At 56.4% G+C, this 57671-nt stretch carries 31 protein-coding genes (1 of these 31 running past the window's edge); 18 read left to right on the top strand and 13 right to left on the bottom strand.

Translation table 11 applies throughout. The features are described from left to right. A protein-coding gene (locus tag DP106_RS04770) for a DEAD/DEAH box helicase (RefSeq protein WP_120083860.1) crosses the window boundary here: on the bottom strand, window positions 1–711 show its 5' portion. It extends 1044 nt beyond the left edge of the window; the window shows 711 of its 1755 coding nt (coding positions 1–711); its start codon is at window positions 709–711; the stop codon falls past the left edge of the window. A 145-nt stretch (window positions 712–856) separates the two neighbouring features. On the opposite strand from DP106_RS04770, the gene DP106_RS04765 reads away from it, so the two are divergent. From DP106_RS04765 to DP106_RS04755, 3 genes are read left to right on the top strand one after another with little or no spacing between them, the layout of a single operon-like run. Continuing rightward, complete coding sequence (locus DP106_RS04765; protein WP_120083768.1) at window positions 857–4072, top strand: DUF499 domain-containing protein; 3216 nt, start codon at window positions 857–859, stop codon at window positions 4070–4072. Continuing rightward, entirely contained in the window at window positions 4072–6756 is a 2685-nt protein-coding gene (locus tag DP106_RS04760; RefSeq protein ID WP_120083766.1) for a DUF1156 domain-containing protein, read from the top strand. Before DP106_RS04765 ends, DP106_RS04760 begins: the two co-directional genes overlap by 1 nt. A 2-nt stretch (window positions 6757–6758) precedes the next feature. Next, window positions 6759–7142 carry a hypothetical protein gene (locus DP106_RS04755; RefSeq protein WP_120083765.1) on the top strand — a complete coding sequence of 128 codons (384 nt, stop codon included), beginning with the start codon at window positions 6759–6761 and terminating at the stop codon, window positions 7140–7142. Between the two features lie 76 nt (window positions 7143–7218). Here DP106_RS04755 and DP106_RS04750 read toward each other — a convergent pair whose 3' ends face one another. The 3 genes from DP106_RS04750 to DP106_RS04740 are packed head-to-tail and all read right to left on the bottom strand — an operon-like array spanning window position 7219 to window position 10858. Next, complete coding sequence (locus DP106_RS04750; RefSeq protein ID WP_120083764.1) at window positions 7219–7857, bottom strand: hypothetical protein; 639 nt, start codon at window positions 7855–7857, stop codon at window positions 7219–7221. Window positions 7858–7868: 11 nt separating this feature from the next. After that, window positions 7869–9629 (bottom strand): 5-methylcytosine restriction system specificity protein McrC, encoded by a 1761-nt coding sequence (locus DP106_RS04745; RefSeq protein ID WP_120083763.1) that lies wholly within the window; start codon window positions 9627–9629, stop codon window positions 7869–7871. Beyond that, on the bottom strand, window positions 9629–10858 hold the full coding sequence (locus DP106_RS04740; RefSeq protein ID WP_120083761.1) for an AAA family ATPase: 1230 nt from the start codon (window positions 10856–10858) through the stop codon (window positions 9629–9631). Before DP106_RS04740 ends, DP106_RS04745 begins: the two co-directional genes overlap by 1 nt. 638 nt (window positions 10859–11496) lie before the next feature. On the opposite strand from DP106_RS04740, the gene DP106_RS04730 reads away from it, so the two are divergent. Then, the gene (locus DP106_RS04730; RefSeq protein ID WP_133305098.1) at window positions 11497–13380 is read left to right on the top strand and encodes a GAF domain-containing protein; all 1884 of its coding nucleotides are present in this window, start codon (window positions 11497–11499) and stop codon (window positions 13378–13380) included. A gap of 9 nt (window positions 13381–13389) precedes the next feature. Beyond that, window positions 13390–13866 (top strand): HalOD1 output domain-containing protein, encoded by a 477-nt coding sequence (locus DP106_RS04725; RefSeq protein ID WP_120083757.1) that lies wholly within the window; start codon window positions 13390–13392, stop codon window positions 13864–13866. 87 nt (window positions 13867–13953) lie between these two features. Here DP106_RS04725 and DP106_RS04720 read toward each other — a convergent pair whose 3' ends face one another. The 5 genes from DP106_RS04720 to sufB all read right to left on the bottom strand — a co-directional run bounded on the left by DP106_RS04720 (window position 13954) and on the right by sufB (window position 18862). Beyond that, window positions 13954–15408: a sensor histidine kinase gene (locus tag DP106_RS04720; RefSeq protein WP_120083755.1), complete on the bottom strand. Its 1455-nt coding sequence runs from the start codon at window positions 15406–15408 to the stop codon at window positions 13954–13956. A 133-nt stretch (window positions 15409–15541) separates the two neighbouring features. After that, window positions 15542–15691, bottom strand: a complete 150-nt coding sequence (locus tag DP106_RS16630; RefSeq protein ID WP_449405081.1) for a DUF7563 family protein — start codon at window positions 15689–15691, stop codon at window positions 15542–15544. Window positions 15692–15696: 5 nt separating this feature from the next. Further along, entirely contained in the window at window positions 15697–16560 is an 864-nt protein-coding gene (locus DP106_RS04715; RefSeq protein WP_120083754.1) for a 2-oxoacid:ferredoxin oxidoreductase subunit beta, read from the bottom strand. A gap of 501 nt (window positions 16561–17061) precedes the next feature. Then, window positions 17062–17391: a 4Fe-4S dicluster domain-containing protein gene (locus DP106_RS04705; RefSeq protein WP_120083752.1), complete on the bottom strand. Its 330-nt coding sequence runs from the start codon at window positions 17389–17391 to the stop codon at window positions 17062–17064. A gap of 40 nt (window positions 17392–17431) precedes the next feature. Then, the gene (gene sufB / locus DP106_RS04700) at window positions 17432–18862 is read right to left on the bottom strand and encodes a Fe-S cluster assembly protein SufB (protein WP_120083751.1); all 1431 of its coding nucleotides are present in this window, start codon (window positions 18860–18862) and stop codon (window positions 17432–17434) included. A 138-nt stretch (window positions 18863–19000) separates the two neighbouring features. Between sufB and DP106_RS04695 the strand changes: the two genes are divergently transcribed. Next, the gene (locus DP106_RS04695) at window positions 19001–19963 is read left to right on the top strand and encodes a transcription initiation factor IIB (protein ID WP_120083750.1); all 963 of its coding nucleotides are present in this window, start codon (window positions 19001–19003) and stop codon (window positions 19961–19963) included. Window positions 19964–20374: 411 nt separating this feature from the next. Here the strand turns inward: DP106_RS04695 and DP106_RS04690 are convergent, their stop codons facing one another. The 4 genes from DP106_RS04690 to DP106_RS16520 all read right to left on the bottom strand — a co-directional run bounded on the left by DP106_RS04690 (window position 20375) and on the right by DP106_RS16520 (window position 31885). Then, a complete protein-coding gene (locus DP106_RS04690) occupies window positions 20375–21970 on the bottom strand; it encodes a helix-turn-helix domain-containing protein (RefSeq protein WP_120083748.1) in 1596 nt (531 codons plus the stop codon). A gap of 126 nt (window positions 21971–22096) precedes the next feature. Beyond that, window positions 22097–23866 carry a sensor histidine kinase gene (locus DP106_RS04685; protein ID WP_120083747.1) on the bottom strand — a complete coding sequence of 590 codons (1770 nt, stop codon included), beginning with the start codon at window positions 23864–23866 and terminating at the stop codon, window positions 22097–22099. An 83-nt stretch (window positions 23867–23949) separates the two neighbouring features. Beyond that, window positions 23950–30810 (bottom strand): GLUG motif-containing protein, encoded by a 6861-nt coding sequence (locus DP106_RS04680; RefSeq protein WP_133305096.1) that lies wholly within the window; start codon window positions 30808–30810, stop codon window positions 23950–23952. A gap of 673 nt (window positions 30811–31483) precedes the next feature. Then, complete coding sequence (locus tag DP106_RS16520; protein WP_120083857.1) at window positions 31484–31885, bottom strand: hypothetical protein; 402 nt, start codon at window positions 31883–31885, stop codon at window positions 31484–31486. A 430-nt stretch (window positions 31886–32315) separates the two neighbouring features. On the opposite strand from DP106_RS16520, the gene DP106_RS04670 reads away from it, so the two are divergent. The 12 genes from DP106_RS04670 (at window position 32316) to DP106_RS04615 (ending at window position 57431) form a co-directional block, all read left to right on the top strand. Next, complete coding sequence (locus tag DP106_RS04670) at window positions 32316–32660, top strand: hypothetical protein (protein ID WP_120083743.1); 345 nt, start codon at window positions 32316–32318, stop codon at window positions 32658–32660. A gap of 28 nt (window positions 32661–32688) precedes the next feature. Beyond that, entirely contained in the window at window positions 32689–33198 is a 510-nt protein-coding gene (locus tag DP106_RS04665) for a winged helix-turn-helix domain-containing protein (protein WP_120083742.1), read from the top strand. Then, a complete protein-coding gene (locus tag DP106_RS04660) occupies window positions 33195–33758 on the top strand; it encodes a transposase (protein WP_120083740.1) in 564 nt (187 codons plus the stop codon). Before DP106_RS04665 ends, DP106_RS04660 begins: the two co-directional genes overlap by 4 nt. A gap of 36 nt (window positions 33759–33794) precedes the next feature. Continuing rightward, window positions 33795–37913 carry a PAS domain S-box protein gene (locus tag DP106_RS04655; protein WP_120083739.1) on the top strand — a complete coding sequence of 1373 codons (4119 nt, stop codon included), beginning with the start codon at window positions 33795–33797 and terminating at the stop codon, window positions 37911–37913. A gap of 3 nt (window positions 37914–37916) precedes the next feature. Beyond that, complete coding sequence (locus DP106_RS04650; protein WP_120083738.1) at window positions 37917–40625, top strand: response regulator; 2709 nt, start codon at window positions 37917–37919, stop codon at window positions 40623–40625. A gap of 158 nt (window positions 40626–40783) precedes the next feature. Continuing rightward, on the top strand, window positions 40784–41107 hold the full coding sequence (locus DP106_RS16515; RefSeq protein WP_165857821.1) for a HalOD1 output domain-containing protein: 324 nt from the start codon (window positions 40784–40786) through the stop codon (window positions 41105–41107). A gap of 10 nt (window positions 41108–41117) precedes the next feature. Next, window positions 41118–41711: a response regulator gene (locus DP106_RS04640; RefSeq protein ID WP_120083735.1), complete on the top strand. Its 594-nt coding sequence runs from the start codon at window positions 41118–41120 to the stop codon at window positions 41709–41711. Between the two features lies 1 nt (window position 41712). Continuing rightward, complete coding sequence (locus DP106_RS16510) at window positions 41713–42096, top strand: DUF5658 family protein (protein ID WP_120083733.1); 384 nt, start codon at window positions 41713–41715, stop codon at window positions 42094–42096. Window positions 42097–42368: 272 nt separating this feature from the next. Then, window positions 42369–43127: a bacteriorhodopsin gene (locus DP106_RS04630; RefSeq protein WP_120083732.1), complete on the top strand. Its 759-nt coding sequence runs from the start codon at window positions 42369–42371 to the stop codon at window positions 43125–43127. A 579-nt stretch (window positions 43128–43706) separates the two neighbouring features. Continuing rightward, window positions 43707–45383: a transposase gene (locus DP106_RS16215; RefSeq protein ID WP_120083731.1), complete on the top strand. Its 1677-nt coding sequence runs from the start codon at window positions 43707–43709 to the stop codon at window positions 45381–45383. A gap of 383 nt (window positions 45384–45766) precedes the next feature. Further along, on the top strand, window positions 45767–47380 hold the full coding sequence (locus tag DP106_RS04620) for a PAS domain S-box protein (protein WP_165857820.1): 1614 nt from the start codon (window positions 45767–45769) through the stop codon (window positions 47378–47380). A 307-nt stretch (window positions 47381–47687) separates the two neighbouring features. Next, entirely contained in the window at window positions 47688–57431 is a 9744-nt protein-coding gene (locus DP106_RS04615) for an Ig-like domain-containing protein (RefSeq protein ID WP_133305095.1), read from the top strand. The last annotated feature ends 240 nt before the right edge of the window (window positions 57432–57671 follow it).

The raw sequence follows: 57671 nt of genomic DNA, 5'->3' as shown, positions 1-57671 counted from the left end.
AAAGACGTCGCGTGTGCCGAACAGTCCGGGTCGGAGTAACGAGACGACGTTGTACAGATCCGTCAGCTCGTTCTGAATGGGCGTCGCTGTCAGGAAGAAGGCGTAATTGTACGAGAGCTGGTCTATCAGGTCGTAGCGGTCCGTCTCTTCGTTCTTGACGTAGTGAGCCTCGTCAAGCACCAGAACGTCCCAGTTGCGCTTGAGGACCGTTTCACGGTGTCTCTCGCTCTTCGCAGTGTCGATGCTTGCGATGATGTAGTCGTGCGCATCGAAGTCCTCGAACTCGTCGTCGTAGTTGCAGACGAAGTCAAGTCCAAATTTCTCACGGAGTTCCGCCTGCCACTGTTTGGCCAACTGTGCAGGGGTGAGAATAAGGACGGATTCGTCCGTCTGTCGGAAGTGCATCTCCTTGAGGATCATCCCGACCTCGATGGTCTTTCCGAGCCCGACCTCGTCAGCGAGGAGTGCCTTTCCGTCCATCTCGAAGAGGGCCCGATAGGCCGCGTCCACCTGGTGTTCCAGTAGCTTGACGGAGTTCTCGTCCAACTCTTTCAACGACCGCAGTTCGGAGTCAGGTTGCCCGGCTTGGAGACGGACAGCTTGGATACTCTGTAGATGGTCTCCTCTATTGCTGTCCTCAGACAACGAATCAAACAGATCGTCAGCAGATTCGTGTGTGACCTCGATATCGACGAGGTCGTACCCGCTCATACGTTCGTAGAGACAGGTGTGCGTGATATACATTTGGTGACCGAGAGCCACAGATCTTCACGCTGTACTGTTGTCGCGTCTCGGGCTGTGTTCAACGGGACCATAGTGTTTATTGGGTGCCACCGAGGTTTGTTTAAGTATCAAGATGGTACAGACGGGATCCTTATCGAATACTCTCGAAGACACGGTGACCCTCAGCCGGGAGCTTCGGGAAGAGGGCCAGATCGACGGGCAGGTAAAACTCTACAACGTTGACGACGACGACGAGTTCGAGTCTGACGCGGAACTCTTCTTCGAGCGGACACTGATGACGCAGGGCCTTCGAGAGGCCCTTTCGATCCTCCGTGATTCGTTGACTGGTGATGATCCACGTGGGACGCACATCCTCTACGGTCCGTACGGCAGTGGGAAGTCTCACCAGATGGTGGCGCTGTACCACTGTTTCGACGATCCCACGGCAGCAGGTGCGTGGGCGAGTGATTCAGTCGAAGGATTCGACGCTGCACTTCCAGAGTCGGCGACGCCGATCACGGTTGCGATGCAGAACGAACAGTACGAGTACCTCTGGGAACCGTTCTTCGAGTCCCTCGATTACGATCCCGGGACGTTCGAGTCGGGCGGGTATCCCGATATGCAGACGATTCAGGAGGCCGTCGGCGACGACGCGATCGCATTTTTTGTGGACGAGCTGGAGGACTGGTTCGACACGCTGCAGGGCGACCGCAAGAGCGCGAACAAGGCGTTCCTTCAGTCGCTGCTCGAATCGACTGCACTCTCTGACCTCGAACTCTACACCATCGTCTCGGTGCTCCGTGAGGGGTCCGAGGTTCACGACATTCTGAATCGGGAACAAGCGGTCGAGGTCAATATGAACAACCAGGTGGACAAGCGCGAAGTCCTTCGCCACCGCCTGATCGACTCCGTAGACGAGAGCGCTGCCCGAGAAATCGTCAATGGATACTTCGACGCGTACGATCAGGCAGAGGGGCACGTCGATCTTCCGGACGACCTGCTGTCGGAGATGCACGACCTCTACCCATTCCACCCCGTGCTTCTGGACGCGCTTGAGACACGCTACTACGCCGATGAAGGGAACCAGAACACGCGGGGGATGATCTACCTCTTCTCTAAAGTTCTCTTGCAGATGCAGGATCAGACGGACCTGATCACTCACGGCGACATCGATGCCATCGAGTTCGAAGACGAACTGGCGAAGATCAACTATGAACGCCTGAACGCTGCCACCGGAGATATCAAGAGTCGTGTTGACACGGATGAAGTGCCTCACGGTCGCCGCATTCTGAACACGATTCTACTCTACTCTCTGAAGCCGAGCGAAGGCGAGGGCGCAGAGGTTTCGGAGATCGTGATGGGTGCTTACCAGACGGGTGACCTCGTCTCTGACGTCGTTCTCAACCTCGAACGATTGCACGGCGTCGCGTGGCACCTCCACAAGCTGAACGGGAAGTACGCCATCCGGGACCGACAGAACCCCAACGCGCTCATCCGGAACGCAGCCGTTGACGTGTCGGAGACGGCGGCGAAGGCCGAGATCGCGGACTTCATCACCGACATCTTCGGATCGAACGCGCACCCAGTCGGATTCAGGACCAACGATATGCGGGACATTCCGGACGACCGTGAGGTGAAGGTCGTCGTGAAGGACGGCCAGTGGACCCAAGCAGAGGTGAAGAAGGTCATCACGAACGACGGTCGCGGCCGCGAGTGGCGCAACACGCTCGTGTTCGTCCAGCCCTCGGGAGACAAGGCCATCGAGTCGGGTACACGGTACATCGACAAAGCACGATACATTGAGGGCGCGCGGCAGGTACTCGCCGACGAGTCTCTCGACGACGAAATCCGCACGTCGATTCGCAGTATGAAGGAGCAGGAGGAGAATGAACTCCGTGAGGAACTCCAACTCCTGTACGGCGATGTGATCGACGGGGACAATCTGATGGACGACGACGAGTGGGCGAAAGTGGAGCCGATGGACCTCGATGTCTTCGTCCTCGACGAGGCGGAACTCGACGCCTCGAACATTGCGGACTCTGCGGCAGCTGACCCGTTCGACCTCCAGTCGCACGTCTGGGACATTGCCGAGGACCTGCTGGAACGACGTGGAGAGATATCGGTCGAGGACATCTATGAACAGTTCCTCCGTGACCCGGAGCTCCCGATTCCCGGCAGCGCGAACGACGTGTTGAACGCGACTGTTGAAGCGCTCGACGGCAAGCCGGTGCTTGCCCGTGACACCGGCGGGTTCCGCGACGACCTTTCGGGAAGCTCGCTGGACACTGTACTCGTTCAGCAGGACGACGTGGACGTGTGGGGTGTCGATGATGCCGAGCAGGAACTCCGCCAGCGCTTCGGGAGCGGAACGACTGCAGTTGATATCGGTGACTTCGAGCTGGAGCTCGTTGAGGACGGCGAGATCTGGATCGACGGCGACAGCCACGACGTCGTGATGCGGGCCATCGGTCGGCTCGCCCGGGAGGACCAGTATGTCATCGTAAAAGGGAATGAGATCCTCGACAAGCCGCAGTCTGACGCGACGCTCCGCGATGTCGGCGGGGCGGAGGTCGTCGGCGCATCGTCCCTCGTGGACCGTATCGAGGCGCACATCGACGACGACGGGTACGCGAATCTCGGCACGATTATCGGGGAGGTACGGTCGGATGAAGCAGTGTTCCTGCCGCCGGACGAGACCGAATCGGTCGCTCGTGAAGCGGTCAACGAGTTCCTCGTAGACGACTACGTATTGGAAGCCGGCGGTCGGTACCTCGGATCGCTCGGCGACCGCGACCCGACGACGGTGAAGATCGTCCCGACGGTGTCGGACCGGATCGGCGATCAGATCCTGTCGTACATTGAAGACCTAGATCCGGGCGACCAGTTCACGGTCAACAAGGTCACTGACCGGTTCGACAGCAGCGTCACCGAGTACATGGTGCGGACGTACCTGCTGGAGAACATCGGGAAAGACGAGGAGCCAGAGTACGTGGTCAACACGACCGGCTCGGAGAAAGCGTCCGACTGGGTGCCCGGCTATCCGTTCCGGAAGGCCGACACGGAGGCCGATACGTGGCGCTTCGAGTTCAACGGCGACGACGTCGCCGCGATGCGGAGTAAGTGGAGGAACAATCATCAAACAGGTAGTGTCGAATACGGGGACATCACCTTCATGTTACCTGATAGAGAAGGCATTCCCAGTGCATTACAAGGGACCGCTGATGTCGAGCGAACACAGGTGAGTTTGACATTGCGTTCAGAACAGGATTACACCAAGGTACAGGATCTGTTCGAACATATGCCAGACGAGGCGTCAAGCATAAAAATCGAAATTAGTTTCCAGAAATAATGTCTCAGGAATCACAGAATTCTACAAGTAGTAACGAGCAGGAGGAACTTCCGATTGAGCGAGGTTTTCCTATTGAACAAGTAAACCAGTTAGCAGAAAAAGAGGCAAGAGGTATCGCAAAGCGGTATTACCGCCCTATATATACCATGCATAAATGGTGGGCTCGCCGCCTTGGCTGTGTGTTCAGAACAATCTCTCTTTATACACTATTAGATTCACCCGAAAAGGTGGAGGTGTTTGAGCCTGGGGAAAATTCATCGCTGGATGACTTTTCAACAGACACAGACACGATAGCGAACCTAATTAATCAAGTAGATATGTCTAACCCAGATACTTTGTGGGAACTTTATCCAAAAGATGTTAGAATCCAAGATAAGAAAATATTGGATCCATTCATGGGAGGTGGCACATCTCTAGTTGAAGCATCGAGATTTGGAGCTAGCGTGACTGGTGGTGACTTGAATCCAGTATCTTGGTTCATTAGCAAGAAAGAACTTGAAACAGGCAGTACCGATCTTGATGAGATTGAGGATGCGTATGAAGAGCTTAGTTCTAAGATGGAAGAGGAGGTGAGACAATACTACAAAACACCTTGTCCACACGGTGATCATCATGCCGAAGTCATCTGCTACTTCTGGGTAAAAGAGTTAGATTGTGTTTCTTGTGATAACACTGTCTCGTTGTTTAATGACTATCGTGTGGCAAAAGGTAGATACGGAGATCGTAAGGGGCAACAAATTGTTTTGTGTCCAGATTGTCAAGAATTCGTATATGTGGACAATTGGCAGAGTGAGTGTACTTGTACCAACTGTGGTAATGAATTCTCCCCAAAGACAGGGAACATCACTTCTAATGGCACGAAATATAGCTGCGGCAAATGCGGTCAAAAATATGGAATAACTGATGCCGTTGAGGAGCAAAATGGATATAACCAGCGGCTTGTCGGACTAGAATATTATTGTGAAGAGTGTAAGGACAACCCCAGACTAGACAAGGGAGATATCAAGGGATATAGAGCGACCAGACAGGAGGACTTGGATTTATATGAAGAAGCAGTGAATCGGTGGGCGAACGAAGATGAGTTAAAGCAATATACGCCTAATCATGAAATCCGTCCGGGTTGGAAAACCGCTGCGACAGATTTCGAGGGTTCGGCCCCTGGTGGAGGGAATTTGTCAATTCATGGGATTAGCTCCTGGGATGAGATGTTTAATGAACGCCAACTGCTCTGCCTTAGTCAGATGCTTAAGGGTATATCCGAATTGTCTGATGAGACAGCGAAAGAATTCCTATTGTTGAGCTTTAGTGATGCGCTTCGGGGCTCAACACTAATGACTACATATCAAACTGGATCGAACGCAATTGATCATATATTTAAATCGAATTCATTTGACCCGCCCAAACGTCCTGCCGAAAATAATCCATGGGGAGCGTCGGAAGGATCGCGTAACTTCGAACGCGCTTATGAGCGTCTGAAAAAAGGGATAGAATACGGAAACGCCCCATACGACCGCTACCCAGACGGGGATGAAATAATTAAATCACCACCGTTCGGTAAGCCTGTAGGTGAAGACGCCGAAATATATCAAGGAGATATTAGGGATATCGAATACGAAGATGAATTTGATGCGGTCATTACTGATCCACCTTATTATCATAATGTTATGTATTCTGAGCTGGCCGACTATTTCTATGTCTGGCAGCGGCTGATCCTGAAGGACAAATATGAATTCTTCGAACCTAAGCACTCACCCAGAAAAGAGAGTATTGTCTCCAATCCTGCCGAGCAGAAGGATGCTGAGACATTTGAGCAAGAACTCAGGGATGCTTTCAGAAATATTAAGCGCGCATTAAAAGATGATGGAATACTCACGTTCACATACCATCATAGCGACTCCGAATCTTGGGGAGAACTACTTGAAGCTCTCTGTCATGTCGGGTTCGAAATAACTGCATCTTATCCGATTACTGCTGATCTTGACAAGTTGGAAGCTGGCGAATCTGTATCGTTTGATATCATTGTTGTCGCTCGCCCGCGGGACGAAACTGTTCCCATTTCATGGAATTCGTTGCGGAGAGAAATTTACAGAACAGCTAGACGGACTCGTCAGAGGCTGGAAGAGAGTCGTGACATATCCCGTGGCGACATCGGCGTGATGGAGATGGGTGAGTGTTTCCGCGAGTACTCCAAACACCACGGGAAGGTACAGCGTGACGGCGAGATCATGTCCGCAAAGGAAGTGGTGCAAGAGATTTATGGCATCATCCAGGAGGCTAGCGATATCGGCGTCGAGGACGTATTCGTCGATTTGCTTGACTCGTCGAACCCATCGTTCGACGATGTCAACAAGCTCTGCCGCGGGACGAACGCCACGCCGGAGGACCTCAAGAGTACGCGCCTGTACAACCAAGACGACGGCTTCGAGCTCGGAACCTGGGACAACGAGAAGCGCCAGGCGTACATTCAGGAGCGCGTCAACGGCGACGGCGGAGATCACCTCTCGAACCTCGACAAGCTCCAGTTCCTGCGTTACCGCTACGAGAAGGGGCAGGCGGTCCAGAACTACGTCGAGAAGTGGGACGTCGATGACGACATGCGCGAACTCGCCGGCCGACTCGCCGACGTGACCGGCGACGACACGTACACGCGAGTACTCGGAGATCGGGACATCACGAGTTACTAACCATGGCAGGACCAGGCCAAATCCCCGGACGATACAACATCATCGTCGAAGGGGAGTACGACGTGTTCGACCATCAGATGCCGGTCGAGGAGTTCATCAAGCGTCTCGAAGACGACGACGTGCCAGACAAGGTCAGCGTCGTTGGACTGAGTGACGCGTTCGAAGACGGTGATGTAGCAGACGAAATCGCTCGTGCAATGGATCGACGAGCGAACGACTTGGAGTATCAAAGCCCGACTGTCCAGTTCGTCGTCGAAGGAACGTTCCACCGAAGCGGGAAGACCTACGACCTTCGCTACAACGACGCGCTGCACTCCCTGCAACAGGTCTTCGGCCCACAACTCGAACGGAAGGAAGAGGGAGACTGGCTCGTCGCACCGTTCTAAGTGTGCGACGACGAGGGCAGATGACTCCGAGTTCAACAAGGCGTCAGTAGAGGTCCACCCATCCAATCGTCGCGGGTTAGTAATCTACGATCTGTGCCGGAGTTAGTGTGACTGACTCGATTTTGTCCCGCGCAAGCTCCTGTTGGAGACCATTCTCACTAGTCAATCGAAGCTTCGCTTCTGGTCCGGTGTTTACTGCTTCAGCGGACGCTGCATAGTACGTCTTCTTCCCCTCGTTTGTCCAGTACTCAATCTGAAGTTCCCCGCCTTCAACGTCACCGCTCCACTGATGATTGACGTAATTCTGCCAGCATTCTTCACAGACATCGTCAGCATGGTCGTGCAGGTCACCGGTGAACGACTCAGGTTCGAACGCAATCTCGTAATGAAGGGGTTTGCCACGACAAAGTCGGCGAGCCTCGATAATTCCCCCATCTCCGTCTCGACGAATCCTGATCAAACAACTTCGCATACACACGATATCATCGTCCTCAAGTTCGATATACGCCTTATCGAGTCGGTCGCGGCAGTGTTCACACGTTATGGAATCTTCAGCTACGTCTTCTTGAAGTTCAAAGTGCTCTCCTTCGATGGGAACTCTCCATTCGTCGCAGAGGCTCGTCCAGCCGAACCCCCCACTCGGAGGCTGGTTGTTATCGTAGAAGACGTGGGTCTGTCCCTCTTTCGTCGTCCATTGATGCGGGGTTTGATACATACTTTGGCCACCTACAGGAGCTTCAACGGCCCCTCTTTCTCGATCTCACCACTTCCATTCTGAAGGAAGTAGAGGTCGATCCACTCTTGCCCGTGGTCACGACAAAACACCGGCACGCACGTCGTCGTATGCTCGTAGCGCTGTTCACAGCGCGTCTCGATCTGTTCTCGTGTCCAGTCGCCGTCTTGCTCTAAGTCGTACCGATTGCGGACTTCCCACGAATGCTCATCGGCAGCAGCCTTGAGGACACGGAGCGAGAAATCCCGCGTGTCCTTGAACGTGAACGGACCGCTCATCGACTTCGCGTCGCTCAGGGCCGATTCTTCGACACCGTCGAGGCACAGTCGGTTCTCCGCGACGGCGCGGAAGGCTTCGAGTTCGGGAGATCTCGTAACGAGTACGTCGTGTAGATAGCTGTGGATGACGTCGCCGTATCCGTCCAGCGTGAACTCCTGCTCGGGTGAGACGATCTGCAGTTCGGCTCCAGTCTGGGCGACCCGACGACGCTTTGGTTCGAGAAGCGGACACAGGAATGCGAGCCTGTCTGAGTGGAGGAGGTAGGCGTAGCTGAACAGCCGCGACCGGGACGGTGATTCCTTCACCGGATCGTGGCCTTCCGCGTAGTACTTGGAGTCCAACACAGCCAGTGTCTCGTCGCCCTCCTGTAGCGCGTGGTCCGGTTCGTGGTAGATCTGGCCCTCACCTTCGAACGGATTCACGGACGGTGATCGGACGGGCGTCACGTCGTCGAGGTCGCCGAGGTGGTCGTAGGACTTGATGTACGAGAGTTCGCGCTCGATGACGACCTGGGAGTACTGCTCGAACAGCGACTCCATATTCAGGACGTAGTCCACGACCAGTTCTCGCGGACCGTCGCGGAGTTGCTGGCCGAGCGACGACGACATGATGGCTTTGGCGACGTCGAACGCCTTCTGGTAGTACCGACGCTGCTTCGGGAGATCGTGGAGCGAGAGGCGTCGATACTCGTCCATCCGGTCCAACCCACTACCGACGCCCATACTCTCCAGGCGCTCCACCTCTCGGTGAACTTCCGAGAAGATGCGGTCGTACGCAGGATGGTCGTTCTCGTGGGAGTTCTGCCGAAAGAGCCGAAGCAGTGTCTTTCCAGCGAAGTGGAGCAGCGAGTTTGCGGCGTTGTCGTACTCGGTCTCGTTGCGGATCCAGTGTGGCTCCAGCGTCCCGCGGGCGTGGTTCAGGAGTGTCTGTTCGACATCGATCTCACCCCGACCATCGAGGCTGTCAACACGTCGGATGATGAGGTCGCGGATGTATCCCTGACGGTGGATCGTCTCCAACCCGTCGAGGTAGTTGATCGCCAGCACCACGAAGACGTCGTCGAGATGAATGTCGTCGGAGAGGAAGTCTTGGAGCGGAATTCCGTGGTACTCGATGGAGCGGTTCTGGTCGTAGACGGCCAGCAGCATATCGAAGATGTGCTCCCAGTCGATCTTCGGATCGACCTGGACCTTCGACGACGGTGTGAGGCTCACGACGCCGATGATGTCCGTCGCTTCGACGTGGAGTACCTCGTTCTCGTCGCCATCTACGGTGACCGTGACGACTTCGTACTCCTGCTCGCCGTCGAGTGCTGCTTGACTCTTCGTGAAGACGCCGGGACTCTCCTGTGTGAAAGACGCGCGACGAAGCTGGTCCCCGATGGACGACGGACAGCCCTCTATCCGGATTTCCCCGCGCTCGGGGACGTTGAAGGTATCCTGCCCGTACTCGTAGACTTCGTCAACGGTGCTCATTACTCGTAGGAGCCCATCTGGCGTCGTTCCTGCTCGAGTTCCCGTTCAGCGAGCTCGGCAGCAGGAGCGAGATCGAACTCCTCGAACTCGCCGTTCATCGCGCGGTAGTGTTCCGCGATTCGCTCGATCTGCGGGAATGCGGCGGCGTTCAGGAGTCGCGGAACGATGTACGTTCGGAACGCCTGTCCGACCGCATCTTTCTGGTCATACTCGTACTCTCCGCCTTCTCGACAGCCGACGCCAAGGAAGACGGCGACGTCGCGATAATGCATCGGGCCGAAGCGCATAATCGACCCTTGTGACGTCGATTCGTGGCCGTGGTTGATTCCTTGGTAGTCCCGCTCGAACAGACGGAGGATCTCGTTTTCTCCGAGGTCTGTGTGGTCGGTGACGTGTGTGGTGATCCAGTCTTTGAACAGCTGTCGGCGCTTGTCCTCCTCGTACTCGTCGAGCTCGATCATGGCGAACCGGCGGGTGATCGCGTTGTCGAGTTCGTTCACCGTTCGGTCGGACATATTCATCGTACAGATGATGTTCACCCGCTCGTCCAGTTCGATAGTCTCCCCCTCGTCGGTCTCGAAGATGGTCTGATGGGGGTTCTCGATGGCGGTATACAGTGGGCCGAAGATCTTCGAGATATCGGCTCGCGTGATCTCGTCGAGGATGACGCCATACTCGACATCGAACCGGCGAGCACGCTGAACAGCTTCGGACACACACCCAAGTTTCGTTCGGTAACTTAGTGAGTCACCGGTGTAGTCCGGGCTGATTCCCCCGATGATGTCCGACGGCGTCCACGAAGGTGTCGCAGTGTTGAGCGCGTAGCCGATACCGGTCTCACGAGCGAGTTGCTTCGCGAATGTCGTCTTCCCAGTTCCAGTGGGCCCATACAGTACAACAGGCTTCCCGGCTTCGAGCGCGACTTTGGCGTTGCGCTCCACGTTATTGGGGACGAGTATCTCTTCGGGCGTTTCGTCACCGCGGAGACTCACGACTCGCTTGAGGCGGTCTGAGGCCAGCGGCGACTCAAGCACGGCATGTCGGACTCGACCCAACCCCCGCTTCCCGTCGTGAATCACGTCGAGCTTCTCGTCCTCGATCAAGAACTGCAAAACATCTTCATTCTCAGCATTTTGAATCGCTTCAACGACGTCGTCGGTTACACGGCGGAGAATTCCGACTTCGTCTTTCGCATCCTCAAGTGTGTAATCGTCCGACGAGTCACTCATTATGCAATGGAAGTGATGGCGGGTATTTAAATTCCCGTTCAGAAACACGCCGGTAGGTATGAAGACCCAGCACTCGCAACATCCGCGCCGCCAGTAGTTGAGACTGATCATCTCAATGGATATGGAACGTATTCTTTGCAGCTCCAGAAAGAGAATTATGGGACCCTATCGACCTAACAGACGCTGTCGGAACGAGCGAGTGTGTGGCCGTTCGGCGAGTAAAACCGTCGTATCGAGATCATCAAGAGCGGATATATCTAGTGATCCGCCCACAACTCGAGAGAGCAAACCACGCTCTGTTGCTCCCATGATGACCTGTGTCCGACCGGCTGATGCGTTCTCGGTTGCAGTTCCGACATCACCTGGATCAACCAACAATTCGGCCTCTTCCAAATCGTGATCGGCAACCTAGTTCTCAAGAAACTCTCGACCCGAGGTCAGATTATCGGCCACGTGCAGCACCCAGACGTTCGCGCTAACTGTCGCTTGGATCGCCTTTGCAACCTCCGCGGACAGGTCTGAAGAGTAACCACCAGCAGTCGGCAACAGGATTTCACGTGGATCGAATCCGTGCTCATTCTCGATGAGCACATTTCTTTTGACGGAACCATTTTGACATTCGCGTTTAGTTAAAATGTATGAGTTCTGCGACGCCCTCGCCATCCACCGTGTTGAATGCTGTCGACGCGCTCGCACCTGCTGGCACGCCGGTGACAACGACGGAGGTCGCAACCGAGTTTGACTGTACAGCGCGCACGATTTACAACAAGTTAGACATCTTGGTCAATCGAGGAGCTCTTGAGACAAAGAAAGTCGGGGCTAGAGGTCGAGTGTGGTGGCGACCCGCGGAACAGTCATTCGATGAGCTATCCAGTGCTGCTCACTCTCGGTCACCGTCGGCGCATAGTCGACTCCGAGAGCGGGAGGATTCATTCCAGCTATCGATGGAAAATATCGACCGAGAGACCCTCTATGAGCTAATATTCAACCAGACGTTCCATTTTATCGGTGTTCTGGAGCCCGACGGCACGCTTATCGATGCAAACGAGGCTGCACTCTCTTTCGGAGGCCTGACCCGAGAGGACGTCGTTGGGGAGCCGTTCTGGGAGACCTACTGGTGGCAGCTCTCCGATGGGACGCAAGCCCAGCTGAGAGACGCTATCGACCGGGCAGCCGACGGTGAATTCGTTCGGTTCGAGGTTGAAGTTCAGGGTGCCGACCGCACCGCAGTCATCGACTTTTCACTCCGCCCTGTGTCGAACGAATACGGCGAAATACTATTGCTTGTGCCGGAGGGGCAGGATATCACCGAACTCAAAGAGCGCAAGCAACACCTCCAACGCGTCAATCGACTCAATACCGTAATTCGGGCAATCGTCCAGACCGTCGCGCGGGCCGAGACGCGCGAGGAGATTGCACAGGCTGTCTGTGACACGCTCTTGGAGTTCGATGCGTACCAATCGACAGTGATGGGTGAGCTATCGCCACCGTTCGTTGATTTCGAACCTTGGACGATGGCTGGAGATATGGAAACCTATCTTGATGGAATCTTGGATCAACAGTCACCTCCGCTCAGCGAGGGTCCTGCTGCCCACGCCGTACGAACCGGTGAATTGCACGTTCAAAATGATCTCGCTGATCTTCCCTACGACTATTGGCGACACCTTGCCGATACCCACGGGATTCAATCGTACGCTTCTGTTCCTTTGAGGCACCAAGGAACGGTATACGGTGTGCTTGGAGTGTACGCTGATCGCACCGAAGCATTCGATCAAGAGAAACGGCGCATCCTCACAGAACTTGGCGAGATCATCGGGTACGCATTGTACGCTCTTGAACGCAGGGACGTGCTTGATCCCACCGCAGAACTGGAGTTCAGGTCCGCGGAGATTGCTCGACTCTGCCGTACAGAGACAGACGCAGACTTCGAGCTGGCTCTTGATTCGACTGTTTCGTTCTCTGACGGAAGAGAGCGCCATTTCTGGACAGTAAACGGGCTGTCACCCCAGATTGTTCGGAGTCTCGTTGAGAGCGGTTTTCCATCCGCCTCCGATTTCAGACTCCTGAAAGACGTGGAGGAGAGTGCTCGTTTCCACATAACTGCCACTGACCAGTCAATTGCCGCTATCTTCGATACCTTCGACGGCGAACTCCAAACGGTGACGATCAAAGACGACACGGCGAGAGTGATTGGGAGATTCCCAGAAACGGTCGATTCAACGACTGTCGTACAGGCGATTCGAGAACAGTATTCGGATATCGAACTCGTCGCTCAACGACGACTGTTGACTCCGACGTATCTCCGACAGTTTGTCGACGAGAAGCTGACTGATCGACAACAAGCGGCGCTGCAGTTAGCGTATTCGGGGGGATACTATGAGCGGCCACGGCTCAAAACGGGTGAGGAACTAGCGGCGGAACTCGGCATTTCGCGACAGACGTTCCACTATCACTTGCGACGAGCGGAGTTTACAGTATTCTGTCATTTGTTCGAACAGGCAGCCGCCCCACCGTCAGACTAGTCAGAGTCTGTGTTCATATGGTATGAGGTGGCACAAAACATTGTGAGAGCGAATCAAGACAACTCGGCACCCAACGAGTGGCATTTCCAGATTGGTGAGCGCCCCCCATCCGTCGCTATGATTGAAGCGATTGCGTTCGTGACGAATCAAGACCCGCTTGACAGTGACCCAGTAGCAGACGTAATTGACCCAGATGCGATGGACCGATTGCTTGGCGGTGACGATACTGTGACGATCTCGTTCGTTTTCGAGGAGTACGATGTAGAGGTTGCGGGTTCTGGTGAGATCGTCATCTCTGGAGCGGATATGCTCCATACCGATCCTCCATCTGCAAACGAGGAAGTGGCGAAACTCCGTCTCCGGTTAAGCCATCTTTCCCTGTCTGAGTTAGAAAAGGAAGGGCTGGCTGTCTTGGACAGAAATGAGAACGTTGTGAGGAAGGGAGAGAATTTTGATCCGGCGCTAGTTGAGCAACGCAGTGACTAACTGCTGTGACATTCCCAGCCATATCGACACACAAACTTGTTTTATTCTGTACTCTAACTGAAGCCACGTGCAATGCGGCTATAGCCGTTAGCCCGCTTTCGGAACTGTGACACTGAAAATCGTCCCGACAGGCTCGTTGTCATATATCTCGATTACCCCGCCGTAAGATTCTACGAGCGTCTTGACCAGATACAAGCCGAGCCCGGTGCCGGAGCTGTCGAGGCCCGTTTCACCCTTCCCAAATATGGTCTCCTTCTCTGTATCCGGGATTCCGGGTCCGTTATCCGCAATCTGGACCAGAACAGAGTCTGTCCGTTCACGTGCCGAGATATCCACCTCCGGGACCTCCTTGTCATTGTGCTGGATCGCGTTCTTCAGAAGATTGCGAAAGACCGCCTCGAGCATATCGTTTGCCTGAACCGGTGTCTCCGGCACGGCCGCAGTAGGCGTGACCACGGCGGCCGGGTAGGTATTCTGTACTTCTTCGACTGCGCTGGAAAGCGACGGGCCAAGAGGAGTCGGAGCGATATTTTCAGTATCTGAGAGCATCACTTTTGCCATTTGCCGAGCAGTCGTCGTAATTTCGACAGCGTGTTCTGCGTTTTCTAAGACAATATCTAGGTGTTCTTGAATAGAGTCGGACTCCGATTGGTCGGCAGCTAACTCTGCATATGCCATTATCAATTGGATGTCGTTGCGGATGTCGTGGCGAAGCACCTGATTAAGGATTTCGAGATTATCCCGTTGTTCCCGTATCTGCCGTTCGTACGCTTTCCGGTCAGAGATGTTCCGGACTAATGCGTGCAAACGTGGTTCTCCACGATGATCGAATCGGCTAAGCTTGACCTCTGCGGGGAACTCAGTCCCGTCGGGGCGTCGATGTACCCACTCGAACAAGGCGGTCCCTGTCTCGAAAGCGGTCTCGATGTGCTCTTGGGCTGCTTCCTCCGAGTCTCTCCCGTCCGGTTGCGTTGGCGGTGCAAGATCCCACGGAGTATACTCAGCAAACGTATCTAAAGACTCGATGTGGAATAGGTCCAAGGTGTGTTCGTTGCAATCAAAAAATCCCTGCCTGTCCAGTAACATGAGAGCGTCCTGAGTGCTCTCGAAGAGGTTCCGGTATTTGGCCTCGCTTTCTGTGAGTTCGCGTTCTCGTTCTTTCCGCTCGGTGATGTCTCTGACGAGGGAGTGCAGGACTGGCCGGCCGTTGTCTTCAAACCGGGTCAACTTCACCTCGGCTGGAAATGTCGTCCCGCCTACGGTCTGATGGGTGTATTCGAAGAACGCACCGCTCTGCTGAAATGCCGTTTCGATGTGTGCCTGTGCGATCTCTTTCGAGTTGGCGCCATCAGGTTGGGTTGGCGGTGCAAGGTCCCACGGTGCATACGTGAGTGCCTCTTTTTTTGAATTGAGGCCGAAGAGTTCGACTGCGCGTGTATTGCAGTCAAAATACCCGTCACGGTCGAACAACAACAGCGCATCACGACTGTTCTCAAACAGAGCACGATACCTCGATTGGTTGGGTTTGTCATTACTGCTCATATACGATCTTGATGAGTGGTAATTGTAGCCGTGGTATACTCAATAAACGAAGGTACATTCTAATAATTTGTACGGCTCATCACGCTCTCGGGCATGACAATACAATTGAGTTAGGGCCTGATAGAGAGAAGCCCTATATATAGTCCGTTCGCTGTTGTATTTCTTTTCCAATACCAGCATTGGGCGAGCAGGACGGGCACGCAAGAACGACGCCGTCCTTGTCGCCGAACACTCGTGCGAACTGAGCAGAAATATGCCCGCCACAAGTAGCACAATCAGGCATAGGTATCAGTAGAACTCCCGAACGAGATCCGTTGCATTGTCCGGCGCTCTGTCGGGTATGACAGCCATATTCTCTGAGAGCCCTTCACGCTCTTCGTAGGCAACCGAGTGTTCGTCCTGATAGAGTACACCCTGGTACTCTTTATCTCCATCCATAATGGCGTCCGCAGCGTCATCGTAAGCCGTCGGATCGTGATCTGCCTCGGCGAGATCGACAATCGTGTCTCGGAAGTAGTCGTAGGTATCGACGTCGTTGAACGTCACACAGGGGCTGTAGACGTTGACGAAGCCGAACCCGTCGTGTTCGACGGCTTTCTGAACGATCTCGGTGTGGCGCTGGCTGTCTGAACTGAACGACTGGGCAATGAACGTCCCGCCAGCAGCCAGCGCGAGCGCGAGTGGGTTGACCGGCGGCTGTTTCGGCCCCTCGGGCGTCGTCGAGGTTTCGAAGTCCTCACGCGATGTCGGCGAGGCTTGTCCCTTCGTGAGGCCGTAGATGCGGTTGTCCATCACGATATATGTCATATCGACGTTGCGGCGGACGGCGTGGATGAAATGGCCAGCGCCAATCGAGTAGCCATCTCCGTCGCCGCCGGCGACCATCACTTCGAGGTTCGGATTCGCCAGCTTCGCCCCGATTCCCACGGGAAGGGCGCGACCGTGGATGCCGTGGAGCGCGTAGCTGTGCATGTAGGTCCCGATCTTCCCGGAACAGCCAATACCCGCGACGACGAACGTGTTGTCCGGGTCGTTCCCGGTGTTCGCGAGCGCTTTCATCATCCCGTTCATTGTGCCGAAGTCACCGCAACCGGGACACCACGTTGGCTGCTTATCGGATTTGAAGTCGGTGAATCTGATGTCAGTGCTCATCTTCTTACTGGCCGCTTCCGACCGTACGCCAGCGTTCATGCTTCGAGCCGATGCTCGCTGGTGTCGGTCGTTGGGTAATCTGGTTTGGTATCATGCTTTCGAGTTCGTGACTGTCGCAATCTCGATGTCTGTTATTCCCTGTGCTTCGATTTCGGCTCTCACTGCTGGTGGGAGCGTTTCCAGTGTCTCGTCAACTTGTGGGTTAATCGACACACCGTCAACTTTGATCGCAACTAGTTTCCCACGGCGACCGTGTGCAGCGACTTCGAATTCGAACGGTCGGCCACGTTCATCGGCGCTGTGGACCCAGACTTTCGCGAGCCCGTTTGCACTCTCCCAGTGAACGCTGTTGACGACGGTAAGAGAGCCAGCCGGCGGGACGCACGACGACCCACATGCTGGGCACTGACCGGGATGTGGACTCTTACCAAGATAGGTATACTCTGCCCCGCACCGGTAGCACTGAAGTTGTAGGGTCATAAGCGGTTCCTCAATCACCCCTCACAAGCGCCCCGCTCGTCCGGGATCGACATCGATGGCGTCGACGGGACACACGTCAACACACAGCATGCAGTCGATACACTGTGTCTCGTTTATCGGATCGGCTTTGATGTCGCTCTCGGGATGGCCAGGTGTATCTGTCCATTCGAACACGTCAACGGGACAGTCCTCGAGGCAGGCACCGTCGGCGATGCAGATATCGAAGTCGACAGCCACGTGTGTGCCGTGGATTCCTAGCTGTTCCGGTTCGTCGACCGGCCCCCAGACTCGGTGCCCCTCGTGTTGCTCGGCGACATCGCGGTTCGCTTCGAAGTTTGGATCGATAGCCATAAGATATCCTTGATAAGAGTGGCGTAGTCCAGACGAACTACTATCCGAGCGAGCCCTCCATCTCGAGTTCGACGAGTCGGTTGAGTTCAACCGCGTACTCGATTGGCAACTCTTCGGTGATAGGCTCGATGAAGCCCGAGACGATCATCTGTTTGGCGTCGTCGTCGTCCAGTCCGCGCGACTGGAGGTAGAAGACGTCCTCGTCGCCGATTTTGCCGACGGTCGCCTCGTGAGCGACGTCTACCGTCGACTCGTTGATCTCCATGTACGGCATCGTGTCGGACGTCGACTCGTTGTCGAACATCAGCGCGTCACACTCAACCGACGTTGAGGAGTTCTCCGCGCCGTCGGCGATATGGACCAGCCCACGGTAGTTGGTGCGGCCGCCGTCTTTCGAGATCGACTTCGACTCGATGGTCGATTTCGTTTTCGGCGCGTTGTGGTACACCTTAGCGCCGGTGTCGATGTTCTGGCCCTCACCGGCGAACGCGATAGTAATGTGGTTATCGGTCGCGCCCGGACCCTTCAGAATCGTCGATGGATATAGCATCGTTGCCTTCGAGCCCATTGACCCGGAAATCCACTCCATGGTCGCATCTTTCTCAGCGATCGCACGCTTTGTGTTGAGGTTGTAGGTGTTCTTTGACCAGTTTTGTACCGTCGAGTACTGGACGTGCGCGTTCTCCTTCACGATCACCTCGACTCCACCCGAGTGCAGATTGAACGCCGAGTACTTCGGGGCCGAGCAGCCCTCGATATAGTGAACCTCAGAGTTTGGCTCCGCGATGATGAGCGTGTGTTCGAACTGCCCCATCCCCTCTGAATTCATCCGGAAATACGCCTGGACGGGCATCTCGACCGTAACATCTTCGGGAACGTAGACGAACGAACCGCCGGACCAGATAGCACCGTGTAGCGCCGCGAACTTGTTGTCGCTCGGCGGCACGCACTTGGTCATAAAGTACTCCTTGACGATTTCTTCGTGTTCCTGAACAGCCTCATCCATGTTACAGAAGATGACGCCCTTCTCTTCCCAGCGCTCCTGCATGTTCTGGTAGACGACCTCGGACTCGTACTGGGCGCCTACGCCGGAGAGCGCATTCTTTTCGGCTTCCGGGATACCGAGCTTGTCGAATGTATCCTTGATGTCCTCGGGCAACTCTTCCCAGTCGTCGACGCCGGCGCGGACGTCGACGTCGGGGCGGATGTACGGCACGATTTCATTGACATCGACCTCGGAGAGGTCAGGCTGTCCCGGCCAATCAGCCGGCATCGGCATCTCTTGCCAGAGGTTCAACGCACGTAGTCGTCGCTTCAACATCCACTCAGGCTCGTCTTTATCCTCAGAAATGAGCCGTATCGTCTCCTCTGTCAGTCCCTGGTCGGCCTTGAACGCAGCTGCTTCCTCTTTTTTGAAATCGAATCGGTCTTCAGTGTCGGTCTCGCGGAGGTGCTCTTGATCGGAACTCATCAATCGAGGTTTGTAGTATGAGAGAATAAAGCTAGGGTCCCTAAACTACAATTTGTAACTACAATAGGTTTCTTACATAGTCTATAGGAACTATTTGTGGTCACAAAAGTTTACTGTTGGTGAAATAAAACGGGAGGTATGAACCACCGGACTCGCGAGACGACTGCCCCACCCTCAGAGTCAAAAACAGAGCAAGCACAGGAGCAGCGATGCCCTGAGTGTGGTGAAGAAGTACTTGCAGAGGGTGACACGGGTGAGAAGGCGTGTACTGCCTGCGGATTGGTCCTTGATGAGCAACGTATCGACCGCGGTCCGGAGTGGCGGGCCTTCGATTCGGCTGAAAAGGCGGCGAAATCACGCGTTGGCGCGCCGACGACACAAATGATGCACAATAAAGGGCTTTCGACCAATATTGGCTGGCAGAATAAAGATACATACGGAAATCTAGTGTCGCCACGAAAGCGCCAGCGACTCCAGCGACTACGGACGTGGAACGAACGCTTCCGAACACGGGATTCGAAAGAGCGCAACCTCAAGCATGCACTCGGCGAGATTGAGCGGATGGCCTCTGCGTTGGGGGTACACAAGCCGACACGCGAGAGTGCAAGCGTGATGTACCGACGCGCGTTAGAGGAAGGTCTCCTCCCAGGGCGTTCGATCGAGGGGGTTGCAACCGCGGTTCTGTATGCCGCGGCACGGCTTGATGGAGTTGCGCGGACGATTGACGAAATCGCTGTCGTCAGCCGTGTCGACTCGCTGGAGATCAAACGCACCTACAAATACGTCGTTCGGGAACTCGACGTACAGATTCCGCCGACGGATCCAATAGAATACGTTGGTCGTATCGTCTCCGAACTGGATTGTAGCGATGACACGACGCGACAAGCCCGCCAACTGATCGAAGCGGCCACGGCTCATGGTGTCCACAGTGGCAAAAGCCCAGTCGGTATTGCTGCGAGTGCCGTCTATGCGGCGGGGAAGCTCTGTGGTGAAAATATCACTCAAGACGATGTGTCCGAGGTTGCTGACGTCAGTAAGGTCACTATTCGGAACCGGTATCGTGAGGTCCTCAACGCCTACGAAGAGCGTCAAAATGGGTGAAGATTCTGGAGATATCCAGTGCTATGCCTGCGGGCACAGTTACTGGTATATTGGGAAAAAGGTACATTTAGGCCGCTGTCCGAAATGTGACTCATACTGTGTTAGTCCAGCGGGCGAGCTGTCGATAGTGGGTTCTAATGCGGCTACAGAACGATCGATTACGGAACTGATTGTATTGGCGATTGACCAGCGATGTCGGCACTACCTCTATCAGTGTGTGGATAACGAAGATGGTTGCAAGCTTACTGCGCTACACGTTGAAGGGCATATTGTCCGACCAACCAATGCGGACATCTCCATACCCGAAACGATAGCAGATGAAATAGAAGATTACAGACACGGTGCGAAAATAGAGCAGATATGAAATCTGTTGTGAAAATCTGCCCTGTTTAGCCTCGTATGCGCAGCCCATTACTCGTCTAGTAGTTCGTCGAAGACCTTCTGTTGTGCAGCCCGGAGGTGTTGTGTCATCGTTGCACGAGCGATACCGAGCGTCTGGGCTAATTCGGACGCGGACACCTGGCGGGGCCGCTCGAAGTACCCACGGAAGTACGCTTGGCGGAGGACAGATTCCTGTTTGTCAGTGAGGGAGGCGAGCGGGGACGATAGCTCCTCGGGTGATTCTCTCTCAGTGTTCCACAACGCGGTCATCGTGACGGTCTCGAACTGTTCTTTCAGCGTGTCAATGATCGTGGTCGCAGTAGCGTGGTCAGGCACTGCTGATATGAGGTGGACCGTCCCGTTGGTCGCGGTAATCTCCTCGACTCTTGCCGAATGAATCACCAGCGTAGCTTCGGGCGGGAAGACGGCGCTGTAGACGTCACAGCGAATACCAGCTGCGGTTTCGACTGGCGACTTCAGCTCGAACGTGCCCGATTCCTCAGCAGCCGCCTCAATTTCCTCAATCGAGCTATCTGCAATCATCGTCAGGTACTGCAGGGTTCCATCGTCTTGTCTGCGCGTCGAGAGCACACGAGCGCAGGTGGAGCCACCGAGGGTAGACGTGAGCTCGGCTAGAGGAAGTGACGGATCGGTTATCTCGAGTTCTACCCACTGGCTGGGGTCGCCGAGCAGTGACTGTGCCAATTCCTCGTTGTGTTGTGCGTGGCCGATTACGTCTGCGTACTCGGTGAGCGTTTTCCAGCGGCGTCCGGTTAACGGCGGATCGTTTGGGGTGAGATACACACAAAGCGTTCCGATTCGAACGTCGTCGTAGGTTATCGGGAGGGCAGCGGCAGTAGTAAATCCATGCTCACGCGCGAGTTCGGCCCAGCGCTCGGAGACGAGTTTGTACGCTGTGGGGACTCCCTCGCTGTCTTGGCTCTCGGGCACAGAAACGACAACCGGTTCGTCCCGAGAGAGGACTTGCGTTGCTGGATCAGCACTATCCGATCGAATGCCCGCCGAACCAGTTACTGCCTCGAGATACGCCTGACACCCTGTGACTGCTCGTGGAACGACCGCACGTTCCGAATCCGTGTCAACTGCGCCGATCCACGCGCCGGTATACTGATTCTCCTCGACCAGAATCCGACAGAACTGTCCCAAAAGCCCCTCAGACAGCGTCGTAGAGCGGAGCAGATCCAGTATCGCCGTCTTGCTCTGGTACTCCCGGCTCAACTGCCGCTGGAAGTTAGCGGAGGCGATGGCGTTCCGCACCCGGTTGCCAATCAGCGTTGCCTCGCTGTCGTCGTGATTCTTGATGATATAGTCGGTGACACCCCGACTGATCGCCTGACTCGCAATCTGTTCGTCACCCCTGCCTGTAACGAGGAGGAACGGGCAGTCCTGCGTCTCCTCTTGGACGTCCTCCAGCAAATCGAAGCCAGTCCCATCGCCCAGCTGATAATCACAGATGATGCAGCGCCATGGTTCCGCATCGAGCACCTCGCGTCCGGCTGTGAGACTATTCGCGATTGTCACCTCTAGCTTCGGCTCGGTGGTCTCGAGCAATCGAGCCGTCGCTCGGGCCCACTGCGGGTCGTCGTCCACGAGAAGTACCGGCATAGGGCCGAGTAGTGGCTCAGTTGCTACATCTCGCCCATCGGTTCGTCCGTTCACGGCTCTTGTTTCGGTTGTATCATAGACGTGAATATAAGCTGTATACCTTCAAGCGCTGGTATGTGACACCGCTCAGCCACTAACATGTACATTTTCGGTCTCGATTTCGGGTGGTCCTGTTTCGATGTGGACGTCGAATCGGGCCCCACCACTCGCACTCTCGGTCGCGGAGATCTCCCAGCCGTGGGCCTCGAAGATGGTGCGGACGATCGCAAGTCCGAGCCCCGACCCGGAGCCGGTACTCATACCGTAGTCGAAGATTTTCGCATCTTGTGTCGCAACGAATCCCGGCCCGTCGTCGGCAACGTAGAACCCCGATTCCGTTCGTCCGACAGTGACCGTCGACGCGCTTGTTTCACGCTGGACTGCGTTCGAGACGTCGGTCGGCGGCGTAGCAGACGCAGTCGACGAGTCCGGTCGATTCCTTGGCCACTCGGTAGGGACGTTACCGTGCATAACGACGTTCTCGAAGAGATTCTGAAAGGCCTGTTCGAGACGGGTGTCGTCACCGATGAGCTGGCGCGACGACACGATGTCGAGTTTCAATGGTCCGGTTTCGACAACGTCCCACGCCGACGCCGCGACGTCTGCCAGCTCGCAGTCTGTGGGGTCGCCGATCGATGCACTCTCGCGTGCCAGCGTCGGTAACTGGTCGGCAAAGGTGGTCAGACGGTCGTGGACCGCCTCCAGATCGTCAATGGTTTGGGCGGCTTCTGTGCCGGATACGCCCTCATCGAGACGGAGTAGCGTTGTCAGTTTATTCGCGGTCGATAGCGGCGTTTGAAAGTCGTGTGAGACAATGTGGGCGAGCCGTTCGAGCTGTTCGTTCTGCCGCTGTAATTCCAGCCGCTCCCGCCGGGTCGTCACGTCTTGGATTAACAGTACAACCCCGCTGGAGTGGATCTGTGAGCGGGTGACCTCGTAGACGCGATCGTTTTGCTTGACGGTGACCACCGGGTCGTCGATTGGGCGGCCTACGAACTCGTCAAGAACAGCCGCCGCTGATTCACCTGTGGCTACGTTTGGACGCTCAAGACCGAGATACTCCGTAGCAGTCGGATTACAGCGGATGATGGTATCGTCCTCGACGACGACGACACCGGCGTCCAGTTGGTCGAAGGCCTGATCGACTCCGAGGTTCCCTGTTGCGGGCAGCACGCTGAACCCTTCTGCGACCGCGAAAAAATACAAATAGGCCGCAGCGGCGAACGGTCCGACGACTCGTGGCAACGGAAGTGTTCGGGGGACAATGCCGACGATGCCGACCGTCGCAGCGAGGAAAAACACCAGCGCGGGAACGGCGAGCACGGCTGCGGTTCGCACTTTGACGACGCGCTGGGCGAGTGCGGCTCGAAATAAGAGGAGACTCCCCATCAACAACGCAGCGAGTGTCGATAGCAGAACGACCGAGCCGACCGCGTCGAAACGCGGGCTCGAACTCGGCGTCCCCCAAAGCGGTGCGACGCTCGGCTCGACGTATATGCCCGGAATAGCCGCCAATAGCAGTGGGAGCCCGACTATTCCCCCCATCACCGCCGCTTGCTGCCACCGCGAGACGTCCGCGAGATAGCCGAGATATCCGAGAACGAACAACACCCAGGTCGCCGTTGCTGCCGGGGCGAGCCCTGTCGTGAGTACCTGTATCCGTTCGATGAGTGCGACGCTGCGTGTGGTGAGGACGGCGATATCCGACAGTGAAAAGAGGATCATAAAGACAGCTCCGAACACGAAGTACCAGACGCCGGGCTTGTGGCGATTCCACCACGCCACGAGGGTGACGGCCACGTACGCGAAGAGATTCACGATGAGAACGAGGAGGACTGCTTGAACCTCGCTGATCATACAAGACGAAACGCAGTAGAGATATTATATAATTTCAGTTCGATTGTGCCGGTCAGCGTCTTAGGGCATGCCCCCCGGAGGGCTCACGGCTCGTCCCTTCGCCGCAGTGCCCACACGGCGACCACGACCAGCACAGCAGCTACCAGTAGGACGAGGAATCGTCCACCAGGGGCCGATCCGTCGGCTGTGTCGGAGGGCTCATCGGTGGCATCTTCGGCGTCCGCGGTCGATTGTACTCCCGCGTCTGTCGTGCGTTCGGACCCATCGGCATCGCTGTCTTCGACGGTGAACTCTCCCAACGATTCTCCTGCGACGGTAAGCGCCAGCCCATCGGCGTCGGGGACGGTCGCTCGCACGGTTGCCTCGACGGTCTCACCCGCCGGCACCGACACCTCGGTCTCTGCGAGGACGACACCGTCACCGCGCAGTCGAACCGTGTACGTCCCCGGCTCGGTCCCGATGTTCTCGACCGGGACGCTCGCGTCGATCACACCGGTCTCCACATCGGCTTGCTCGAGCGTTGGCCCTCCGAGGTCGAATATCGGGGCCTCTGTGCCGATCACGAACGTCGAGAAGCCCGGCGTGTCCGCCTCGAAGTAGTAGTACGCGTCGTCTTCGCCAACGCGCCGTGTCGACAGCGCGCGGTAGCCCTCCGGCTCCTCGCGGTACAGGGCGACACTCTCGGCGGTCGCGCCAGTGGCCGCCAAGTAGCTCTTGCGAACACGGAACCGGTGTGTCGCCGTCTCGAGGTCGTCCGAATCGAAGGTGTGTTCGACGGTGATAAAGCCGACGGGTCGAGCGGAAGTCGCCTCGACGAACCGTGTGCTCTCTTCGTCGAAGGCGTCCGTCGAGAGGTCCACCTCGCCGGATGACTCGCCCTCGCCACGATCCGTGTCCTCTCCGTCGGAAGGCTCGGCGTCGCCATCACTCGATTCGGCGGCCGTGGCGAAGACATCGACGTCGCGTGCGGTCACGGTAAGTTCGTAGTCGCCCTCCTCGCTGACGGTGAGCACGAGGCCGTCTGATTGGACGTTGCGGGGCGCCGACTCCCCAGATGGTGTCTCCTCGTTCTCCGTCGACGGCGCCTCCTCGTCTGTGGGTTGGCTAGCCGTCGGTCGGCGCTGTTCGGTGAAGTCGACGGCAATCTGCTCGCCAGCGTCGACGTTCCGCATCGAGACGACGAACCCGGTGGTCGAAGTCGGGGCCACATCGGACTCACCGTCCTGCGCTCCCGCGGCGTCGGGTTGTGCCATCGAGCGGACGCTCACGCTCGGACGACCGTTGTCGCCATCGTCGCTATCACTACCACCGCTGGTACTGGCGCCGTTGCCGCTGTTGTCATTACTGTCGCTGCTTTCCTCGTTGCTTTGACCGCTGTCGCGATCGTCGTTGCCATCGCCGCCCGCCCCGGGTGTGGGAGCAAGCTCGTGTATTCCCGGTGGCGGCGATTGGGTGTTGTTCCGCAGATACGGGTAGGAGCTGTGGGTCTCGTTGTCCACGACATCCCACGTGTGCTGGAAGTCGAAGCCGGCCAGACTCTCGTTGGCCTTGAGTTGGCTGGTGTTGAGACCGGTGCCGGCCTCCGAGGACGATTGGGCCGTCGTCTCGGTGTCCCAGTAGGCGCTCTCGACCGTCGGCGACGCCTGCGTCGTGCCTATCAGACCGCCGACATCGGTTCCCCCGGAGACTGTCCCGGCGGCATACGCCTCGGTTACGTTGGCGTTCGCTCCGGTGTGATTGCCGACGAGTCCGCCGACGGCCGTGTCGCCGGTGACGTTGCCGACCGCGTAGCTGTGGACGACCGTCTCGTTGCGGGTCGTTCCGACCAAGCCGCCCACGGACGTGGTACCCTCAACGGTCGCATTGGCGCTTGCGTCGGTTATTTGCCCGCCAACAGCGACTCCGGCGAGGCCCCCGACATAGCTATCGCCAGTTACCGTTCCGTTTGCCGAAGAGGTATTTAATACGCTATTGAAATTTTGGCCAGCGAGCCCTCCCACGAACTCGTCCCCTGTTACATCGCCACTCACAGAGGACTGTTCGATAGTAGCGGTCTTTCCTCTCGCAAAATTGACACCGACGAGTCCACCGACGGATTGGGAACCAGATACGTTTCCGTTCGCACTCGAGTACTTGATCGTACCACCGTTAATTCCAACGAGACCGCCGACGGTCTTTGTACCACTAGTTGTCACGTCAGCGGTCGCTCTTCTGACCGTACCCGTGTTCTCACCGACAAGACCACCACTGTTTGAATACCCCTCAGAGGTGGACCTGACTGTTCCACCTACCGAGATGTTACGAAGTGTGCCGCCGTTAGTCCCGGCAACTCCGCCGACATGGAGCTCTGCGGTGATGTTCACGTCTACAACTGTAAGATTATATATGTCTCCGCCTTCGCCAACATAAGAGAATAGTCCAACATAATTTAAGTTCCTATTTATATATAAGTTCGAGATAGTTCGGTTGCGTCCGTCGAACGTTCCGACAAATCGCTGCTCGCTGCTTCCGATCGGCTCGAACCCCTTCTCGTCGTTCGCACTCGCATTAGCCACCTCGTCGTAGCCTGTCGTATTCGAATCAAGATCGGCAACAAGCGTGTAGTTCGCACCCGGGAGCCGACTTACGTTGTCAAGATGATACCAGTTTTTGATCTCGAACGGAGACGATTCAGATCCAGTGCCGCCAGCAAACGGACTCTCAAGCCCCGGTGGCGGCGATTGGGTGTTGTTCCGCAGATACGGGTAGGAAACTGCCGCCCCACTGCGGATATCCCACGTGTTCTGGAAGTCGAAGCCGGTCGCGTTTGTCTTCGCATTGTCGCCCTTCAACCCGACAGTGAGAAGCGATTGCGCTCCAGCGCCAGCCGAAGAGGTCCGCTCGGTGGTCTGGTTGTCCCAGTACGTGTTTTGCACCGTTGGCGAGTTGTGGACTGTGCCGATCAGACCGCCAGCAGCAGGTTCGTCGGCGACAGCACCGACCGCGTACGAGAGGGTGACGTTACCGCCGGAAACGTTCCCAACGAGGCCACCGAGCGATGCATTGCCGTCGACGCTCCCGGTCGCGTAGGCGTTCGTGATGTTGGTCCGTATTGCTTTACCTGCGAGTCCGCCCACGGATTGGTTGCCAGTGACGTCACCGGTCGCGTAGGACTCGTTGATCTGTGCTGGCTCATCGGAGAACTCCGAGTCTTGTAGCAAACCGACCAGCCCGCCAACATGGCTCCCAGCGGCAGTCACGTTTCCTGTAGCGGCGGAGGCGGAGATTGTGCCGGCAGGCATTTCTCCGATTAGCCCCCCTGCGTAACTACTGCCGGCTGTAGCGGTGCTGGTCACGTCCCCAGTCGCCGTGGCATCAGTAATAGTCGGTTGGTAAAGTTCACCGGCCAAGCCGCCGACGTATTGGGTTCCCTCGACGTCGCCGCTTGCGGTGGCGTTGGTAAGCTCAATTCCACTACGGACATCACCAACGAGCCCACCGACTTCTTTATTACCCGTCACATGTCCCGTTGCGCGTATGTTTTCCAACGTTTTTGGACGCGCAGAGAAGCCGATAAGTCCACCAACGTCATCACCTGTCGCAGTGACCTGACCCGTCGCAGTTGCGTTAACAATCAGCTCGCTACGGCCCACATCCCGCCCGATAAGCCCACCAACGTCGCCCTCTCCACTAACATTACCACGTGCGATAGCATCGGTGAGACTCTCTCCATTGTTTTCGCCGATGAGCCCACCGACGCGGTTTGCATCAGGCACATAAACGTCACCACTTGCACTGACGTTGGTCAGCGTGGTGAACTGGTTCTTGCCGATGAATCCCCCCGCGAGGGCTGTAGAACGTGAATACCCTTCTGTTACGTTCACATCGCCGCGGGCAACTGAGTCGATGACGGTGCCGCTTCCGCTCGCGCTGAGCCCGACGAATCCTCCGATTTTCGTGCCACTGGCAGTCACGTTGCCCGTTGCGGAGGCATTGCGAATGACCGTGTCTGGACTGTATGCAACTTTTCCTATGAGTCCCCCGACGTTACTCGTGCCCGAGACGGCTCCGGACGAAGTCACGTTCGTGATGTTTCCGCTACGATGGATACCGACCAGTCCGCCGACGTTTTCACCATCGGTCGTGACGTTGCCAGTTGCAAACGAATCAGCGATTCTCTCGCCAGAGCTGTCGCCAACGAGCCCGCCGACAACTGCCCAACTCGCGCTACTGGAAACATCACCGGTTGCGTACGAGTTGAGGATCTTCCCCCCCTCGTCTACGTCACCGATTAGTCCACCGACTGCTTCTTCGTCACCAGTGACATTGCCAGAGGCGGTTGCATTCTGCACTACCGATTCGGAACTATCACCGATCAGCCCGCCGACATCAGTGGTACCAGTGACACTCCCAGACGCCGTGACGTCTCTCACCGTTCCAGAACTCACACCGATCAACCCACCGGCTTCAGTGTCACCAGTGACGTTCCCAGAGGCAGTTGCATTCCGCACTACCGATGCATCATCATCACCGATCAGCCCCCCGACTTCATCGTCGCCAGTGACAGTTCCGGAAGCAGCTACATTCGTTACCAATCCAGAATTATTACCGACTAGGCCACCGATTTCATCATATTCTCCTGAAACGTTTCCAGACGCCGTAGCGTTTGTAACTGTGACTGAGTTATCACCAACTAGCCCGCCGACATCATTAGCTTCGCCCGAGACGTCCCCGAACGCAGTTACATTCGCCAGTTCCCCACTGGCAGTATACCCGATCAGCCCACCGACATCATTATCGGAACCTGAGACAGTCCCGGCAGCAGTCGCGTTCGTCACGACTCCCTCACTGTAGCCGATCAATCCGCCAACGTCACCAGAACCAGTGACGTTGCCGCTCGCCATGGAGTTCTTGATACTACTGTCACCGTAGATATCGCCAACGAGTCCACCGGCCCAAGATCCCGATGCATTCACTGATCCGGTCGCAACAGACTCTCGTATCGCAGCGTTGGACCACCCCTGTCCGACCAATCCACCGACAGAGTTGGTCGCGTTCACGGTTACAGAGCCATGCGAGTCGGATATAACGCCACTATCCGCGTATCCGACCACCCCGCCAACGTACTCGTCACCAGTGACGTTCCCAGAGGCCGTCACGTTCGTCACCGATCCGGCACTGTCTCCGACTACGACGCCGACCTCATCTCCCCCGGTGACTTCCGCCGCTTCCAACGTGGCGTTTCGTACCTCCCCATCGGTGCCGACGTGACCGAAGAGGCCAATACCTTCCGTCTGCGGTCGGTCGATTACGAGCTCCGAAATCGTCGAGTCGTTTCCGTCGAACGTGCCGGTGAACGGCTGGCTGGAGTTCCCGATCGGCTCGAACCCCTTCTCATCGTTCCACCCGCTCGTCGCCGAGGCGTCGACGTCGGAGACGAGTTCGTAGTGCGCATCAAGATCTTGGTTGATGCACTGGAGTTTCGCCAGCGAGTCGATTTCGTATGGATCATCAGTGGACCCGTCACCGCTGTACTCTACCACTGCGCAATTGACCCCTTCCCGAATGGTCACTGTCGCAGTATCGGTTATCGATTCGTCCGCTGAAAAGGTTAGATCGTAGGTCCCAGCCGTTTCCTCGGTGAACGTAAACGTAGCTTGACCGTTCGAATCGGTCGTTTCCGTGTCGTCAGTGGCGATCCCAGAGAGTCCGTCTGTGGCGTCGACAGAGATGGACATCGACTCGAGGCGGTTACCGAACTCGTCGGTAGCGACGACGGTCACTCCGCCGGTCTCATTTACTACCGCAGTCACGTCCGTTGCATCGATACCGGCGATCGACGACTCTCCGACGGCAGCGGCTTCCCACTGAAACACCGGATAGTCGCCGGCGACGCTCTGCCACGTTCCAGCCCAGTCGAAATCCATATTCTCCTCGGCGGTGACGCCCTGCATCTCGGCTGTGGATAGTGGGGTAACGACACCATCAGGTTCGTATCCCCCGACGGCATCGTTTGGACCCTTGTCGGTGTCCCAGTACACGTCTTCGAACTTTGAGGGGGCGTTCCCGCCTCCAACGATCGAACCGGCCACGTCTCCACTGACAGACCCAACAGTGTAGACGTTCGTGAAGTCGGATGGATTACCACTGTTTCCGACGAGACCCCCAGCAACGGCTTCATCTCCGTACACCCGTCCTAGCTCATCTCCTTTCGCTTCCACCGTCGCTCTGACGTAACTCGTGCTCACCGCCGTCGCCTCCGACGAGCGACCGAGGATTCCACCGACCTCGTCGGAGCCAACGACTGTGCCGATGAACACGATCTGGTCCTCGAGGGTGATGTCAAGCCCGTGCCCCACGACACCGGCCGTATCGAGTTCGCCGGTTACGATCCCGTTGACCGAGACGTTCCCGACGAATCCATCCTTGGTATTGATTTTATCGGATACTAGCTGTCCGGCCAATCCGCCGGTATTCTCGCCACCAGTGATGTTCACTGACGCGAGCCGCAGGTTTGTGAACCGTGCTTCGTCAGCAGCGGCAAACAGCCCCACTCCGTTCGTATCAGGGCGGTCAATTGTGAGCCCGGACACGGTGTGACTGTTACCGTCGAACGTCCCGGTGAATTGCTGGCCAGAACATTCCTCCCACGGATCCGCCTCACCCACTTCGGTGCAGCTACCGATCGGCTCAAATCCCTTCTCGTCGTTCCACCCGCTCGTCGCCGAGGCATCGACGTCGGAGACGAGTTCGTAGTGTGCATCGAGATCTTTCTCGATACACTGCAACTGGCTCACGTTCTCGATCTCGTAGGGATCGTCTGCGCTACCGTTACCGCCAGAAAACGACACCGCGGAACACGTCGGTGCCGTGTCCTGTGCCGCCGCGACACCCACGAGTCCACTGCTCGTGAGGCCCACGACGGCGACGAGGACGACAGCGAGCCACACCAGCGAGCGTCTCACGCCGACTCACCCTCCCGAGTCGTTCGACCACCGAGGACACGTTCTCCGTGTCGATGCGGAGACGCACCCACTGTAGAGGATATTCCCCCGTATCGAGAGTTCGCCGCCCGGTTCCCTGCCGTCAGCACGTCGATGGGAGGTCGACTCGTTGTCGATCCGACGCCACTCCCGATCCGGCGTGCCGAAAGACTGCGTCCGTAGGCACTCATACGGGGTTGATGTGGATGCGGGGGTAAAGGCAGGATACCAGCACTCGGTGGTATGCCGAGCTACCGGACCCGAACTCCATTCGACAGGTGGAGCAAGCCAGGTGCCTCGGAGGCTGACCCCAGGGCGGTTCACGTCATTCGCGTCATTCGCGAACGGTAGCGTGCGTACAGATACGTCGGCTGCAGATACGTCGGCTGCATCTCACCACTGCCGCGATGATCTTTGTGTCTCAAAACGCTACGAAGCGAATCAATTACAGCAGACGAGTGATGAATGACAGTGTGTATAAGACCCTCCCAGAATGCAAATGGCGTGGGTGCGTACTGCGTTGAGTGAGAATTGATCTATCGCCGGCGACAACCCTTGCCGCGGAGTGTCGGCAACCACTCCGCCCAGAAGTGAGGACAGTTATGCCCGATCGATGGTCTGTCCTGTCCGATTAGACAGAGCAGATATATCGAAGTCAACAGCCAGGAGTTCCGTTAATGAGAATAAACGGATCGCGCTCGCGATTGTAGTCGGCGACACCGCCGCCGATAGCCTCGATGAGTCGGCGATGGACTTCTCTGGCCGTTCGTCCCTCGTCTGCGTTCAAGCAGTGGACCCCGCCCAAATTCTTCCAGAAATCACCGTCAAGCCAAAAGAGTGTCTCGTCGTCCGACTGATGAATGATTTCGCCGTTATCAGTGAGTCTCCCGCTGGCGAGTTGGCTACCCGAGAGCTGGGCTCGTGCCAGCACCGCCACAAGCTGCCGGCGTGAAATGGGTGCATGAACAGCAACATCGTCGATCAAACTCCCAAAGTAAGCTTCGACAATATCAATCGTTTGGGAGAACTCATTGAGCGTAACGGAATCTAACGGTATAGTATTCCTTGGTAGTTCTCGAGTATGTCCAGATCGTGAGTCAGTAAGTAATAGATCAGATGCGAAGTTGACCTCAATACTATCCGCTGTTCGACAGTACTGTGTTCTATCCCTGCTCTCGTCGGCAGTGACCTCTTCTAAATACATATTCTCAGAGAGTTCCTTCACACGTCTGTAACAGGTGGCAATCGGAATATCTAGCTCTTGACTCAGCCAGCTAACTGATCGCGGTTCCCTTGCCGCCCGCAGTATATCAACGCTGTATTTCCGCCCGAGGACCTCAACTGCTTCCGTCGACATCTTGTTATTACGATTGATTCTCAAGGCTGAATAGTTGTACCCTATATCTATCGAACTAATTCTATTGGGGCCGATATGAAATGGTTCTCTAATCGAAAACATAATACAGCGGAACAACAAAATCGGATGTATGAGCGATGGAGACGCGTATACGGAACACACACCTGCGGGACTTCTTGAGTTGTCTTCGGAACTGAATCAAGCTGGTTCTATTGAGGACGTCTCTGTCGTTGCGGTCCGAATGTTGGATCTCAATTTTGATGCGCCTCTTTCGGCGATCTGGGAATACGATGAGGAAGGAAACGAACTCCGCCCAATCGCCGAATCAACTGAGGCACAAGAGGTGATCGGCGATGCACCTATCCTTCCACTTGATTCTCTCGCCGGGCGTGTGTACAGACAGAATCGTCCGGAAGCGTTCGACGATGTCCACGAGGCCGATGGCACGTATAATTCATACGGTTTGGGTAAGTAATTTACCAGACCACACACTATGGACGGTAATGAGTAGGCTTGACGATATCACAGTTGAGGAGCTCCAAGATCTGAAGGAGGAAATAGACGAAGGGAAGCCGCGAGAACGTGTTCTCGCGGCGATTGGGCGCAAGCAGGGCGATTATTTGTATACGCTGGCTGACCGTCACGGCGTTGTCGAGAAGACGATCCGTAACTGGCTCGATCAGTTTGAGGAACAACCGCTTGAGCAGGCTCCCTTTGATGCTCCTCGGCCGGGAGGGCCAGCTAAGATTGAAGCCGAAGAACGCGAACAGTTGTTCGAAGAATTGCAACAGCCACCGACTGAATTTGGCTACGAACAGCAAGCGTGGTTTCCAAAGCTCCTGCTTCACTACGTCAAAGAGGAGTACGATGTTGAGTACAGTAAGGCATACGCGTACGAGCTGTTGGAAAAGGCCGGGCTGTCCTTGCGGACAGCACGGCCACGTCATCACGAAGCTGACCCAGAAGAGAAGGCAGAGTTCGAAGGGACAGTCGAAAAAAACGGCCTGAGTTGAGCGAAAAAACGGTTGCTGTCGTCGATCAGTTCACTAAGCACGTTGGTACTGTTCAGCGAAATGGTTGGTTCCCAATCGGCTCGAACCCAACGATAGAGACAGCCAGCTCTTGGGATTCGGTGACAGTACTTGGTGCTGTCACCGACGACGGTGAGAGTTTCTACACTTGGACGGAAGAGAACCTCACACGACACCACGGAATTCGGTTGTTAGAAGCACTAAAAGAGCGATTTGGCGAAGAATTAGTAGTCTTCTTGGATCGGGCGAGTTACTTCTACGCGAGAGATCTCTGGGAACATGTGAGCGGAGAGCGCGAGACCGAAACTGTCGGAGACAGTTCGGTCTTGTGCGTACGTGGAGATGACCTCGAAGTCTGGTATTTCCCGCCGAAACTCCCTGAATTGAACGCTGTCGAAGGATGCTGGGATCAACTGCAAGAATGGTTCAAGTACCGGCTGATTCCAGACCTCGAAACGCTGGAGGAGTATATTCCACGAGGAGCGAAAGCGGTTAGCGAGCCAGATATTTGGCCGTATCTAACTGGTAATGATTCGTCCTAATCAGTATCAGACACCCCGATTCGGAGCGAAATTCTTGTGCCAATCTCAGATTTCGGCGTCTTGAGTGTCGGAGCCACCGAAGTGGATGCGTTTACCGAGAAAGACTCAGAACTGGCAAAACTCGTTGCCTCGAATCTTGAAGCTGCAATCTCACGAATCCAACGACACGAGGAGCTACAGGCTGAACGCGATTGGACACACACGTTGTTTGAAGGCTCCAACGATGCCATTTTTATTAGTGATTCAGATGCGAATTTCGTCCAAGTAAATCAGGCTGCTTGCGAGTTAACTGGCTATGAGCGAGAGGAACTCCTCTCGATGCGTATTCCCGATCTTCACGAAGAGATCGACTTACATGCCTATCGGGACTACCACGACCAAATTTTAGCCGGCGAACCAGCAACCACTGAAGCGAAACTGCTTCGGAGCGACGACAGTAAAATCGATGTGGAGTTCTCGAACCGTCGGATTGAACGCGGTGGGGCGGCCTATATGCACACCGTTGCGAGAGATGTGACGGAACAGCGGGAACGCCGACGTCGTCTGGAGTCATTTAAATCGGCTATCGAGAACGCGAGTGATGGGATTGCTATTTTGGAGAACGAGGAATACACGTACGTTGATCAAACGCATGCCGACATATACGGGTTCGAGGACAAAAACGAGTTACTCGGGCAAACCTGGCATGAGTTGTACACCGATCCCGTCGAGGTCGAGCGCATAGAGGATGAGGCGCTTTCAGCCCTCTGGTCCGATGGAGAGTGGAGAGGTACTGTAACTGCATCTCCAGAAGGCAAGGGAGAATTTCCGACCGAACTATCGCTGACACGCTTGGAAGACGATCGAATCGTCTGTGTTGTCCGTGACGTGTCTGAAAAATATCGGCGTCAAGCGGAACTTCGGGAGAACGAGCGGCGTTTCGAGTCGGTGTTCGAAGATCCTGAGATGCTGGTCGGATTACTGGAAACCACTGGTGAAGTGATCGATGTGAATGAAACAGCCCTGGAGTACGTTTCGCACGCTAAAGATGAGATGTTGGGGGAACCGATTTGGGAGGGGGAGTGGTGGTCACATTCTCAGACTCTACAGGACGATCTAAAAGACTGGATCGATCGAGCGGCGTCAGGCGAGTACGTCAGTTTCCAATCCGAATTCCCAACACCGGATGGTGAGATTCGGTTCTTTACTGGGACCATCCGCCCTGTTATAGGGGGATCAGGAGTCGAATCGCTCGTTATTTCCAGTCGTGATATTACGCCCCGTGAGCAGCGCCGTCGCGAATTAGAGACGTTCCAGCAGGCTGTCGAGGATGCGAAAGACGGCTTTGCTATTCTCAAGGATGGAGAATACACCTACATCGACGAGACACACGTGGATATGTATGGATTCGATGATACTGACCAACTCATCGGGAACTCCTGGCGGATGCTCTATGACGAAGATGAGGTAGAGCGTCTCGAGTCGGAAGCCTTCCCTGTTCTTGAGTCGGAGGGGCACTGGCGGGGCAAAGTAACCGGATCCCAACCGGACGGAACGACGTTCCCGGCCGAGATCTCTCTGACTATCATCGATGATGGTCCCCTCGTTTGTACTGTGCGCGATGAAACTGCAAGGCAGCAACGGGAACGTGAACTCGAACTCAAGGAGCAAGCGATCGACTCCTCGAATGTTGGGGTCATGATCACCGACCCACAGCGAGATGACAACCCGATCGAGTACGTAAATAAAGGATTCACCGACATTACTGGCTACCAGGAAGACGACGCTTTAGGTCGTAATCCACGTTTCCTCCAGGGACCCGAGACAGACCCAGAGGAACTATCGAAGCTTCGAGAGGCGATTGCGGCCGGTGAACCGGTAACAGTAGAGCTGAAAAACTACCGAAAAGACGGGAGTGAATACTGGAATCGATTGTCTGTCACGCCAGTCACTGATGCAGATGGGACGCTTTCGAAGTTTATTGGCATACAGCAGGACGTAACAGGTCGGAGGCGACGGACTCGGAGCCTGGCAGAACAGAACCGGAAACTCGAATTGGTTCTTTCTGGAACGGACACTGGTATTGCAGAGTGGAGTCTTGAGACGGATCAGATATCATTCGACGACACGCTTGTCGATTTACTTGGCCATGATCCGGACAAGTATGAAGACTTCATACAGATCGTCGCGCCAGAAGATAGAGATCGTGTTCGTGAGTCACTAGAACAAGTCGGGGAGATCAACGACTTGTCTGCGGATTTCAGAGTTATTGATGCCAACGAACAAATGCGATGGATACACACAGATGCTGTTCTGATACCCGATGACGAAACTGGAGAGAGACTTGTCGCGATTGCCACGGACATAACGGAGCAAAAACGACGGATTCGGCAGATTCAACAGGAGCGGAAGCGATTTGATATCCTCTCGGAAAGTCTCGAAGAATATGCCTTTGTACTTCTCGATGACGATGGACAGATCGACAGCTGGAACGATGGAGCAGCCGCCATATTTGGATATGACAAAGAAGCTGCAATTGGTATGCCAGCAGCAGAGTTACACCCTGAACAGGATCAAATACGTGGGATTGCTGATCGGTTATTAAAACAGGCATCACTCGCAGGAGAAAGTACTCACGAAGGAAAGAGAGTCCGTCAAGATGGATCGTCGTTTCCTGCAGAAGTCTCATATGCCCCCCTTCAAACTGAAGATGGAGTGTTCCTGGGATACGGGATGGTCATCAGAGATCTTACGAACCAGCGTCAACAGCGGCGTAGAACAGAGCGGTTCGTTGAGGAATCAGTCGACGTCGTGTCTATCTTAGATCGCGATGGGTGTTTCACCTATCTTAGTGGCTCTGCTGAACGGGTTCTTGGATATGATCCAACTCAGCTAAATCAAGAGAGTGTCTTTGATTATATCCATCCTGAGGATCGGGAACGTCTAATGGAAGCGTTTTTCGCCGCCGTGGAGGATCCCGATTCAAGTGTTCAGCTAGAGTTCCAAGCAAGGGATGCGGATGACGAGTGGATTACCGTAGAGGCACGTGGACGGAATCTCTTTGACGATGAAGCAATTGGTGGGTTTCTGCTATATATACGTGACATCAGTAATATACGAGAACAAACGAAAAAATTCGAATCCGTATTCAATCAAACGTTCCAATTGACGGGGCTGATGACCCAGAGTGGTGAAATCCTCGAGCTAAACGACCCCCTCAGGGAATTCGGCGGCATACGTATCGAGGAGAGCAGAGGCACACCACTCTGGGAGTGCCCTCTGTTCGCTCATTCGTCTGAAGTGCAAACTCAAATCAGACAGGCAGTTACTCAAGCATCTTCGGGTTCATTCGTTCGGTTCAACGTGGAAGCAGAAGGCGTTGATGGACTCGCCAACTTCGACTTCTCGGTCAAGCCGATCTCAAGCCAGCACGGGGAGCTTAGCTTCCTGGTATTCGAGGCACGAGATATCACAGCCCAGGAGCAACGTCGGCAACACGTCCAGGTCTTACACCGGATTATGCGGCACAATATCCGAAATGATCTGACGAAACTGAGAGGGTATGTCGATCTGCTTGCGTCGGACACAGAGACAGACACTCGTGAACAGCGCGCTGCGACGATCCGAGACATTCTCGACAAGTGGGAAAGAATGGCAAACAAGACCCAAGAGCTCCAGAATATACTCACGAGCGAGAGCGTTCTCGCTTCCCACCAGAGTGCTCAACAAATAGTTGAGGATATTCAAGACAAAAAAGAAGACGAACATGCTAATGCGAACATCACTATCACAGCCGACCACGATATAGAATCACAAATACCGAGTGAGCTTGATAAAGCGATTTCTGAGCTCGTTGAGAACGCCATCACAGCGAACGATACTGGGCATCCATCCGTACAGATCAGTGTCTCGCAAGCCGATGAACAGTGGGTAGAGGTTTGTGTTTCCGATACTGGGCCTGGACTCCCGGAAATGGAGAAAAATCTCCTCGAAACTGGCGAAGAAACGCCGCTAAGTCACGGGCAGGGACTCGGATTGTGGATGGTGCGGGCATTGGTGACTCGTGTCGGGGGGTCGATTTCAATTGAAACCTCGGGCGATGGGAGTGAGATCAGACTGGAAGTTCCCACCCGACCGACTCGAGAGGAGTCACAAAAACCGGGTATCGTGTCGTAAACTATGACCCAAAACGGAAACACAAAAATTCTGGTCGTCGAGGATGACCAAAATTTGGCTGAGTTGTATGCAGAGTGGCTCGCAGACCGCTATGTTGTCGAAAGCGCGTACTCTGGCGAAGAAGCCTTGGAAGCGTTCGATGCGACTGTCGATATCGTTCTTCTGGATCGGATGATGCCCGGGTTATCCGGCGGAGAGGTTCTCACGCGACTCAGACAATATGAGTCGAACTGTCAAGTGGTCATTGTCTCTGCGGTGACACCGGACTTCGATATCGTCAAAATGGGATTCGATGCGTATCTCGAAAAACCCGTTGAAGCTGACGACCTCGAAGACGTTATTTCCCAGATGCTCACTCGTGCAGAGTATAACGAGGATCTGCAAGAGTTGTTCTCGCTGATAGAACGCCAATCGACCTTGGAAGCCGTCATGGACGCAGATACCCTCGAAACGAGCCCGAAATACCAGACACTTACGGACCAAATCACAGAACTCGAGGATAAAGTCGAACGGTATCTCCAGAACCTGCCAGATAGGGATTTTCGAGTGGCTATTGAGCGCCTGCAACGAACAGCAGCAGAGCGCAGGGAACAACAGCAGTACCAGTCCCTCACTGAAGACGTACTGGACACATCAGAGGAAGGGGTCGTTGTAATTAATCGTGACGGACAGGTGGTGTGGGCTAACGAAACTACCGAAGAATTACTCGGAGTTGATAGAGACGATATCCAAGGGTCTGACTACAGTCGAATTGCTTCTGAATCGTACCAGGAATATCCCTCAGGTGAGCAAACACTGTGTGACCTCGTAACTCATTCTCTAGAGAATATGAATTCCGAAGTCGAAGCCATCGTCCGTATCCCTGAGACGGCTTCGAAAGAGCAGCAGTGGTTGGAGTACTGGAGCGGGCCGATTCAAACTGGTCTTTATGCAGGCGGGCGAATTGAACACTACCACAACATTACAGAGAGATACGCGTATGAACAACAGCTTGAGGATCTGCACGCGGTTTCCCGCGAGCTAATGACAGCGGACTCGGAACGTAGCATCGGTGAGACCGTAGCCACTGCCGCAATAAGTGAACTCGGATTCGAGTTTGCCGCGATATATACACGAGAAGAGCACACGGGACACTTGGTCCCACTAGCACACGCATCCACGGAGGATGGTACTGAAATCGAACTTCCTTCTATCTCTGAAGGAGACAAACCAGTCTGGACGACCTATGTGACTCGAACGGAACAGTTGAGCCCCGAAGACGAAGACGTTGCAGATACTCGGTCGAGCCAGTGGTTAGCAGAGGAGTTCTCGTCGTGGCGTCTCTACTCACTAGAAGCAGAGGGGGTTCTGTTGGTGGGGATGACCACGACGCCAGAGATTTCCTCAAGAAAGAACAAATTGGCAAAAACGTTAGCAGCGAACGCAGCAAGCGCATTCGAACGAACAGCACAAGAGGAGGCCCTTCGGGAACGCGACCAGCGGTTAAACGAGCAAAACGAACGGCTGACACGACTGGATCGCATCAACACACTGATACGGTCGATAAGTGCCACGGTTATCAGTGCAAATACACGAGACGAACTGGAGCAAGAGGTCTGTAATGCTCTAGCTCACCTGGATCTGGTTAGTGGGGCCTGGGTCGGAAAAAAAGATATTAATACGAATACGATCGAGGTCAGAGCCAAAACGGAGTCGCTCACATATCAAAAAGTGGGAGCGGACGACGGTTCAGCAGATGACAATAACCAACGGAGTAACTCTACATTGCCACCTGCTGAACGGGCATACAGGATTGGAGATTCGGTCGTGGAGAGCGACTTAATGACCGCTCGCTCCGAAACGGAGTGGGAACAAGACGCACTGAAGAATGGCACTAACTCGATTGTGGCTGTACCACTACAGAGCGAGGCTTCGATCCTTGGCGTATTAGAAGTCCACTCCAAACTGCCAAACGCTTTCGCTGAAGAAGAGGTGGCAGCCCTCACAGAGCTCGGTCAGATAATAGGTCACAGGATATCAGCACTCCGTCAAAAAGCAGCGCTTCTATCCGGTGGGGGCACAATCCTTGAGATCCAGTTTGAGGACGATACTGGCCTTGGAACTCTTGTTTCGGATATAGAGACGGATCTCGAAGTGTTGAATGTAGTGACTGATAGTCCACATAACCTCCTGTTCGCGCGATTGACCGGAGAAAACGTGACTCCCGAGGCGTTCGAAGCTGCTGGTTTCGATCCAGAGACGGTCATTTTGAGCGACTCTCGAAATGGTATCTACTGTAAAATCCCGGTGCGGAACAGCAGCTTTTGCGAGAAACTGACCGACCAAGGAGTTGCGATAAATCAAATCACAAACGCTTCCGAGTCCAACGAGATCGTGGTTTCAGTAACCGTGCCATTCACAGTCGACGTCGGAGAATATCTGAATTCACTCCGGGAAGACTACAGCGATCTCACCCTGTTATCCAAACTGGATAGTGAGCGGGGAGAAACCAATACCTCTCTCTCAGCACGTCTTGATGGAGCTCTTACCGCCCGGCAAAAAGAAGTCTTGCAGACGGCGCTCTACGCAGGGTATTTTAATTGGCCGCGGGATGCAGATTCAACGTCGATTGCCAAGACTCTCGATATCGCACAGTCAACGTTCAACCAGCATCTTCGAGCTGCTGAGTCTAATCTGCTGACGACTCTCTATCAGGATTCAACCGAGCCGTGACCTGCCTCAGTATCACGTTCTGCAGTACTCGGGCTGTCCTGCTTGTCGACATTCGGAGAACTGGCTCCAAATAGTGGTCCTTTCCATATAGGCATTGAATTTGGCAACCCGATATTAGAGGGTAGAAGACGTTTGATTGTAGAATATGTGGATTATGTATGGCCGAAAGCTCTCCGCACCGAGAGTCCAGACCCAAAGGATGGAGTACGGATTCGCTCATTATACGGGAATTTGACAGACCCGTTTGTGTCTCGGAGGCGGTTATTGAGACACTTATGGAAGCTGTCGAAGACTGGCCGGACCTCAACAGATCGCCTCCGGTATTCGAATTCGTGGATGCAGACAAGTTAGATGGCTTGTTCAAAACGCGTGCAGTCGACGAGACCAGCCATATGCCCTCTGTGGAGTTTCTCTTTCAGCACGCACTTGTGACGGTTCTGTATGGATCAACAGTGCGTGTCATCGTCGAACGAGATGCGTGAGTGAGAACAGATGACCCATTCCAGTACCGTTCTGATCGTCGAAGACGAAGAGAATCTCGCTGACTTGTTCGGTATTTGGCTACAGGAGCAGTTCGAGGTTCATGTGGCCTATTCCGGGGAAGATGCACTGGAAATCTTTGCTGAGGAACCGATTGATATTGTCCTTTTAGATCGTCGAATGCCGGGACTGTCTGGCACGGAAGTGCTACAATCAATTCGTGAAGGCGGCGATGACCAGCAGGTGATTATGATAACAGCTGTTCAGCCAACGGAAGACCTAGCGTCCATCGATGTGGATGACTATCTTCTCAAACCAATCGACCGGACGAAGCTTCTTCGAGCTGTGGAAGCTGCGGAGCTGGTTCTAACATACGAAGATTCACTCACAGAGCTTCTCTCACTCACCGCGAGGAAAGCCACGTTAGAAGCGAACCTTGACAAAACAGAGCTGGAAAAGGACGAGCGATACCGCGGTCTCCTCCAGAGAATACGGGAGTTGGAAGAAGAAGCTGATACGACACTCCAGCGTCTCGAGACAGATTATCAGATCGATATGCTGGTCAGAGACCAGCGTATCGGCTCCCAACCTGTAGAACAGTTCTGATATGAAACGAGGAACCGTGACAGCCACGAATTGTGCTACCAGCGGCAATATCGCAGTACTCGCACAAAATAAATATCCGCTGCTCATCGGATTGATCTTAGTACGAGCTATAGATGCGAGCCTTACGTACTATGGGCTGAGTGTCGGACTGCGAGAAGCCAATCCCATTGTCGTACGCGTGATCGAGGCTCTCGGGGTAATCCCCGGGCTATTCTTTCTCTCGTCGGTGTCACTGGTTTTATTATTGTTTCTTGGTGAATACCTGCTTCCAGGAGTCGCACAATCGAGACATAACATCAATCTTTGGAGCAACGTAGCATACCTTTCAGTTTTGATCGTATGGAGCGCTGTGTCGCTTCATAATATGGTACTCATTTGGATATGAGATTGATCGAGTTTGTCGGTTTATTATTGTATGTTTCAATTGTGTTAATTGTATCATTTGCTATGCTGCTTTTTCTGTTTTAATTTCTGCTATGAAAGTCCAAACCCTCATTTTATAAACGGTATAGGAGGATGTCTTAGCCCTGCGGCAACTCACGGATCAAAACTGGGTGGATAGTGTATTGGTACCTATTAGCAGAGGCAATCTACGAGTTACACTATACATAGAGGTATAAAACACATACTGTATATGAATAATTATTCTGATGGACTATGACCCAACCAGGCAGCGAATCATTATGGCTGTGGCTAGGGACAGCGGGAATGCTCATTGGTATGCTGTACTTCATCGCTCGCGGATGGGGTGAAAAGAATAGACGCCGTCAAGAGTTCTATATTGTCACGATATTCATCACTGCTATCGCATTCGTAAACTACCTGAGCATGGCACTTGGATTCGGCTTGACGACAATCGAGATCGGCGGTGAGGAGCTACCGATTTATTGGGCACGGTATACCGATTGGCTGTTCACAACGCCACTCTTACTCATCGATCTCGGACTGCTTGCCGGGGCAAACCGAAACCAACTGTCTACACTCGTTGGCCTTGACGTGCTGATGATCGGCACCGGTGCCGTGGCAACGCTATCGACAGCCGGTGTGCTGCTCAGCCCTGTCGGGGATCGCATTATTTGGTGGGGAGTCTCGACGGGCTTCTTATTGGTGTTGCTATACTTCCTCTTCGGCACCCTAACCAAAGAAGCAAGCCAATTATCGGGAGCCGCGCGATCAACGTTTAGCACTCTTCGGAACCTCATCGTAGTCGTTTGGCTGGTCTACCCAGTATGGTGGATCCTCGGCACGGAGGGGCTCGGAGTGATCAGCCTCTATAGCGAAACAGCTGGGTTCATGGTGCTAGACCTCGTCGCGAAGGTGGGCTTCGGTATCATCTTGCTATCGAGCCGCGATGTTCTCAACGCAGCCGGCGATACTACTGGTGCGGCGCTAGGAGACGCAGACCCCACAGACTAATTGCGCAAGTGAGTCTGGTAACTGTAACCATCGACGAGAAACGTGCCCTCGGAAAACGGTTTTTACCGAGTCAATACAGAAGCTCAAGTGCCGAAGCAGTGCTGCGCAGTATGAAAAACTTGACGTCGAGAATCAACTGTTAGTCGACATCTATTGTAGCACACAATCAAAACCACTTACCGCTGATTTCGATAACGATTTGATCGCTCGGGGTCTCATAAAATCCAATAAATCCAGTGAATAGCCAGTTGCATGGGGCAGAATAACAACTGTTCCCAAACTTTTTTAAATCCGAATTATGCCACTCGCTGGGTAGGCCCTGGAGCACCTGAACTGATTAACTCATAACCCTGTTCACCCTCAAAACTGGATTGCAAATAGTGAACCCAATACTTAGATGTTGACAATATTGATCAGGTACATGTATTGGGTTCAGAATTATATTCTTCCTCAAGAATAATCGAACCGGATACCTCTCAAACTGGTATCCAGCGAAGCGTCAGAGGCACACTCACCCCCACCCCCCCCGCTTAATTAAATATAACACGAGTTTTGAGTTCGTTATATCTTTATAGACTGATGCCCCACACCAGTCAGTCCTGTCGGACTACGTTTCGACGGATCGCCCAACAGAAATACGGTGAGTGGCCGGCGTACAATTCGACACCACTGTACGATCGAACGTCACTCGCCGGACTGGAATCAGATATCCGGACAGTCTCGAAGACGTGGTTCGACTACGAGAGCCACGACTCCATCGAGGAGTTCGTCTGTGTTCTCCCGCTAGCCTACTTCCGGTTCAGCGCCCACGACCGATATGCGGGGCTGACACGCTACCAGATGGACACTCTCTTCCGGGTGTTCGTCCTGCAAGAATGCCACGGGTGGGAGCACGAAACCGCACTCGTCGGCTACCTCGGGAATCGTCCTGACCTCTGCGAGCAATTGGGTTTCGAGACGATCCCGGACCAGTCGACACTGTGGCGAAGTTGGCACAAGCGGTTCACCGCTGACCTCCGGGAGACAGTCGAGACAGCGGCTCGAACAATCCTCATCAAAGCCCAGAATGCGGGTGTCTCGGTCCCGCGTGAACCAGAACGAAAGCTCCGATACCACGGGAACGAGTCTGGTGAGTCAGAACCGGACGATCAAACCGTGCTGGAGCAGGCGGAGAAGATCACTGACCACGTCAGTCACGTCGTCTCCCCGGCATTCTCGCTGGATCGTGGGGACGGCTGTGAAATTCACGAGAACGCGTACTGGGATTTGCAGACGTATCTCGGACTTCGTGAGAGCCTCGCTGCAAATGAGGGGGCTCGCAGTTTCGTCTACGAGTCCACTCGGGAGCGGACACCACTCGGGCACGCTCATCGTGACCACATTCGCAACCTCTCGATACCGGAGGTTCGAGAGATGTACCGACAGTCAATTCGACAACTCATCGACGAGGTCGCAGAGACAGAGGAGTTCTTCCGCGCAGGGATCGTCGCCATCGACATCACTGAAGCCGACCCCTTCACAGGCGACCGCACGGGTCACGAGGACGAAATCATCGGAACGAAAGAGAACACCGACGAGTACGCCTATCAGTGGGCGACAGTCCAGTTGGTCGGCAACGCTATCCCACTCGTCCTTGATGCCCGCCCGGTGCGGAAAGGCGAGTCACGCAAGGAGATCGTCGGGGACTTGCTGGATTCTGCTGAAGAGCTCGTCCACGTCGATAACGTGCTAATGGACCGAGAGTTTGATAGTCAGCACGTCCTGGAGATGCTCAGCCAGCGTGGCTTGTCGTATGTCGTGCCGAAGCGGATGCAGACCAGCGAGAAGGCTCAGGCTAAGCGATTGCTCCAGCGTGACCAGGACCGCTACGAAACTGACCGGAAACTCCATCTCGGGAATAACGAATGGCACGAAACGACGCTGATCTATCGGCGGAAAGAGGACGCAGAGCACGACGACTATCGACAGTACTCGCTGTTCATGTCGAATTGCGGGAGGGGTCACCTCACTGAGTATGGCTACAGGTGGGAAATCGAGAGCGGGTACAAGTCGATCAAGCGGTTCATGGCTGCCACCACGTCGAAGGATTTCGGGTTGCGGTTCTTCTACTTCGCATTTGCGTGTCTGTTGTACTCGATTTGGCGAGCTGTCGACTTGCTCGTACAGGTCGAATTGACTGGTGAGTACGAGCACGCACCGATTGTGACGGCGGACAATACGCTCACACTGCTGAAGAAGGAGATCGGAATCGGGTAGATAGCCGCTCAGCCTGGGCTAATGTCGATTTTCTGAGTGGCAACGCTCCGAGAGTCTGAGAAGTTCACCGATAGAGTTGGGAGTGCAACAGAAACGGACGGGTGAGACGCGATTTGACTCAGTTCTCGGGAATCAATTCGTCCGAAACCACGCATCATAGACCTGCTAAATCCGGTGTAGTCTCAACTTCCACGGCTTGACAGTAGTTGAGACTGGCTCTCTCAATGCATACGGGATGGAACCGATCTGAGCAGTCTGTCGAAGACGATGGGTTGGACGGTGAAACGGAACTGCTGTTTCCCATGGTTCCAGATTCACAGAGTCGTTTATTTTCCAGTGACATAACCGAAGGACACATTCGGATTCGGACACAAAAGAACCGCATGGATAGCGATGAGAGATTGAGCTCACAGACAACTCCCAAACTGGAGGATGTCTCATCGCTCGACCGGCTTCCGCTGCACTCAACTGATCTGTTGACGCTGCTTGACCCGTCAGGCGTCGTGCTGTACGAGAGTCCATCTATCGAGCGCCTCTACGGGTACGATCAGGAGGAACTGGTCGGGGAGCAGGTTGCCGAGTACTTCCATCCCGAGGATCGAGACCGGGTCGTCGAAGCGTTCTCCGCAATCGTCTCCGACGACGGCAACCACGTCGAAACCGTCGAATACCGCCACGAGATGGCAGACGGTTCTTACAAGTGGATCGAAACTACCGGCTCTTCGAACCCGACGACCGACGGGAACTACGTCATCAACTCCCGGGACATCTCCGAGCGGAAACAGCGAGAACGGCAACTCCAGCGGACCCGCGAGCAGGTCCAGTCCGAACGCGACGGGAAGGAGGCCATCCGCCAACTCCTGTTGCAGACTTCAACCGATCGGGAAATCGCCATGAGCGTCTGCCGATTGCTCGTTGACGCCTACGGCTACGAGGCCGCCTGGGTCGTCCGGAAGCAGGGAACACGAGGTGAGGACCCGAACCCGGTGGTCATTGCCGACTGTGGCCACGATCGGGGCTTCTTCGGAGACGAAGAGCGTGTTATCGATGGGGCAACACGACAGACGCTCGCCACGGACGGCGCTGTGACGGTCACGACTGATATCGACGATGAGTCGGAGATCGTCGCCCGACTGGAGCGATGTGGACTGTCCTCGGTCCGGTCGGTGCCCCTGGACCACGAGGGCCTGTCCTACGGCGCGCTCACCGTGGTCCGGACGGATGCCGGCAGCGACGTGACGGAGGAGCTGGTCGACGAGTTGGCGGCCGCGCTCGCGTTCAAACAGCATGTCCACCGCCAGCAGGAGGCGCTTGGCGGCGAGACGGTTACGGAACTCACAGTCCGGTACATGGGTGATCACGTCCTGGTGGCCCTTTCGACGGCGCTAGCTGCCGACGACAGCGAAAACGAGAGCCCTGAACTGGTCGTCGAGGAGCTGCAGGGCAGTGGTGTCTCAGGTGTACCGTACCTGATCAAAACAGCGGCTGTTGACGCCGAGACGCTCCGGACGACTGCAGCGGGGCTCCCGTCGGTCCAGGAGGCGACCGTTGTCACAGAGTCGGAGACAACGGTCGTGTCCCTCCATACCGACGCACAGTCGATCAGGGAACTCATCGGTGGCCACGGCGAGGTCCTGCGCTCGATCACCACCCATGACGACCGTCTGGACCTGACCGTGGAGTTCCCGCGCCGGACCGACGTCGGTGCGATAGTCGACAGCGTGCAGGACCACTGGCCGAAAGCAACAATGCATGCTTGTACCGAGCGGGCTGTTGACGACGATCACCCGAGTGCCTTCGGCGAGTTGACCAGAAAACAGGAAGACGCACTCCGAGCGGCCTCACTAGCGGGCTTTTTTGAGCGCCCACAGCAGGCCAGCGCCGAGGACGTAGCCGAAACGCTCGACTGTTCGGCTTCGACGTTCCTCCATCACTTGCGTAACGCCGAGCGAGCTGTCTTCGAGGAGACCTTTTTCCACGACGGGCGAGTCGACTAAGTCGACGGCACATCGTTCGTTCCTACTGGTTGTTCGGTTGTCATTGTTGCGTATATTTGCAAGCCATCTTTACACCGGGATGATGCGTAGTAGATTCCTACGTGGAGTCGTTAGCATATCTCCTCTGTGACCCGGCCGAGGTGGGAAGCGCAGTCAGTTTTGGCGGCGACCGGCACCGGCAGACGGCGGAAGTCGATGAGAGACACCAGCGTCGTATCGTCGGTCACGTGAGCGCAGCAGCGGGTCAGGCAAGCAGTGGGACGCACCCGTGTCGGGCAGTGAGGCGGTCCCAAGGGCGGTGGTCGTCGTGACCAATAGGTCACGTAGACTGCTGGCGGTGTATCTCGTCGCCATCGTGGGGCTGGCGGTGCTGGCGACTAGTACCGGGTTCGTCGGGACCGCTACGGCCGCGGCGGGCAACACCGCACCGGACTGTAGCGGAGTGAGCTACGCTGATGGTGACAACGACGGAAAACTCGACGTGGATAGCGTCGACAGACTGCAGTGTATCGAGAACAAAGGGCTGGGCAAGGACTACGAACTCACGAGTGACATCAACGCCAGCGGGACCAGCAAGTGGAACGGCGGCAACGGCTTCGACCCTATCGGTGACTCGGGCTCGCAGTTCACGGGCACCTTCGACGGCGCGGACCACACGATTTCGGACCTCTCCATCGACCGGGGTGGGACTGATAATATCGGACTGTTCGGGGAGGTGGACGGTGGCACTATCGAGAACGTTGGCGTCGAGAACGCCGACATCACCGGCAACACCGTGGTGGGCGGCCTCGTCGGTCGCAACTTTGGCACGGTCACCGAGTCGTACGCGACCGGCAACGTCTCCGGAGACAGCGCCGTGGGCGGCCTCGTCGGGTACAACTCTGGCACGATCAACGACTCGTACGCGACCGCCAACGTCTCCGGAGACAACTACTTCGTGGGCGGCCTTGTCGGGCAAAACGCCGCCACGGTCGGGGAGTCGTACGCGACCGGCAACGTCTCCGGAAGCAGCTACGTCGGCGGCCTCGTCGGGGACAACGTCGGTGATGTCACCGAGTCGTACGCGACCGGTAACGTCTCCGGAACCGGCTACGTGGGCGGCCTCGTCGGGAGCAACAGCGGCACAGTCACCGACAGCTACTGGGACAAGGGAACGACGAACCAGTCCGATGCCATCGGCGAAGGAAGCGGGAGCGGTCTCATCGGCTTTGGCTCGACTAGCGACACCACCCCAGCCCCGGAGATGACCGGCGGGGACGCCCCCACGAACATGAGTGCCTTCGCGTTCCCCGACGGCGCTGGAACGTGGCACGCCACCAACGCCTACCCCGCGCTCGCGTGGCAGGACACCGACCCCTTCTACGGCTTGACTATCGACTCGACCACCTCGCCGGTCGGTGTAGCCGATACCCTCGACGTGACCGCGACCGTCACGAATTGGGCGACAGACGGCAGCCAGCAGTCGATCACCCTGACCGACACCGACTTCACAGATAGCCAGCAGGACAGCAGCGCCGTCACCCTCGCCAGCGGCGACTCCCAGCAACTGACGCTGTCGTGGGAAACCAGTCCCAGCACCAGCACTGGAACTGGCGACGTGAGCGTCGCGAGCGAGAACGAGACGGCAACCCAGAGCGTCACGGTCAGCCTCTACGCTGGCGGTGACGGCTCCACGGACAATCCCTACGAAATCGCGAACTGGTATCACCTCAACAACACCCGAGAGAACCTCGACGCGGAGTTCATCCTGACCGCCGGCCTCGATTCGAACACCGCTGGCTACGACGACGTGGCGAGTTCGTCAGCCAACGGTGGCAACGGCTTCGATCCCATCGGCGACGACAGCTCGCGGTTCACAGGCACGTTCAACGGCACCGGACACACGATTTCGAACCTCTCCATCGACCGAGGGGGGACTTTTGATGTTGGACTGTTCGGGTACGTCAACGGTGGCATTATCGAGAACGTCGGCGTCAAGAACGCCGACATCACCGGTAAGGAACGAGTGGGAGGCCTCGTCGGGAAGAACTTCGGCACAGTCAGCAACTCCTACGCGACCGGCAACGTCTACGGAGACAAGGAAGTGGGCGGCCTCGTCGGGTTCAATTTCGGCAACACGACTGCGTCCTACGCGACCAGCGATGTCTCCGGGACGGGCAACGACCTGGGCGGCCTCGTCGGGTCCAACGTTGGCAACACGAGTGGGTCCTACGCGACCGGGAATGTCTCCGGAACCGGAATGAAAAACGTGGGGGGCCTCGCCGGGGTTAGCGAAGGGGAGATCACGGAGTCGAACGCGACCGGCATTGTCTCTGGAAACAATCTCGTCGGTGGCCTCGTCGGAGTGAACACCGGCACGGTCACCGAGTCGTACGCGACCGGCAACGTCTCCGGAACCGGCGACGTCGTGGGCGGCCTTGTCGCACGAAACTTCGGGGCAACAGTCACCAAGTCGTACGCGACTGGGTCCGTCACTGGGATCAAAGGCGTTGGAGGTCTCGTCGGCATAAACAGCGGTATAAGTAGCGCGGAAGTCTCGGAATCGTACGCGGCCGGTTCCGTCACTGGGACCGACGACGTGGGTGGTCTCGTCGGAGTGAACAATCGCACAGTCAGCGACAGCTACTGGGACACGGCGAGGACCAACCAGTCCGACGGCGTCGGGAGAGATGCCGGTGGCACCGCCACTAACATGGTCGGACTCACGACCCCTGAGATGACCGGCGACCGCGCGGCGGGGAACATGGGACCGTTTGACTTCTCCAGCACCTGGCAGACGACCGGAGACGACGGCTCCGTCGATGACTACGGCGTCTTCTACTCGACGCTACAGAACAACACTCAGCAGCCCGCACCCAGTGCCACACTCTACGCTGGCGGTGACGGCTCCGCGGGAGCGCCCTACGAAATCGCGAACTGGTACCACCTCGACAACGTGCGGGAGAACCTCGACGCCAACTTCACACTGACCGCCAATCTCAACAAGACGACGGCGGGCTACGACTTCGTGTCGAACTCTACAGCCAACGGCGGGGACGGCTTCGACCCGATCTGGGAAACTGGCTCGCAGTTCACTGGGACCTTCGACGGGGCAGGTCACACGATTTCGGGGCTGCGGATAGCGCGTCCCGGCGCCCCTGACGAGATGGACGGCACTGACGCCGCACTGATAGCGACACTGGCCAGTGGCGGTGTCGTCTCCGATATCACGCTCGTCGACGCCGAGATCACCGCTGGCGACGGCGGCAATTCCAGTACTGATACCGAGGCTACCGCTGGCGATGGTGGTGACGCTGCTGGTCTCGTCGCGACGAACAACGGCACAATAACCGACAGTGCGGTCACACAGACGACAATTACAGCCGGTGCCGGTGGGGACGTCAAGCCCGACTCCCTGACAAAAACAAATACGGACCACACTGGGGGGACTGGTGGTCACACAGGCGTGATAACCGCTATCAACAACGGCCACGTGAGCGCTTCCTCAACGAGTAACGTCACTGTCACCGCCGGGCCCGGGGGCAAATCAAACGCGGATGAAGATGGTTCCAACGGCGGTACTGCGGGCGGTCTGGTGGGAACGAACACGCATAGGATTACAGAATCGTTCAGCACCAACGCGACCGTCACCGCCGGTGCTGGTGGGGCTGCCGACCACGATAGACCCCAGACTGCACCTAACGGCGGTGCTGGTGGTCCCGCTGGTGGACTCGTCGGACAGAACACGGGCACCATAGACGCGTCGTTCGCTGTCAACACGACTGCCGCTGGCGGTGGTGGCGGACAGGGCGGTGACGGTACGTCCGGTGGGAACGGTGGTGCCGGTGGTGCCGCAGGCGGCTTGGTGGGCGTAAACGACGGGACTGTCACCGAGACGTATGCCGCTGTCGTGACGCTTACTGGCGGGGACGGCGGCCCAGCTGGAACTGGTAGTCCCGGAAAAGATGGTGAGACCGGTGGGGTACTCGGCGTGAACACCGACTCTGTCACCGACTCGTACTGGGACGAAAAAGCGACGGCTACGACTGTGGGAGTCGGGAACACTGCCGACGACGGGGTCGCCGGGTTACAGACCGTCGAGATTCAACGCTTCGCCCCGCTCGCCAACATGGACGGGTTCTCCTTCGAGAGCCCCGAGACGTGGCTCGTCACGAGCGGCTACCCCGCCCTGGCCTGGGAGTCAGTCACCGAACTCACCGTCGACACTGTCGAGGCCACGTCACCGACGGGCGACGAGGACGAATCGGGAACCATCACCGTCACCGCAAAGGAGAGCGGAACCGACACCGGCGAGGGCGTCACCATCGAAGTCGTCTCCGATGACGGCCTCGACGGCTTCGCTGACGACGACACGAAGGTCACCGACGCGAACGGAGAGGTCACCTTCACCTTCGACGAACCTGACGACGGAACCTACAGCCCCGAGTTCGCGTGGGCCGACGATACGAGCGTCTCGACCACGCCGACCGTCACCGTCCAGAACGCGCCCGAAGTGGCCTCCATCACGCGGGCGAGCGGTGAATCGAACCCCACCAATGCCGACAGCGTCGACTTCGCGGTGACGTTCGACGGGGCAACGAGCGGACTGTCGGTCCCGAAAGACGATTTCGTGCTGACTGGGGACAGTGGCGTCACCTCGGGCGCAAGCATCCAAAGCCCCACCGGCAGCGGAGACACAGGGACGGTCACCGTCACTGGGGTCAGCGGCGACGGCACACTCGGCCTCAAAATCAACGACAACGATAATATCCAGAACGACAACGGCGTGCCGCTGGGCGGAGTTGGCACCAGTGGGAGCGCCGACGGCTCATACAGCAGCGGCGAGTCGTTCACCATCGACAACACCAGTCCAGGGTTCGATACCAGCACCAGTGCGTCGCTCAACGAGGAAAGCACAGCGAGCGACTTCCTGAACGTGGATGCCGGTGACGACGGCACACCGGGCTCGGAAGTGTCCGACTACAGCCTCGCTAGCGGCGCTGGGACTGACGCCAGCGCGTTCAGCATCGACAGCGCCACCGGCGAGATTTCCCTCGATAGCGAGCTGGACCACGAGAGTCCGACAGACGACGATGGCAACAGCGACTACGAACTGACCGTGATGGCCACTGACGACGCGGACAACACGGACACGCAGGACATCACTATCACCATTGGTGATGTAGACGAGACTCCAATATTCACGTCTGGAACGTCCTCGAATATCGCCGAAGACCGCCGGGACAACACCAATGTTATTGATATCAACGCCAACGTCGGTGGCAGTGCCGATGCGGGCATCGACAGCTATCAGTTTACCGGCGGCAACGGCGACAATGCTTTCGCCATCGACAGCAGTGGCCAGATTACCATCAACGACGCCAGCAAACTCGACCACGAGGTTTCCGCCAGTCGCCGTGTGACTGTCAAAGCCAGCGAGGGCGCCGAGAGTGCCACAGAGACCATCAATATCGGCATCACAGACGTCGACGAGACGCCATCCTTCGCCGGCGTCGGCGACCAGACCGTCTACGAATCGTCCGGTGCTGGCACGAACGTCATCGACATCGACGCCGACGTGAACGCAAACGGCGCGACGCCGGCCGATACCGGCGTGAGCTACGCGCTAACCAGCGGCAACGACGACGTAGCGAACGACGGTGGCGGTGCCTTCGCCATCGATAGTTCGGGCCAGATCACCATCAACGACGTCGACGATATCGACGAATCCGCACAGAGCAGTTTCACGCTGCGCGTCGAGGCCAGCGAGGGGAGTCAGAGCAATACGCAGGACGTGACTATCACCGTCACTGACGACGTTTCGCCCTCGTTCGAGTATGCGTCCAGTACACCAGCCGACGGCGCAACAGACCACGCCCCGAGCGAGGATATCAACCTCAAGTTCAACGAGGACGTGACACTCGGGAGCGGCGACATCAAGATCGTCAACGACGGTGACGACTCCAGTACCAATACCCTCGACGTGACCAGCGGTGACGTGACCGTCTCGGGTAGCACCGTCACCCTCAGTCCGGCGAGCAATCTGGAAGCAGATACGGCCTACCACGTCGAAATCCTCTCGGGAGTTATCTACGACCGCTTCAGCAACCCCGCCGCTGCCGTAACGAATTACAACTTCCAGACAGCCGATACCGACCCGAGTTTCACACAGGGAACGTCGACCTCGCTCACAATCGACGAGGACGGTTCGGCAGACCTGAAGAATGCCCTGAAGGTGAAAGATATTTCACCGAGTGACACGCTGACGTGGACGGTCGACAGTGGGCCCAGTAACGGAGCGCTCAGCGGCATCGATGGGAAAACACTCGGCATCTCGGGAAGTGCGAGTCCGCACACGCTCGGTACGTCACCGACGTACACGCCCGATGCCGACTTCAATTCGGGGGACTCGTTCGACGTGACGATATCCGATACTAAGCCGGGCCTCTCGACCGACACCATCACCGTCGACGTGACCGTTGAGGCTGTCAACGACGCGCCGACACTGTCGGTCTCGACAAGCGACCTTACCTTTACAGAAGATGAGGCTGCAGTCACCGTGTTCACCTCGGCGAGTACGTTTACCGTCGAGGAGGGCCAACAGGTCGAGCGTCTCGACTTCACCGTCAGCAACGTTGCTGACGGCAACAACGAGCGACTGACCGTCGACGGCAGCAGTGTCGCCCTGACCGATGGCACCTCCGTGTCGACCAACAACAACGGGCTCACTGCAGGCGTCAGCGTCTCGGGCAGTACCGCCACGGTCACCGTCGACGGGGGACCATTCAGTGAGTCGACCGCGAACACGATCATCGATAACCTCGCCTACGAGAACACTGACGACGCTCCCACGACCGGCAGCGGCCGGATCATCACCATTACGAAACTCGTCGACGACGGCGGCACCACCAGCGGCGGCGACGACACGACGACTCCCTCAGACTTCGGTACCGTCTCGCTCACCGCCGTCAACGACGCGCCGTCGATTACCATCGGGAGCGACCAGACCACGAACGCAGACACCACCGAACAGACGGTGACCGACTTCGCCACCAGGTTCGACCCTGGCGGCGGCGAGAGCCAGGGCATCAGCGACTTCATCGTCACGAACGACGATAACACGCTGTTCGCTAAGCAACCGGACATCAGCAACGACGGCGACCTCACGTACACGCCGGCCGACAGCGTCGACAGAACCGCAACAGTGAGTGTCCAAGTCGTCGACGACGGCGGCACCACCAACGGCGGGGAGGACACCTCGTCGACGAAGACGTTCGACATCAATGTCGATACCGAAGCACCGTCGTTTTACTCGGTGTCGAACCCCTCGATGGACGAAAACACTGTCAACGCGCTCGACGTGAACGCCGACGACGGGAGCGGCACGGATACCGGAGTTACGTACTCGCTCGTCGGCGGTGCCGACCAGTCGGCGTTCAGTATCGACTCGAACACGGGCGAGCTGTCGTTCGATAGCGCGCCGAACTACGAGAATCCGACCGACTCGAACATTGACAACAGCTACGTGGTCGACGTGCAGGCTGACGACGGCGTCGGGAACACCAACACACAGACGGTCACCGTCGACGTAACCGACGTAAACGAATCCCCGACAGCCCCCGACGACAGTTCACAGTCCACCGACGAGGACAGCACCGTCTCGGTGGCCGACGGCGATGCCGCGGACCTGCTGACGCTGGCGAGTGACCCCGACGCCGGCGACACGCTGTCGTTCGACACCATCGACGACACCAGTTTCAGCAGCGGGACACCAGTCACGCTGGGCTCCGGTGCGACCGTTACCGTCGACAGCGACGGATCCTGGACCTACGACCCGAACGGCCAGTACGAGTCATTCGACAGTGCAGATTCCACGACGGATACGTTCACTTACACGGTCGCGGACAGCAACGACGACACAGCCCAGGGAACGGTCACTGTCAGCATCGCTGGCGTCAACGACGCGCCGACGGCTATCAGCCTGAGCAGTGCCAGCGTCGACCAGTCCAGCGGCACCAACGCAGTAGTCGGGAGACTTTCGGCCGCGGACGTTGACGATAACAGCCATACGTTCTCGCTGGTCAGCGGGGGCGGTGATGGTGACAATGCTGAATTCAACGTCGACAGCGGCGACCTGCGTGCGGACGACGCCGGCTCGCTCGCTGAAGGGGACTATGACGTTCGCCTCGAAGCCGACGACGGCAGTGGTGGCACGTACGAGAAAGCAGTCACGATCAGCGTGACCGACGATATCGCGCCTACCATCACGTCGAGTACGCCGGCCGACGACGCCACTGGTGTCAGCGAGACCACCGACATCACGATCACGTTCAGTGAGGATGTCGTCTTTGGGTCGGGATCAGTTATCTTGCGGGAGGACGACGGCGGCTTCAGCAACTCGGAGACGTTCGACGTGAGCACTGATACCGGGGGCGGCGACGGAACGGTCTCGATCTCCGGACGCAACCTGACGATCACTCCCACAAGCGAGTTTACCTCAAGTACGGAGTATGCCGTCCAAATTGACGCGGGAACACTCACCGACACGGCCGCGTCGCCGAACGACTTCGGCGGCATCGGTGACAATGCTACCGTGAACTTCACGACGACCGACTCGATGCCACCGACCGCAAGCGTCGGCCCGGATGCGACCGTCGGCGAGGGAGAATCGGTGAGTTTCGACGGGACCGGCTCGACCGACAACGTCGGGATTGTCAGCCACGACTGGGACTTCGACGACGGTGACACGGCCATCGGCGCAACAACCACACACACGTTCGACAACGCTGGTACCTATGAGGTGGAATTGACCGTCGCCGACGCCCTAAACAACGAGGCAACTGCTATCCGGACGATCACTGTCGAATCGACTGGCGGCGGTGGTGACGACAGTAGTGGTGGGAGTAGCGCTCCCGCCGACACTGATGACGGCCAGCCTTCCGCGGACGAGGACACCACCCACGTCGTCACCGGAACCCGCTCGGACGACGGCACAGCCTCGTTCAACGTGGCCGACTCCGGTGGGTATGGGTCCATCACGCTTGACCTCCGCGGGACCGCCACGGATGACTCTCAGTCTGCGGCCGGGAGTGACGGCAATGATGCGGACGATGGCGTGGATACGGACACAGTCGTGGTCGACCGCCTGTCGATCACCCCGACGGAGAGTGCTACCCGCGAGTTCGAACTGTCGGTGCGGACGTGGTCAGCCGACAGCATAGAACCCGGAAACGAGACCGACGACGCCGGGACAGTTGTGACGGCACCCGCCAACCAGGGGAGAGCAAACTATAGCAGCCGCACGGACACGCGAGCGTTTCTCAATATAACCGGGTCAGTACCCGTGGGCTACGTTGAGGTGACCCACACGAACCCAGACACAGACATTGAGAACGTCACGTTCCGGTTCCGGATCCAGAAAGTCTACTTAGATGAGAGGGATGTCGCCCCGAGTACTGTTGCGCTCTATCGCAACGAAACCGACGGGTGGAGCCATCTCCCTACCGAAGACGTCGGTTCGAACGGCAGTTACTACCTCTTCGAGTCGGTATCACCGGGCCTCTCGCTGTTCGCTATCGGCTCCAGCGGCCCGACGTTCGTCATTGAGCGTGCCAGCGGCCCAGCAGACACGCTTACCATCTCCGAGCCGGTCACTGTCGACGCGACAGTCCGTAATCTCGGCAGGGCGGCTGGGGCCTACACTGCCGAGTTGCGATCCAACGGAACTGTCGTTGCCGCCAGAGAAGTCGAACTTGCCCCGAATTCGACGCGGACTGTGTCGCTCTCGTTCACGCCAGCGGATCCTGGCGAGTACACGCTCACGGTCGGCACAGTTGTAGCTGGGACGGTCTCGGTCCAGTCAGATGAGGTCCTGAACGCGTCGACACCAGCCCCAACAGAGCAAGCGAACCCGCAACAGACCCCAGGGACCACAGGAGAATCGACCCAGCCAGCAGGTGACAACGGGGACACGGAATCGGCCACCGACGCGAGTGGGCCCGGGTTCGGCGTCGCTGTGGCGTTCGGTGTACTCTTGACGGTGGTCATCGTCTTAGCTCGGCGCCAGTCGTAACGCTGCCTCCCCGCTGTGTCGCGAAGAAGACGCGTTTTTGAGCGAGTCGTGTTCTGCGTCTCGTAGTGACTGCAACTCGTGAGTCTCGCCGGAGTGTCTTCCGACAGATTGCCCGCCGACCACACGCTGATTGGCCAGTATACGATGCGACGCCGCTGTACGAGCAAAGCTCGCTCGACGGGCTGGAGTCAGATGTTCGGATAGTCTCACAAACCTGGTTCAAACACGACCGCCACGAGT

It is taken from the genome of Halonotius pteroides, from assembly GCF_003605635.1.
Taxonomy (GTDB): domain Archaea; phylum Halobacteriota; class Halobacteria; order Halobacteriales; family Haloferacaceae; genus Halonotius; species Halonotius pteroides.
This window is presented reverse-complemented; position numbering and strand designations above follow the sequence as displayed.

Coding starts and splice junctions, on each gene's coding strand:
- sufB (WP_120083751.1), bottom strand. CDS start 18,862: ATGAGTTCCGATCAAGAGCACCTCCGCGAGACCGACACTGAAGACCGA.
- DP106_RS04705 (WP_120083752.1), bottom strand. CDS start 17,391: ATGGCTATCGATCCAAACTTCGAAGCGAACCGCGATGTCGCCGAGCAA.
- DP106_RS04730 (WP_133305098.1), top strand. CDS start 11,497: ATGAGTTCTGCGACGCCCTCGCCATCCACCGTGTTGAATGCTGTCGAC.
- DP106_RS16510 (WP_120083733.1), top strand. CDS start 41,713: ATGAAACGAGGAACCGTGACAGCCACGAATTGTGCTACCAGCGGCAAT.
- DP106_RS04750 (WP_120083764.1), bottom strand. CDS start 7,857: ATGTATCAAACCCCGCATCAATGGACGACGAAAGAGGGACAGACCCAC.
- DP106_RS04685 (WP_120083747.1), bottom strand. CDS start 23,866: ATGATCAGCGAGGTTCAAGCAGTCCTCCTCGTTCTCATCGTGAATCTC.
- DP106_RS04640 (WP_120083735.1), top strand. CDS start 41,118: ATGACCCATTCCAGTACCGTTCTGATCGTCGAAGACGAAGAGAATCTC.
- DP106_RS16515 (WP_165857821.1), top strand. CDS start 40,784: ATGGCCGAAAGCTCTCCGCACCGAGAGTCCAGACCCAAAGGATGGAGT.
- DP106_RS04620 (WP_165857820.1), top strand. CDS start 45,767: ATGGATAGCGATGAGAGATTGAGCTCACAGACAACTCCCAAACTGGAG.
- DP106_RS04740 (WP_120083761.1), bottom strand. CDS start 10,858: ATGAGTGACTCGTCGGACGATTACACACTTGAGGATGCGAAAGACGAA.
- DP106_RS04720 (WP_120083755.1), bottom strand. CDS start 15,408: ATGAGCAGTAATGACAAACCCAACCAATCGAGGTATCGTGCTCTGTTT.
- DP106_RS04760 (WP_120083766.1), top strand. CDS start 4,072: ATGTCTCAGGAATCACAGAATTCTACAAGTAGTAACGAGCAGGAGGAA.
- DP106_RS16630 (WP_449405081.1), bottom strand. CDS start 15,691: ATGCCTGATTGTGCTACTTGTGGCGGGCATATTTCTGCTCAGTTCGCA.
- DP106_RS04630 (WP_120083732.1), top strand. CDS start 42,369: ATGACCCAACCAGGCAGCGAATCATTATGGCTGTGGCTAGGGACAGCG.
- DP106_RS04690 (WP_120083748.1), bottom strand. CDS start 21,970: ATGCCGGTACTTCTCGTGGACGACGACCCGCAGTGGGCCCGAGCGACG.
- DP106_RS04755 (WP_120083765.1), top strand. CDS start 6,759: ATGGCAGGACCAGGCCAAATCCCCGGACGATACAACATCATCGTCGAA.
- DP106_RS04670 (WP_120083743.1), top strand. CDS start 32,316: ATGAGCGATGGAGACGCGTATACGGAACACACACCTGCGGGACTTCTT.
- DP106_RS04695 (WP_120083750.1), top strand. CDS start 19,001: ATGAACCACCGGACTCGCGAGACGACTGCCCCACCCTCAGAGTCAAAA.
- DP106_RS16215 (WP_120083731.1), top strand. CDS start 43,707: ATGCCCCACACCAGTCAGTCCTGTCGGACTACGTTTCGACGGATCGCC.
- DP106_RS04715 (WP_120083754.1), bottom strand. CDS start 16,560: ATGAGCACTGACATCAGATTCACCGACTTCAAATCCGATAAGCAGCCA.
- DP106_RS04745 (WP_120083763.1), bottom strand. CDS start 9,629: ATGAGCACCGTTGACGAAGTCTACGAGTACGGGCAGGATACCTTCAAC.
- DP106_RS04665 (WP_120083742.1), top strand. CDS start 32,689: ATGAGTAGGCTTGACGATATCACAGTTGAGGAGCTCCAAGATCTGAAG.
- DP106_RS04650 (WP_120083738.1), top strand. CDS start 37,917: ATGACCCAAAACGGAAACACAAAAATTCTGGTCGTCGAGGATGACCAA.
- DP106_RS04765 (WP_120083768.1), top strand. CDS start 857: ATGGTACAGACGGGATCCTTATCGAATACTCTCGAAGACACGGTGACC.